The following is a 51245-nucleotide window of genomic DNA, read 5'->3' as shown; positions in this document are numbered from 1 at the left end:
GATCGCCCATACGATCGCCCATACGATCGCCCATACGATCGCCCATACGATCGCCCATACGATCGCCCATACGATCGCCCATACGATCGGGAATTGGATCGACAGTCGATCGCCTGTACGGTTTAGCATTTTGATAATAGCTGCTGTCATCGCTGCGCCGCTTAGTACCGTCGCCCGTAAAAGTCCGCTTCACAGACTCAAAGAAATCATCATCATCGTCATCATCAGCAAAAGCTGAAACTTCCCTGCTCAAATCGTAAAGAGCATCTTGCAAATCCGAACCAACTTGGTCAACTCCCCGCTCATCATTGCGTTCCAAACTGTCTCGCAATTCCCGAATTAAAGTTTCAATTCGCTGGCGGCTTCTTTGAGCAAACTGCATTCCGCGATCGAGCGCCACCTCTCGCAACTGCCGCTCGGCTTGATAAGCTAAAGCTTCAGCGCGATTGCGTTTTTCTACCCTTTCCCGCTGCAACTTATCAGCTTGAGCAAACTGTTCCGCCTCGCGAATCATTTGATTCACTTCCTGCTGAGTCAGCGTCGAAGCACCTTGCACAGTAATGCTTTGTTCCCTACCAGTAGTTTTGTCCAAAGCAGTCACCAACAGCATCCCGTTAGCATCAATATCAAAAGCTACTTGTACCTGCGGAATCCCTCGCGGCGCCGGCGGAATTCCAGTTAATTTAAACCGTCCCAAAGACTTATTATCTCTGCCTAATTCCCGTTCCCCTTGAATTACGTGAATCTCTACCACAGTTTGGTTGTTTTCAGCAGTGGAAAAAATGTCCGATCGCCTGACGGGAATAGTAGTATTCCGAGGAATCAGTTTTTTCATCACCCCGCCGATAGTTTCCAAACCCAGCGACAGCGGCGTCACATCCAACAGCAGCACATCGCGGACATCCCCCGCCAAAATGCCCGCTTGAATTGCCGCACCCACCGCCACAACTTCATCGGGATTCACATTTTGATTCGGCTCTCTATCAATCAAACTGCGAACAATTTCCTGAACCAAAGGAATGCGAGTCGAACCGCCGACTAGCACAACTTCATCAATGCGAGAAGGACTCAAATTTGCATCAGCCAAAGCTTGTTTCACCGGCCGCCGCAGCCGCTGCACCAAATCAGTGCACAGCCCCTCAAATTGACCGCGAGTCAGCCGCGTTTCCAGATGCAGAGGCCCATCTTCATTCGCATCGATAAACGGCAAATTAATCTCAGTGACACCGACTCCCGACAGCTCAATCTTGGCTTTTTCTGCCGCTTCGATCAAGCGCTGCAAAGCTTGGCGGTTGCGGCGCAAATCAATTCCTTCTTTTTCTAAGAATTGTTCTGCCAACCAATCCACAATTTTGGAGTCAAAATCATTGCCGCCCAATTGAGTGTCGCCGCTAGTTGCTTTGACTTCAAATACTCCGTCTCCCACGTCTAAGATAGACACATCAAAAGTACCGCCGCCCAAATCAAACACTAAAATAGTTTGACTTTCTCGCTTCTCCAAACCGTAAGCCAAAGAAGCCGCCGTCGGCTCATTTAAAATCCGCTTGACATCAAGTCCGGCAATTCGTCCCGCATCCCGCGTCGCCTGTCGCTGCGAGTCGTTGAAATAAGCGGGAACCGTAATCACAGCCCCCGTTACCTCTTGTCCCAGATAGCGACTGGCTTCATCGGCCAACTTCCGCAACACCATCGCCGAAATTTCCTCTGGGGCGAAATCTTTTTTCAGGCGGGGACACTTGACTTTGATGTTGCCGTTTTCTTCGCGCTTAGTTGTGTAAGGGACGCGCTTTGCTTCTGGAGTCAGTTCGGTATATTTGCGTCCGATGTACCGCTTGACTGCGTAAAAGGTGTTTTGCGGGTTGAGAACAGTCTGGCGTCTGGCCATCTGTCCCACAAGGCGTTCTCCTTCCTTGGTGAAAGCAACCACCGAGGGAGTTGTCCGCATCCCTTCTGCATTGGCAATCACAACCGGTTTGCCGCCTTCCATGACAGCTACTACTGAGTTTGTTGTTCCGAGGTCAATGCCAACTACTTTACCCATACGTCTGTTGTCTCCTGTGGCGTTGTGTCTAGCCTTTTCAATATAAGCGTTAAGTATGATTGCATTTATTGTACCGCGTCGAGAAGCGGGGGCTGCGGGGGGATTGCCTCACTTGGGCCTAGCGGCTGGGGTTGGTTGGGTGCGATCGCTGGTGGATCTGCGAGATCCTGCTTTTGAGTAGGAGTGTCAACTTGGGAAAGCCGTGTATTTCCATCTTTTGATTGCGAAAAAATTTGAGAATTGATTAACTACTGCGTTTTGCTAAACTAAAAGCAGCTAGCAGGATTGTTGAGCAAACAGGAACATAAAAATATGACTGTCAACTCAGTTCAAAATTCAGAATCCTCTCAAGAACACTCGATGGTTGACGTGCAGCATACAAGCTGCTGCATTGTGGGAGGTGGGCCGGCTGGTGCTGTTTTAGCATTACTTTTAGCGCGGCAAAACATTCCAGTCATGCTGCTAGAAGTACACAAAGATTTCGATCGAGAATTTCGCGGCGATACGCTGCATCCGTCTGTAATGGAAATTATGGAGCAATTGGGTTTAGCAGCACAATTGCTGGAATTGCCCCATACAAAAATGCGCAAACTCACTATCCAAGCTGCAGGAAATACCGCCACACTCGTAGATTTGGCCTGTCTCAAAACCAAGTATCCTTACATCACTATCCTTCCCCAAGTCAAGTTTCTCGAATTCATCACTGCCCAAGCGCAGCGCTACCCCTGTTTTCAGCTAGTAATGGGAGCTAATGCACAAGAAACGATCGTAGAAAATGGGGTAGTGTGCGGAATTCGATACCGGGGACGCGGAGGATGGCATGAAGTACGATCGACCCTGACTGTCGGTGCAGACGGTCGCTTTTCCCGCCTTCGCCAATTAGCAGGTTTTGAACCGATTAAAACTTCCCCGCCGATGGATGTCCTTTGGTTTCGTTTGCCGCGCAGTCCCCATGATGCCCAAGATTTCGGCGTTGGAGGTCGAGCTGTTGGAGGTCATTTATTAGTCATGATTGACCGCTTGGATTATTGGCAAATCGGTTACATTATTCTGAAAGGCAGCTATCAGAAATTGCGCGAATCAGGAATAGAAGCTTTGCAAAAATCTGTTGCTGAATTAGCACCAGAATTTGCTGATAGGGTCGAGCAACTAAAAGATTGGTCGCAAATTTCTTTTCTGTCCGTTGAATCGAGTCGCCTTCCCCGCTGGTATCGTCCCGGTTTGCTCTTAATTGGGGATGCCGCTCACGTCATGTCGCCTGTAGGCGGTGTGGGAATTAACTATGCTATTCAAGATGCTGTCGTCGCGGCTAATGTACTCAGCGCCTCCCTGAAAAACGATCGCGTGCATCTGTGGGATTTGGCAGAAGTGCAGCGACAGCGGGAGTTGCCCACACGCGTCATTCAAGCATTTCAGTCGTTTGTACAGGAGCGAATTATTAAGGGGGCATTAGATACCAATCGACCGTTTACACCGCCAGCTTTGTTGCAGTTACCAATTTTGCGAAGTATTCCAGCGCGATTAATTGGTTTTGGATTAACTCGGGTTCGGGTGCGAAATTAATCAGATACACTGTTCCCAGTCAATCAGAGACTATAATAGAAAACAAATTCTAGCTAAAACTGGTCAGAAAAAATGACGAGTCTCAAAGACATATTAAAATCAGTTGAATTTGTGGTGGATGCTAACGGCAAAAAGAAAGCCGCACAGTTGAGCATATCAGCTTGGGAAGCTTTGCTGGACTGGATCGAAAATCGGGAAGACGAACAGATTTTCAAAACGGCGATGGCCCAATTGCAAAAATGCGGCAGTCCAGAAAAGGCGGGTTGGCTTGATTGGGAAGCCGTTAAAGATGAATGGGATGAAGATTGAGGTTATTAAATGTATCGAATTCGGCTATTAGCATCTGCTCACGCTGAGAGGCGAAACTTACCAGGAGTCCAACGCCCGCGAATTAAGAAAATAATTGAGGCGCTGGGTGAAAATGCACGTCCTGACAACAGCATTATGCTTCGATTTTATGCAAATCCGAATTGGGAACCCAGGCGAATTAGAGTTGATTTGTGGAGAATCATTTACGCTGTTGATGATGAATTTCAACAAATTGCTGTCTTAGCTATCAGGAAGCGTCCGCCTTATGATTATGAAGATGTGCTTGATTTGTTGGCGGATTTGGAGTGATTATTACAAAGCTGACGCCTGAACAAGATTAATGTTCGCTACAAACTTAAGGAGGCCAGAGTTATGCAAAGTATTAAAGTACGATCGCGGGTCGGTTCGGACGGGATGTTGCATTTGCAAGTCCCGGTTGGGATTACAGATACAGATTTGGAAGTTATTGTAGTTTTCCAGCGCATATCACCCGCAACAGAAGCTAAAACACCGGAAAATTTAGGCTGGTCGCCCAGTTTTTTCGAGAGAACTTTTGGGTGCTTTCAGGATGAACCTTTAGTGCGGGAAGAACAAGGGGAATTTGAGGAACGGGAGGAATTGCTGTGATTTATTTGCTGGATAGCAATACCTGTATCGGTTACTTGAACGGTAGAGCAATGGGAGTTTTGCAAAGGTTACAGGCTCTACCTTCTGAGGAGGTGGCAGTGTGTTCTATTGTTAAAGCTGAACTGTTCTATGGAGCTAGAAGAAGCAACAATCCCGATCGCTCGATCGCCCAACAGCAAGATTTTTTTAATGGCTTTATATCTCTTCCCTTTGATGACCAGTCTGCCGTAATTTACGGTCAAATTCGCGCTCAACTAGCTGCATCTGGGACACCTATCGGCCCTAATGACCTCTTGATTGCCTCTATTGCTCTTGCCAACAACCTAATTCTTGTAACTCACAATACCCGCGAGTTCAGCCGCGTTGAGGGTTTGCGTTTGGAGGATTGGGAGATATAGGTCTGAGTTAGATGTATCGAGTTTGCATCTACTCAAAATCAAAACTTTTTTCAAAACAAAACAATGCTTGCGACCCAAATAACATTATGAAATTTACCCTAGATGTAGAAAACAACCCTACAGGCTGGCCAGACCACACTCAGCTACCCGAATCAGACGGCACTTTTGTGAAAAACTTCCAAGAACATCCCCAAAGCATCCTGTTAACCGATTCAATTACTCCCGTCTTCCAAAGCATTCATCCAGATGGTAACTATTGTATCGGTCAAGACAGCGGTATTTATTGGCGATTAACTGAGCCGCTAGAACGGGGTGCAGAAGCACCCGACTGGTTTTATGTGCCTAATGTCCCGCCAACTATTGACGGTCAATTGCGCCGTTCTTATGTGATGTGGCAAGAGTTTGTATCGCCATTAATTGTTTTAGAGTTTGTATCGGGGAATGGCGCAGAAGAACGGGATAGAACGCCTTTGTTGCGATCGGGTCAACAGGAAACTAAGCCGGGTAAATTCTGGATTTATGAAAATGTCATCCATCCGGCATTTTACGGAATTTATGAAGTAACCAAGGCTAGTGTTGAAGTCTATCACCTGATCGAAGATAGGTATCAATTAGTTCCTGCAAACGATCGCGGTCATTATCCGATCGCACCGTTAGGAGTGGAATTGGGAATTTGGCAAGGAAGGTATCAAAATGTTGAGTTACCTTGGCTGCGCTGGTGGGATAGTGCAGGAAATTTGCTGTTGACGGGATTTGAAAGGGCTCAACAAGAACAGCAAATAGCTGAACAAGAGCGGCAAAGAGCCGATCGCGAACAAGAAAGAGCTCAACAAGCACAAGACCAATTAGAGCAATTGCGCGCTCAGTTGCGATCGGCTGGAATTGAACCGGAATTGTAAGCAGGTTTGTAGTGAGGACTTTAGTCCTTCCCTGTGATTTTTTAAGGACTAAAATCCTTACTACAAACTTTTTTATGTACAACTAATATAACAGAGCAAACCCAGTGCCGCGCATTTTTGACAACATTGAACTGGCGCTGCTACCAGCATTTCGAGACACCATTAAACTCTCCTATCGGGCAGATTTTTGTGTGGGCTATTTCAATCTTCGGGGATGGCGGAGAATTGGCGATTTAATAGAAGCATATATAGGAAACCAAGGAGCCTGCTGCCGCCTTTTGGTGGGAATGCAAAGTTTGCCTGCCGATCGCACGCGCTCCTATTTTCCCGATCGCATTCCCAAAACCATTAAGTTTTCCTCGGAAACTTCCGCAACTAACTCCCCGCTTGACTTTGAGGAAATTGTCGAAGTCATCAATGCACGAATCTGCCGCGTTACGGACTCGGAAATTACATCGCCAAAAAACCCAAACAAAAGCCGACTGAAGCAGAACAGCGGCAGTTAAATGCCTTATTCCGTGGGGGTCGCAGGTTAATGGGGTTTTAACGCGGACAAACCTGTTTAAACGGCTAGAAAGCAGCGGCAGTGCCTTTATTCAGTCGATCGAGCGCCACATCCTGCGGAATTTTATCTATTTATATGCGATCGACCAAAACTTCGATATTCCGGGCACCCAGGATGCAGACTTGTTGGATACCCGCAACAGCGATGAAGATGCATCCCAGTTGATGAGAATGGAGAAATTGCTAATCGATTTCTGATTTATCGACTGCGCCCAAGAAACCGGGTTTTTTCCGAGATTAAAGGCTATCAACCAGTATTCTCGCAAAAACCCGGTTTCTGACCACCCGCTTCTTCCTTCATATATAACTATGTCGCCAACACTTAAAGAATCCCGCGAACTTCTCCAAGACTTTGAATTCAACAAATTGTTCGTCCAAAAACTCGGTTGGGATAATCCATCATCCCACAAAACCGTACCTGTAGAAATAGAAGGCGAGACTTATTCCCGAAAGCCAATCGCCCAACTTAATGGAGTAGTTGTATATGAAATTATCGCCGATAGCGGAAATATCCCTAACAGCGCCGAAAGACTGACAATTTATCGCGAAATTTTCCAAATTTCCGCCGAAAATCTGTTAATTTTTATTGATGAAAATCGCACCAAATGTCTCTGGTATTGGGTGAAGCGCGAAGGTACAAAACTTTATCCCCGCGATCGTGTATACGTGAAACGGGAACCTTGCGATTTGCTGCTGAGTAAAGTGACAGCTTTAAAGGTTGATTTAGAAGAATTAGAAACGCTTTCGTCGGTGATTGATGTCGCCCAAAGATTGCAGGCTGGCTTGGATGTCGAACGAGTAACTAAAAAGTTTTTTGAAGAGTTTAAACAGCAACACGTTGAATTTTTAAGTGTGATTCGCGGCATTGACAAAGAAACAAACAGACGCTGGTATACCTCGGTTTTACTCAACCGCTTGATGTTTGTTTATTTTTTGCAGCGCAAAGGATTTATCGACAGCGGCAAAATGCTGTATTTGCAGGAAAAGTTAGCCGAAAGCAAGCAGCGGGGAACGGATTTATTTTACTCGCAATTCTTGAAAACACTGTTTTTTGATGGATTTGCTAAACCTCTGGATTTGCGGGAGGAAGGCGTTAAAGAATTAATCGGCGATGTTAAATATTTGAATGGGGGACTGTTTCTAGAACATCCCATCGAACAAAATTATCCGAATATCGCCATACCCGATGCTGCTTTTGAGAAAATATTTAAGTTATTTGCCGCCTATTCTTGGAATCTTGACGATACGGTGGGCGGCAAGGAAAACGAAATTAATCCGGCGGTTTTGGGATACATCTTTGAGAAATACATTAACCAAAAAGCCTTTGGGGCTTATTATACCAGGCCGCAGATTACTGAATATTTGTGCGATCGCACAATCAACAAACTAATTCTCGATAGAGTCAACCAATCCCTTAACTCCTCCAACTCTTCCTCCCCCCTTACTAAGGGGGGCCGGGGGGGTATTCCCCGTCACTTTGAAACCATCACCGAACTCCTCACCAATCTCGACGCAAATCTCTGCTGCTGCTTGCTAGAAGACATCCTGCCAAACTTAACATTATTAGACCCAGCCTGCGGTTCCGGCGCGTTTTTAGTCGCAGCGATGAAAACGCTGATTTACATCTATTCAACAGTCATCGGTACAAGCAAGTTTTTAACCGACCACTACCTCAATAATTTACTCAAAACAATCGAAAAAGAGCATTCATCACTGAACTACTACATCAAAAAACGGATTATCAGCGACAACCTCTACGGCGTGGATATCATGCCGGAAGCATTGGAAATTGCTAAATTGCGACTATTTTTAGCCTTAGTTTCGGCGGCGCACGATGTCAGCGAATTGGAACCGCTGCCGAATATAGACTTTAACATCATGGCCGGCAATTCCTTAATTGGATTGATTCGAGTGGATGAGACGGGCTTTGATTCCGTAGGAGATTCGCTGCAAGGAAATCTGCTGCAAACTTTGGCGGCTAACAGCTACAAATCAATCTTAGCAGACAAAAATAAATCGGTAGATTTGTACAAAAAACACCCTTTTGAGTCGGGGGAACAAGCCGTAGGTTCTCAAGAATCTCAGTTGTTGAAGTTGCGGAGTCACATCGAACAGTTAAATCGAGAGTCGCAGGATAAATTAAATTTGTTATTGTTGGATGAGTTTAGTAAGCGCCTGGGAATTAAGTACGAACAAGTGCAGTTAGCGGGGAAACCGAAGAAACGAGTTTTAACTATTGAGGATATTGCCGAGTTGCAACCGTTTCACTGGGGATACCACTTTGACAGAATTTTAGAAGGCGGTGGATTTGATGCGATTATTACCAATCCACCTTGGGAAATTTTTAAGCCAGATGCTAAGGAGTTTTTTGCTGAACATAGCAATTTGGTGACGAAAAAGAAGATGGATATTAAGAGTTTTGAGAAAGAGCAAAATAAACTCTTGCAAGATATTGAGGTTTCTAATGCTTGGTTGGAATATCAGAGCAATTTTCCTCATATTAGTGCTTATTATCGTTCAGCGGAACAGTACAAAAATCAGATTTCGATTGTCAACGGTAAAAAAGCAGGTACGGATATTAACCTCTATAAACTATTTGTAGAACAATGTTTTAATCTGTTACGCAGTGGTGGCGAGTGTGGGATTGTGATCCCTAGTGGCATTTACACTGACTTGGGTACGAAGCAACTACGGGAGATGTTATTTAGTCGAACCAAAATCACAGGGTTATTTTGTCTGGAAAATCGTAAAAAGATTTTTGAAGGGGTTGATAGTCGTTTCAAAATAGTTGTCCTTACTTTTGAGAAGGGTGGTATAACCACTGAGTTTCCCTCAGCTTTTATGCGTCTTGATGTGGATGAACTGCAAAGGTTTCCTAGTGCTAATAGCTTGCAAATTAGTATTGAATTAGTGCGGAAGTTGTCTCCTGACTCTCTCTCGGTGATGGAGTTTAAAAATGAAGGAGATGTTCGCATTGCTGAAAAAATGCTGCAATTCCCTTTACTGGGCGAACAGATTGACGGGAAATGGAATCTGCGGTTAACTGCCGAATTCCACATGACTAATGACAGTCACTTATTCAAGCAAGAACCAGAGAAAGGGAGACTGCAACTTTATGAAGGTAAAATGATTCATCAGTTTACTCATCTATACGCTGAACCGAGGTATTGGGTGGATGGACAGGAAGGGAGAAAGGCTTTGTTGGGAAGGAATGGTATAGATAATGGTCAACAATTGGATTATCAGTGTTACCGTTTGGCATTAAGAGATGTAGCATCCAGCACTAATGAACGGACAATGATTTCTACGATACTTCTCCCTAATTGTTTTGCAGGAAATACGCTACTTGTGTCTCAACCACTTACAAAACTGGATAATTTACTGTTTATTTGTTCTGTACTTAATAGTTTTGCCTGTGATTCTTTGATTCGCCAAAAAGTGACAGCACATTGTAGTCTGTTTTATGTTTACCAACTTCCTGTCCCGCGATTAAAATCAGGTGACAAATACTTCTGGGATATCGTACAGCGCGCCGCCAAACTCATCTGCACCGCCCCAGAATTTGACGAATTAGCTCAAGAAGTCGGCTTAAACTCCCACCGAGAAGGCGTTACCGATGAAACAGAACGCGCTAAATTGCGAGCCGAATTAGACGGCATCATCGCCCACCTTTACGGATTAACGGAAGCAGAATTTGCCTATATCCTGACTACTTTTCCGAGTGTGCCAGAAACCGTCAAACAAGCAGCGTTAGCAGCATATCGCACCTTTGCACCCAAATCCGGCGAACCTGAAATCATCAATTTAATCGACACAGGCGAAAACAACATCATAGAATTCAAATCAACCGCCCGCTGGAATCTCCGAGAAAACGCAAAAGACAAGGCCATCGAACACGAAATTGTCAAAACTGTGGCGGCATTTTTAAACACCCGTGGAGGGACTCTGTTAATCGGAGTAGATGATGCAGGAACACCGCTAGGTTTGGATCCGGATTACCAAACCTTGAAAAAGAAAAATCCTGATGGTTATATGTTATTTCTGAATCACGACCTTTTGCTGACCGAAATTGGCAAAGATAGCGGCGCACTGTGGCACATCACGTTTCATCAAGTCAGCGGTTTAGATTTGTGTCGGGTTGTGGTTCAACCATCGCCGAAACCGATTTATGTAAAGGTCAAAGATAAGGGCGGGAAAGAAGAGGACTGTTTCTACATTCGCAGCAATAATTCTAGTGTTAAACTCGGCCTTAAGGAAACTGTCGAATACAGCAAAAATCGCTGGCGATGAATTCCCGAGTCCATGGGACTTGATATTACCCACAGTCAGGGCACGGCGGTCCCGTTCCCCTACAAATAATCGGGGGATGGTTACATCTTTCATCGAGGAAGATTGATTATTTTGGGGTAGGAAAACGGCCCTGCCGTGTCCTCCGGCAAGATGCTCACCCCACAAGAAAGTTGATCTGTTGTGGAACGGGCTCTTTGACCGGTTCTCGAGCATGGCCACTGTACTCATAGCGCTCCTCACATCCACCTTCCCCATTTCCCAAAAAAATGTAACGAGTTGTAAAGTATAATTAAACCGAAGCGAACACAGAGGCCAAGTAGTATCAAATGCGAGTTGCGATCGCCGGAGCAGGCTTAGCAGGACTATCCTGCGCAAAATATCTTACCGACGCGGGCTACACCCCCATCCTCCTAGAAAGTCGGGACGTACTCGGCGGCAAAGTCGCCGCCTGGAAAGATGCAGACGGCGACTGGTATGAAACCGGCCTCCACATCTTCTTCGGCGCATACCCGAATATGCTCCAACTCTTCAAAGAACTTGACATCGAAGACCGGCTGCAATGGAAAGAGCACTCGATGATTTTCAATCAGCCGGAAACCCCCGGAACCTATTCCCGCTTTGACTTTCCCGACCTTCCCGCCCCCTTCAACGGCGTCGCAGCCATCTTGAGCAACAACGATATGCTCACCTGGCCCGAAAAAATCCGCTTCGGTATAGGTTTGATTCCGGCGATGCTTCAGGGTCAAAACTATGTCGAAGCAATGGACAAATACTCGTTTTCCGACTGGCTCAAAAAGCAAAACATCCCCCCCAGAGTCGAAAAAGAAGTATTCATCGCTATGTCCAAGGCGCTCAACTTCATCGACCCCCACGAAATATCTGCAACCATACTGCTGACAGCCCTCAACCGCTTCTTGCAAGAGAAAAACGGCTCGAAAATGGCTTTTTTAGACGGTTCCCCCACAGAAAGGTTGTGTCAGCCGATGGTAGACTACATAACTGAGCGCGGCGGTGAAGTACGGCTGAATGCACCCATCAAAGAGTTTTTGCTCAACGATGACAACACGGTGCGCGGCTTCCACATTCGGGGAGTAAAAGGGGCAGAGTCAGAAATTCTGACGGCCGATATTTACGTTTCCGCGATGCCGGTTGACCCGCTGAAGTTGATGATGCCGAAACCTTGGGGCGAAATGGATTATTTCAAACAGCTCGAAGGCTTGGAGGGAGTACCCGTCATTAATGTACACTTGTGGTTCGATCGCAAGCTAACTGAAATCGACCATTTGCTGTTCTCGCGATCGCCCTTGCTGAGCGTCTACGCCGACATGAGCAACACCTGCCGCGAATATGCCAACCCAGACAAATCCATGCTGGAGCTGGTTTTAGCACCGGCCAAAGACTGGATAGGCAAATCTGACGAAGATATCGTCGCAGCCACAATGGTCGAGTTAGAAAAACTCTTTCCCGATCAAATCCCAGAACCAGCCAAACTGCTCAAATATCACGTAGTCAAAACCCCACGTTCCGTCTACAAAGCCACTCCCGGACGCCAGCAGTGTCGTCCCACACAAACAACTCCCATTAGCAATTTCTATCTAACGGGGGATTATACAATGCAGCGTTATCTTGCGAGTATGGAAGGTGCCGTGCTTTCTGGTAAGCTGACAGCGCAGGCTATTTCAACGGCCAATAACCAATGAAAAATTAAGAATTTTTCATAAAGACGTAAAAAATCTCCCGTTTTCTAAACGGGGGAATGTCAGTTCTAATCTTTAAATTTCTTATTCTCGGATGCTGCAACTGTCAAAACTCCAGTGCATGAGAACTCTGGCTTCTGTGGATGACTCCTACGAACTGTGCCGCCAAGTCACCGCGAGTTATGCCAAAAATTTTTATTTAGGCACTCAACTCATGCCCGAATCCAAGCGTCGGGCGATTTGGGCGATTTACGTCTGGTGCCGCCGCACCGACGAACTCGTAGACGGGCCGGGTTCTGATGCAACGACCCCTGAAACCCTCAATCTGTGGGAAAAACGCCTAGAATCTGTGTTTGCCGGCCATCCTCACGACGACTACGACGTAGCTTTGGTGGATACGCTGTCTCATTTCCCGATCGACATTCAGCCGTTTCGAGAGATGATTGCGGGCCAGCAAATGGACTTGTACCGCAGCCGCTACGAAACTTTTGAAGAGCTCAATCTTTACTGTTATCGAGTAGCGGGTACTGTAGGGCTGATGTCGATGTCTGTCATGGGTGTAGGCGAATCGAGCTCCGCTGCTAACTGGAATTGGCACTGGGGGAATAGAATTCCCAAAGAAGAAGCCATCTCCCTCGGTATTGCCAAGCAGTTGACTAATATTCTGCGCGATGTCGGAGAAGACGCCCGCCGCGGCCGCATTTACATTCCCTTAGAAGACTTAGCCTTGTTTAACTACACTGAAGAAGATTTATTCAACGGTGTAATTGACAACCGCTGGCGGGAATTGATGCGGTTTCAAATTCAGCGAGCTCGCAAATTATACGCCAGCGCCGAGCCCGGAATTAAAGTGCTCAGTCCCGATATCCGCTGGACTGTTTGGGCGGCTACTATGCTGTACAGCAGAATCTTAAATGCGATCGAACGCAATCAGTACGATGTTTTCCAGAAGCGGGCTTACGTTAGCAATTCTCAGAAACTGCTGTGTCTCCCCGCCGCTTGGCTGAAGTCAAAAGTTCTTTAGTCGCAGCCCGTATTGCTGGCGATTCGGCAAGGGGTAAGGGGTATTTGTCAAGTTACAAATTATATGATGTCCAGCAAAGTGCATATTAGGTTTGTAGGGACACGGCATTACCGTGTCCCTAGCTGTGTTGTGTTAATTTAAGTCAAATTTGTGGAGTAGCGGGCCCAATTTTCGATTGGGCGATCGAACTTTCAAGCAATTGCTTTTCCTGCTGGAGTTTTGCTTCTAAGTTTTGAATTTGTTCCCGGCGGGCTTCAACTTCAATCAAGCGGCGAGACAATTCTTGACTCTGCAAAGTGAGAGATTGCCTCCACCCTTCTGCTTTTTGGGCTTCTTGCTGCAAAAAATCGGGAGTAAAACCTGTTGTTAAATATTTCTCAACTAATTCTAGCACCCAGTTTGTAGCTGCTTGAATATGCAAAACCTTGCTATTTTCCCCAATATCTGCTAATACTAGCATCCCTTCATTTAAAACATTAGTTGCAGAGTTAATTGGATTTTGAGCAAAATCTTTCGGTAATGTCAAGAAACTTTCTTCAGTAAGAATAGCCCAAGTATCATCAGAAGTCTGGCAAGCCAGCAATTGCAGACTTATCTCGCCTAAAATTTCCTGATTTTGTACTTCTGCTAAATATAACATGAGGGTAATTAGTAATTGGTGATGGGTTATTTGTTGTAGGATTTGCGATCTCGTAGGGGCGGGTTTTACAAACAATCTATGCCTGAAACTAACTATCTCGTAAACCCGCCCCGGCCACTTTAGCCGCGCCAGCGGTGGGTGAGAGTCAATATTTTCATTGAGATTCCAAGATTTTTCGCCCTCACGCACCCTACAACTTGACTAAAAACCGTCAACTGTCAACAGTCACCAGTCAACTCTTAAAACACCTTTAGCCGATCGCGCAAAATCTCCGCCTGTTTTTGGGCTTCCGCCAAAGCATCCCTCGCCCCCTGAACCACATCAGGAGTAGCCTTATCCACAAACTTCTGATTAGTCAAACGCGCCGCAGTATGCTTAATTTCAGCTTCCACCTTGCTCAACTTTTTTTCTAATTTAGCACGCAAAGCCGCCAAATCGACCACCCCAGCCAGAGGAATCAATACTTGCACAGTACCGACAACCCCAGCAATTGTCTGTCCCAAATCTGCATCCAAACTAGCAGTAACTGTCAGATTTTCGACTTTTGCCAAATCCTGAATGTAAACACCTCCATCTGAGATTATTTGGCGTTCTTTCTCGCTTTCGCTTTGCAAAATCGCCGTCACCTTCACACTGGGTTTGATATCAGAATCAGCCCGCAAATTGCGAATAGTGCGAATTGTACCGAACAACAACTCAAACTGCTGTTCCAAATCAGCATCAATTAGCGAGATATCCGCTTCAGGATAAGCTTGCAAAGCCAAACATTCACCATCACCTGTTTGAGTCAGAGTGTGCCAAATCTCCTCAGTAATGTGCGGCATAAAAGGATGCAGCAGTTTCAGAATCCCTTCCAACACAAAAGCAAAAGTTTGCTGTGCCACTTTCTTAGAATTTGGTTCAGCATCCTGTTGCAAGCGAGACTTGACTAACTCAATATACCAGTCACAGAAATCCCCCCAAATAAACTCATAAAGTCCCTTCGCCGCTTCCCCCAAACCGTAACTTTCCAAACAATTGCGGCTTTGTTGCACAACTTGATAATAGCGAGAAAGAATCCAGCGATCGCACAATTCCAACCCTTCTTCTCTCCCTCCCTCGGTAAGGGCGGGTTGGGGGGGGTGAGGAATTCCCAACTGCTGCGGCGTCTGTCCCTCCAAATTCATCATCACAAACCTAGCCGCATTCCACAACTTATTCGTGAAATTCCGCGAAGCTTCCACCGATTTCGATTCATCAGTTTTGCGATCGTACTCCATGCGAATATTTTGACCGGCCCCAACCACTTCCTTAACCAAAGTGTAGCGCAAAGCATCAGTACCGTACTTGCCAATCAACAGCAGCGGGTCGATACCGTTATTTTTACTCTTAGACATTTTTTGACCGTTTTCATCCAACACCAAACCGTGAATGTAAACAGTATCAAAAGGCATCTTTTCAGTAAAATGTCCGGCCATCATCGTCATTCTAGCAACCCAGAAAAAGATGATATCAAAACCTGTAACCAAAGTAGTTGTCGGATAGTAAAACTCCAAATCTTTAGTTTCGTCAGGCCATCCCAAAGTTGAGAAAGGCCACAACCCAGACGAAAACCAAGTATCCAGTACATCTGGGTCTCTTGCTAACTGCACGTCATTACCAAATTTAGCCGTTGCTTTTTCCCTAGCTTCAGCTTCTGTTTTCGCCACCACAAAAGGCGTCGTGTCAGTAATTTCTCCTAGGGTTTCGCTAACAGCATACCAAGCAGGAATTTGGTGTCCCCACCACAATTGTCGGGAGATACACCAATCCTTCAGCTTCACCAACCAATCCCGATAAACCTTTGTCCATCTGTCAGGAACAAAGACTGGTGAGTTACTTTTATCTAATGCTTCTAAAGCGCGTTGAGAAAGAGGATCTATCTTCACAAACCATTGCGTAGATATCAAAGGTTCGACCGGAACCTTGCCTCGTTCGCTGTAGGGAACTGTATGCTTATAATCTTCTATTTTAACCAAAACCCCGTCAATTTCTAAGCGCTGCACCACATTTTTTCGGGCAACAAATCGGTCTTGTCCCTGGAACTCTCCGGCATTTTCATTTAAAGTGCCGTCCTTATTCATAATGTTAATAAACGGCAAGTTGTGACGCTTGCCCATCTCGAAGTCATTCGGATCGTGGGCGGGAGTCACCTTGACACAACCAGTTCCGAAAGTCGGATCGACAAACTCATCAGCAATGATGGGGATTTCGCGATTGACGATCGGCAAAGTCACAGTTTTACCGATAAGATGTTTGTAGCGATCGTCCTGTGGATTTACCGCCACCCCAGTATCACCCAGCATCGTTTCCGGCCGAGTCGTCGCCACCTCCAAATAACCAGAACCGTCCGTCAAAGGATAGCGGAAATGCCATAAATGGCCGTCAACTTCCTGCTGGTCAACCTCCAAATCCGACACAGCAGACTGACTCGCCGGACACCAATTCACCAGGTAATTGCCGCGATAAATCAGCCCCTCATCGTACAGCCGGACAAACGCTTCTAAAACCGCAGCGGATAAGCCTTCATCCATCGTAAAGCGTTCGCGCGACCAATCGACAGACACGCCCAAACTGCGCAATTGATTAGTAATAGTATTGCCCGATTCAGCTTTCCACTCCCAGGCCCGTTCCAAGAATTTTTCTCGGCCTAAATCGTGGCGAGTTTTGCCTTCTGCTTTGAGTTGCTTTTCGAGAATAGTTTGAACTGCGATGCTAGCATGATCCGTTCCGGGCAACCACAGGGTATTGCGTCCAGTCATGCGGTGATAGCGGACGAGGACATCAATCAGCGTCTCTTCAAAAGCGTGTCCCATGTGGAGGCTGCCGGTGACGTTGGGTGGCGGGATAACTACGCAGTAAGGTTCGCCGCCTTTTTCGGGGTCAGCTTTGAAGGTTTGGTTGTCTTCCCAGTATTTTTGCCACTTGGCTTCGGTGGCTTGGGGGTCGTATTGGGGTGGTAGGTTTGCGGTCATTGGCGAGAGGGTGCAGGTTTTATATTAAGATTGTGCCACAGGAGAGGGAAGAGAAGAGGTTTGAACCGCAGAGGGCGCAGAGGCAGAGGGAAGAGCGATATTCAAGGCGGGGCGGGTTTACGTTAAAATCAAGGTAAAATTAAAAGGTTTGATGGGATTATGAATGTAGCAGCACTTCGACATCAAATCGATCGATGGCTCGATCGACTTTCTCCAGAACATCTGGCATTAGTTGCGAGTTTTATAGAGTTTCTAAGCAAAAAGCAACGTCAGGGGGTAATCATTTCGCAAAATAATCTGCCAGAGGTTTTCTCAGCAGAAATCCAAGAGATGCCTCCTGCTAATTCTTTTAGTATTCCAGAACCCTCAGAAATTGACGGAGAGGGCCAATCTAAAGCAGCGCTTATACAAGATTTTCGGCAAGCTTGGCACGAAGCCATGACTGGGCAAACCATTTCGGTTGCTCAAATGTGGGAAGGAATTGAAAATGACTGACTTGCCCTTAATTCAAGTTATAGTTTCACCAACCTTCAATCGCAATTTACGCACTCTTGCAAAAAAATACCGCAGCATTCGCAATGATATTCAACCCATTATCGAACAACTCACACGGGGAGAACTGCCAGGAGATCGAATTGCTGGAGTGGGTTATGCAGTCTTCAAGTTGAGAGTCCGAAATAGCGACACTCAAAAAGGTAAAAGTGGTGGATACCGTTTAATTTACTACGTCCAAACAGCAACGGGAATCATTTTGCTGACCCTTTACACCAAATCCGAACAAGTCGATATTGCAGCAGAGGATATTCAGAACATTATTACAGAATACGAGCAGCAGCAGAGCGAAGATCGAGAGGATATCTAAGAGTTGGGGAATCTTGCGCCGTCGAATATGAGGTTTCGACATCTTCAGTGGTTAAATCCTTTTAATATCTTATTTGACAGAAATTCCTAATCCAAAACCTGCCTTCTCTGGGAGAAAGCCACGATTTTGCAGAGAAACCGATTTTCTTTTTGCCTTAGTCCTACTGGTAAAACAAATTGCAATAATTAAGAATCGCAATGAATAACAGTTATCAAACTCCAGGAATTGCGTTTTTTGTTCTCAAACTTAAACAAAAATTTCTAGTTTGTATGCCGGGTTTAACATAGTTTAGCAACACGGGCGACTGCTATATGTCGATTACTTCACCTCCTTATAATCCACCCCATAACTCGTATCTCTCCCCGACAAATACGTTGTTTTCCCCGTTAAAGTCTCCAGAGTTTGTTTCGTTTCACTCGAAGTAATCGAATTCAGCGGCACGCCGAACTTGCTAGCCAAACCAGCGGCCACGCCCACACCTTGTCCTTGATAAATATTCACCGTCGCAATTCGCCCGACGGATACAGCCATACCGACATAACCGGACGATCGCCCGACAATGGCTAAATTATTCACTTTGCTAGCCAAAGCGCTTTCTATCCCGAAATTATACACTGGCAGCGGCGGAATTCTCGCCGATAAATGCTTGACTCCGCCCCGCAAGTCGAAATCGTAGGAAAAACTGCCGATCGACTTGGACGCTGCTGTTCCCCCTTTAATAATCTCCTGCCCCGTCAGCGGAGCTACCACATCGCGAACGTTCAAAGTGTGCCTGATATAAATCTCGTCCGGAATAAATACTCTCACATCTTTACCGGATTTCTTTTGTAGCCAGTGTTGGAGATATGACATTTCTTTAATCATCTCAGGAGTTGGTTTTCTGCCGTTAGCTTCCATCTCCATTATTTTGTCAACTTGGTATTTAAACAGAAACCCGTTCCACGACAGCACATTTTTGTTATAAACGCAGACATTGCCTTTATCAAAAAAGAATCCTTTATTTTGACTGAAGGGCAGATTTCTGTCTATGTGATACGCTGCTCCTATAGCTGCGCTTCTGATGTCGTAGCCGTCTGTATATGACTGATAAATCGTACTCCAGAAATTCCTCATCCAGAATTTTGTACTGGCAGGATCTTTAGATTTTGTAATGGTTTCTTGAATCTTTTTTACCAATGGGGTGCTGTAGAGAATTTCATCTTCTATTCTGCGCAATTCCGGCATCGTTATACCCGTAATTATCGGAACTACAGATACAGCTAAAGTTTCATTTTTTGATTTTATATTTTGAGATTCATATCCTGTATAATAAGATAACCCTGCTTTTCTTGCCAATTCTGCGTCTTGAGTTACGTCAATAAAGGAGTTGGCTTTAATTATTATATTGCTGCCGGTTACTTCAGCATATTCGATTTTTTTATCTACGACGTAGGGAGTAAGAGTTGAGTTGGAAATAACTTTGACTTGGGCTGCTGAAAGCATCTGTTTGAGAGCTCGATCTGCCTGTTTTGGGTCTAAGCAAGATTCCGGCGCATTCGCTTTATCTAAGAATTCCTTAAAACATTGGGCGTAGGGTTGGCGGTACCAATCGGGGATTTTATCTAAATCTATGTAAGCTAAACCGCCGCGGGTGAGTAAGCCACCCAAAGGAGCACTTGCGTAGTTCGATCGCACGATCGCAACTTTGCCCTTTGGGCCTAAAGTTTTCTTAGCCCATATCGCCGCACATATCCCCGGTACTTCATCGCCATACACTACTACATCGAAATTTTGCGCCGGTGATTTTTTGCGAGATACCGCAGACCGGCTGCTGGATTTTTGGTGCAGAGTTCCATTGTCTAAGGTGGCACTTGCTGGGTTTCTATTTGCGATATAATTTTCTATTTCTCTGAAAGTCGGATAATTAAGTAAAAGTTCTAGGGCGGCAAAGATGATTGCAATTGAAGCTAATTTTTTGAAAGTAGAGAGCATTCAGTTGACTCGTGGATAAATTTGCAATACCTGAAAAGGCAGTTCAGGGTTTACGGAGTTGAATATAGCACGTTTAGATAATTTCGACACAAGTTTAACTTTTCCGGGAACTGTGGTAAACGAATCTTCTCAATCCAAACCTGGTGATGCTGTCCTTGGCAGCCAAAATGCTACAATTACATCTATAGCAATCCTAAATGAGTCATAAATTTTTTACCCCACCCCAGCCCTCCCCTTGCTAAGGGGAGGGAGTAAGAAATTCACAAATGATTTAGGATTGCTATATCACCAATTTAAACATAAAAAACATGACTTTTGAGGCGGTTTTAAATCTTGTCAAGCACTTGTCTCTAGCCGAAAAGTTACGATTGATTAAGTGGATTGTTCCTGAAATAGAACGAGAATTAGTTGTTCGGCCCGTTCCCCGCAAATCATTGTGGGGTTTATGTGCTGACTTGGGAATTGCACCTTCTACGGCTGATATAGATGAAGTTCGCAGCGAAGAATGGGCGAATTTCCCAAGGGAGGATTTCTAATGCTGCGTACTGTAGTTGATACTCATGCTGTTATCTGGTATATCTTTGCCGGTTCACGACTTTAGGTGACTGCTAGAACGACAATAGAACAGATAGCTGCCGAGGGAAATCAGGTGGCTTTTTCATCAATTACATTAGCAGAAATTGTCTATCTGAGCGAGTGAGGGCGGATTAATTCAACTACTCTCGATCTATTATTGAGAGAAGTTGAGAGCGATGATGCCTTATTGGTTGAAATTCCTTTCGATCGCAATATAGCTCTGACTATAAGGCAAGTTGACCGAAAGCATCCAGGATTCAAGCCCCCGGATTCATCCGTCCAGAAATAAAAAACCTGTATCCGATGAAACTTGCCCCCCGAATTTATCCGTGGGGTCAATGCTTCAATTCTTTAATCTAAAATCTAAAATCTAAAATCGATTGACCGATCGCAAATTCCCGATTTGCCCGATCGCATTATTGCTGCTACTGCTTTGTATCTTAATGTACCCGTTATTAGTCGCGATCGCCGGATTCAATTATCTAGTATAGACACTATTTGGTAAATATGAGTCACTCGGCGCAAGTTTAAATTTTCCGGGAACAGTTGTTAGCGGTTTTGCCTGTGTTACTGGTTTGGGAGGGCTATTGATGAGGGTAAGGATGGTGGGTGCGATCGTATCTCAGATGTCTGGTGTCGGAAAGGGCGATCGGCTACAATAATTTAAGAACAACAATTGAGTCACCTTAAACATACAGAAAAAATGGAAAAATTTTTTGTACATCCTGAATGTCCTTTTTCAGTAAAAACATTTGACCTATTGGCACTATTTTATGCAGGCAAAAGCCCAGATTTTTACCTGGCACACAAAAAAAATTACTTAAAATATGTAGAAGAGCCATTAAAGTATATTTTCAGCCAGGTAGAAGAGCAGTTGCCTGATTTTATGAAAGAATATCTAAATATAAAGTATGATATCTGGGCTTTTGACATTGAAACAAAATATGAGCAATCACCAGCTTACGGTGTAAGCTTGTGTTTTCACGATAGCGATAACAGTTCTAAGTTAATATTACTCCTTAAAGAATCCCGATTAATTTTTGGTTTTTGTGCAGCACATGAATTTTTTGAGCAGATGGTAACAAACTACAAAAGTTTTGATAAAAATAATCTTGTTTTAATCAATTATTTTAAACATTATAACCTGCCTAAGAAGCATCAGTGTCGTTTAAAATATGCAGGGGAAAGTGATTATTATAATGGTTGGGAGGAGTTTGAGCGCACAATCAAAGCTAACAACTCTATCTATGAACTATTAGAAAGTATTTTGAAAGAGATTGATATCGATTCAATAGAATCGGGAATGGTTTCTTATGATAATATTTTCGTCGGCGTATCACTTGAGAAATCAGAAGAGTTACTAGGCTATTCTGCCAAGCAGTTAATTCACAAAATAGCACAAGCCTTTAAAAAATTATTTCCATTATTGTTAATCTCTTCTTGCGACAATCCTGATAGATTAACTCTTTTCGCTGTGTATGAGGTGTTAGTATTCCAAAATGAATTTAATCCAGTGTATCAACTAGAAGAAATTTCCGAAATGACTGGTTTTCAAACAACCCAACTAACCCAATGGATACACACCATTAACCGCAAAGGTCAAACTATCATCCAAGGCCCACCCGGAACCGGAAAAACCTTCATAGCCGAAAAACTAGCCAAACACTTAATCGGCGGCGGTGACGGTTTCTCAGACATAATCCAATTTCACCCCGCCTACACCTACGAAGACTTTATCGAAGGCCTCCGTCCAATAACTCAAAACGGACAATTCACCTACTCAATAGTTCCCGGTAGATTCCTAGAATTCTGCGAAAAAGCCGAAGCCCGTGAAGACACTTGCGTTCTCATTATTGATGAAATTAATCGTGCAAATCTCTCTCAAGTCTTTGGCGAATTAATGTATCTCCTAGATGACCGACAAGACACAGCACGCTTTATTACACTAGCCAGCGGTAAACTATTTAGAATCCCTACAAATGTCCGCATTATTGGCACAATGAACACAGCAGACCGTTCTATTGCCTTAGTCGATAACGCACTCCGCCGCCGCTTCGCATTCATTCCCGTTTATCCTAATTATGAAGTCCTGCGACAGTATCACCAGAGAGAGGAAACAGGTTTTCCAGTTGAAAAATTAATTAGTCTTCTAAAAAAACTCAATAATGAGGAAATTAAAAACAAACACTATGAACTAGGCATCTCTTTCTTTTTGACCAACCCATTAAATGAAGATATTATAAAAGACATTTGGCAAATGGAAATTGAGCCATACCTCGAAGAAGACTTCTTTAATGACCCGGCAAAAATGAATCACTTTCTCTGGGATAATATCAAGACAAAATTGAGCTATTGACAATCTAACGCCGTCATTAACGCCGATACCGTGGCGTTACCGCATCCACCACAATTATGAAACCAGAATCCAGCCGACTTATCGAACTTACAGAATATCAATTAGCAACTTTTGAACAAGACTCAATCCCCGAATCAGTAGGACAAAAAATATACCAGAATTATGCCAAGGAAATAGATATAGAATTTCCCAACTTTAAAACAAAATATCAATGGCGCTTAAAATCTAAAGGCAGAGTTGGCAACATTCCCATCACTCCAGAATTTCACATCGCCATCCGCCCAAAGGTTCCCATAAACAACCTCTTCGGAATGCTTGACTATGCCTACAACCTGAAGATACAATTTCCCCAAGGCTCCATTCAGTGCCAATCTTTACAAGAAACTTACGAGAGATTAGCTAACATTCTTGCCCAAAAAATTCTAGAACGCTGTCGCAAAGGATTATATCGCGATTACTTATCCAAAACCGAAAGACTTGCCTACATTCGCGGCCGCGTCGATTTGCGGTCAGCCCTGCAAAAACCTTGGGATGTTAAACTAAAATGCCACTATAACGAACAAACAGGCGATATCGAAGACAATCAAATACTCGCTTGGACACTCTTCATCATTGGCCGCAGCGGTTTCTGCCGTGAATCTGTTTCATCCACTGTGCGAAAAGCCTTTCACGCACTCCAAGGATTTGTTACATTAAAACATTTTAAATCAGAAGCTTGTATTGATAGAAATTATCACCGTTTGAATCAAGATTATCAACTTTTACACGCCTTATGTCGATTTTTTTTAGATAACACAGGGCCCGGTCACGAAAGTGGCGATCGCGAAATGCTCCCTTTTCTGATAGACATGGCTAAGTTATATGAACAATTTGTTGCTGAATGGCTCAAAGCAAATACACCAAAACGCTTTAATGTCGAGCCAAAATACCTAGTTAAACATGACAAAAATTATTTCGATGAGATTGACTTAATTATACGCGATATTGAAACAAATGAAATCCTGTACGTCCTCGATACAAAATACAAAGCTCCCGATAAAGTAGACAATACGGATCGTAATCAAGTAGTTACCTACGCAACGCTACTAAACTGTAAAAATGCAATTCTCATCTACCCTCAAACTCTCAAAGCGTCCAAAGACCAACAAATTGGCGATATCCGAGTTCGCAGTCTAACTTTTTCCCTAGATAGCGACCTCCATGAAGCCGGAAAAACCTTCTTAACCTCTCTACTTCCAAACACCCCCCCCTAACTCTTCTCTGCGCCCTCTGCGCCCTCTGCGGTTCATTTTCCCACAAAAAAAGAGGCGCGATCGCGCCTCTCAAATCTTTCATGTCAGGATTCTAAACACTAACAGCCACTTTCGCTTCCTTCGCAGTCAACTTCTCGTAAGTCGCCCGCATCTTCAATCCGACTAACACTTGGAACAAACCAGTTCCATTGTTGGAACCAGGATATTCGCGGTGCTGGAGCAACAGGTGAGTTAACTCGCCTTCATACTTAGTAGAAATCTTGCTCAAATGGCTTTCGATGTAAATAACTTCTTCGAGATTCTCGAATTGACCATCTACTTCCAAAATCGAGACTTCGTGACCGTAGAAAGCGTCAGGCCCGTAGTACATCTTAATTCCGGGATAGGAACAAGTCAGCTTGCGGCCGCAAGGAACCCAGTTAATTGTTGAACCTTCGTCAAACAAATACGCAGGCTCAAAATTGGCGACGCCTTCGCGCTGGATCATCTGCACGCGCAGAACCTTCCGCTCTTTGTCATCTTTGATCAAGTTGGTCGGCAACACTTGAATTACCACATCAGCATATTGCTTTTGCGGGTCAATGTAGGCGGTAAAATCGGGTTTGCGAGCATTGATCGCAAACAGCACGTCTTCGTAACGGTGACCCCGTTCCGCCATGTCGCGCTGGATTTTCCAAGCAATTTTTACCTCGTCGCTGATGTCGAGGTAGACGCTGAAGTCGATGAGCGATCGAACTCGCTCGTCGTAAAGGGGATGCAGCCCTTCAATCACAATCACGTGATTCGGCTCTACCCGCTCAGGAGGATCGAGCAGACCGGTTTCGTGGTTGTAAATCGGCTTGTCGATCGCGTGACCTTCTTTGAGCGCCTTCATTTGCTCGGCCATCAGGTCAAAATTGTTCGCTCTGGGGTCAAGGGCTGTAATCCCTGTTTCCTTGCGCTGCTTGCGATCGAGACAATGATAGTCGTCAAGGCAGATGACTGTAACGAAATCTTCCCCGAACAAATCTGTCAATCGGCGCAAAAAAGTAGATTTTCCGCATCCGGAGTCTCCGGCAACGCCAATTAAAACCACGCGATCCGGCTTACTGGTCATAGTTTCCCTCTAACAAAATCACTGTTTACTAACTAACTCAAGTCTAGATTCCACAAAATTTCAGCCCCCAGATAGCGACAAGCAGGCTTTGTGCGGCTTTGCTACCCCGAGAGGATCGAGTTCTCACCAGCATACAGCAGTCTGTTGACTGCCTGCCCGGGAAGACCCAAGCAATCTTCAACGCAAGTAATTAATGCTAACTTTAGTGGTTAATCTTACCAGAATGCATCCGCCCCCTACAAGCTCAACCTGATTAACTGCTCGAATCTTCCTTTCTCTGGTGGGGCGCTCCCCAAATCAGAACGACTTATCGGGGCAGATCCCCCGATCGGGTAAAATATTGGCAGTACGCAGACAACAATAGCTATAGGTCAACAGCCGAACGCCTGACGGGCTCGGTGAGCGCGGCGTTCGGCTAGTAGGGATTGGATACGCGAGCGATCGCAACTTCAACACTACCGACGGCGTGGCGAGGCCCAGAAATTGGCGCGGCCAATTACTCCCGATGGCCTTAAGAAAAAAGTAAATTGAGTCTAACGTCACATTCTCTTTCTTTATAACTCTGTATCGTGAAGGAAAATCAACAAATGTACAGCCCAAGCTCATCTGGTGGAGCGGTCTACTCAGAATCAGGCAGCCGCATCTTTGTTTACGAAGTGGAGGGTATGCGTCAGAGCGAAGCAACTGACCAAACAAGTAACCCGATTCGCCGTAGCGGCAGCGTATTTATCTCCGTGCCCTACGATCGCATGAATCAGGAAATGCGCAGAATTGCTCGCATGGGTGGCAAAATAGTCAGCATCCGCCCCTCAAACAGCGCTCCCGAAACAAATGGCAAAGTCGCACCAGAAGCAGGGCTACAGAGTCAGAAATCTGGAGAAAAAACTAAGCCCATGACTCAAGCCAAGGAAAAAGTTCAGGTTCCTGTTAACCTCTACAAGCCGGCCAATCCCTATATTGGTAAGTGCATTTCTACAGAAGAATTGGTCAGAGAAGGCGGCGAGGGTACAGTCCGTCACGTCAAATTTGACATCTCTGGAGGCAATTTGCACTATCTCGAAGGTCAAAGTATCGGGATTATTCCCGATGGGACCGATAAAAACGGCAAACCTCACAAAATTCGGCTGTATTCGATCGCCTCCACCCGTCACGGAGACGATCTAGACGACAAAACAGTCTCTCTGTGCGTCCGCCGCCTAGAGTACAAAAGCCCACAAACCGGTGAAAAAGTCTTTGGTGTTTGTTCGACTTTTCTCACCGGTTTGCAACCTGGAGATGATGTCAAAATCACCGGCCCCGTAGGCAAGGAAATGCTGTTGCCCGATGACGAGGAAGCCACGGTGATTATGATGGGTACCGGTACGGGTATTGCTCCTTTCCGGGCTTATTTGTGGCGGATGTTCAAGGAAAACAATCCGGATTACAAGTTCAAAGGTTTAGCTTGGTTGTTCTTTGGAGTTGCTTACACTCCCAACATTCTTTATAAGGAAGAGTTGGAACAATTGCAGCGCGAGTTCCCCGATAATTTCCGCTTGACTTATGCCATCAGCCGCGAGCAAAAGAATGCTGAGGGCGGCAAGATGTACATTCAAAACCGGATTCAAGAGAACGCAGACCAATTGTGGGAATTGGTTCAAAAGCCGAATACTCACACTTATATCTGCGGTTTGAAGGGTATGGAAGGCGGAATTGATGAGGGAATGTCGGCTGCGGCTGGCAAGTACGGCGTTGACTGGGCTGCCTATCAGAAACAGTTGAAGAAAGACCACCGTTGGCACGTTGAAACTTATTAATGTGTTACCTGATTTAATCTGATTTGTAGGGGGGGCTTTGCTCGCCCTACAATTGTTTTTATGGCAATAATTTTTAGTAATTCATATCAATTCCGGTTGCACTCCTTATGATGTTGACTGTTGACTGTTGACTGTTGACTGTGAATCGAACAACTGAAAATTGCGCCGAGATAGGTGGCGACTTGTAACAATCATTCATGAATTGCCCTATAATTTATCATTCTGATGCAGCCGGAAACGATATCATAGGGCCAAAATAGATTTTTATTGGTAATGTACCCCCTGCGAACCCTAGAATTACACTTGAAGATGTTTCGTAAGGTGCGCCCACAAGCCCCTACAATTACTGGGCACCCTACAATACTATTTTGATTGCTCCGGTACGCCAATAGCCTACAATGGTTGTGGCTTAATTGAGTTTCTACGGGTCAAAGTCGTGGCTTTCAAAATTGGTTTGTTAGGTTTGGGTACAGTTGGGGCGGGAACAGCAGAGATTTTGCTCTCCCCAGACGGCCGCCATCCGCTGTTGCAAGAATTGGAAATCTATCGGGTGGGAGTGCGCGATATTTCTCGAACTCGGTCTTTACAATTGCCAGAAAATGTGCTGACAACTGACCTAGAAGCGATCGCAACTGACCCGGAAATTGATATTGTAGTAGAACTGATTGGCGGATTGGAACCGGCGCGATCGCTGATTCTGCAAGCTATTGCCAGCGGCAAGCACGTCGTCACTGCCAACAAAGCAGTTATCGCCCGCTACGGTAATGAAATCTTCGAGGCCGCCAACAAAAAAGGCGTTTACGTAATGCTAGAAGCTGCTGTCGGCGGCGGCATTCCAGTCATTCAAAGCCTGAAACAATCCTTAGGTGCAAACCGCATTCAAACTGTGACCGGCATCGTCAACGGCACAACTAATTACATCCTGACGCGGATGCAAACAGAAGGCGCAGACTTTGCCGAAGTGCTCGCCGACGCCCAGCAATTAGGTTATGCTGAAGCTGACCCCACAGCAGATGTAGATGGATTAGATGCGGCCGATAAAATTGCTATTTTAGCCTCGCTAGCTTTTGGCGGACGCATCAAATTAGCAGATGTTCATTGCGAAGGTATCAGAAAAGTTAGTGCGGCTGATATTGACTACGCCGACAAGCTGGGATTTGTGATTAAATTGTTGGCTATTGCTCAAGAAACCTCCCGCTACAATGGCAAGCAAGCGGAGGGAGAAAGCGAACTGCTGTCAATTCGAGTGCATCCTAGTTTTGTGCCGAAAACTCATCCGCTGGCGAGTGTTAACGGGGTTTACAATGCTATTTTAGTCGAAGGAGAGCCGATCGGGCAATTGATGCTGTACGGGCGCGGCGCCGGTGCGGGCCCCACAGCTAGCGCCGTAGTATCCGACATTATGAATGTGGCGGCTATCCTGAAAACCGAAACTGTTCCGGTTCCCCATCCTTTGCTGAGTTGCAGTCACCAACACTACTGCAAAATTGCTCCGATGCAGGAACTTGTTACTCGCTTTTACGCTCGTTTTCTGACGGGCGATACTCCGGGGGTAATTGGCCAACTCGGCACTTGTTTCGGCAACCACAAAGTTAGTTTGGAATCAGTTGTGCAGACGGGAATTCACGGCGATTTAGCAGAAATTGTCGTCGTGACTCACGATGTTAGGGAAGGTAATTTTCAACAAGCACTCGATGAAATTCGCGCGATGGAAGCAGTCGATAGTATTGCTAGCACGTTGCGAGTTTTGTAAAAGTGATTTGGTAGGGGCGGGTTTCACCGACAATATGTGCCAATAATTGACAATCTCTAAAACCCGCCCTCTCACTCTATTCTCGACTTCTGCGTGCATCGGCGTCAATCCATTGTCATCTGCGGTTAATACCTTCTCTTTTTTTCACCGCAGATGAGGGCAGATTAACACAGATAAACGCAGATGAATTAGGCGGTGGCGGGTTTATGTAGATTTTTTATACTTATTAAATATTGTTGGTAAAACCGGCGACTACCAGATAATGAAAGGAACAGAGTTCGATTTTGTCGATCGCCAGACGGGAAGGCACTTGCTAGATTCCCTCTACGAAAAGTTTGCCAAACCCCAACTGCACGATACTTTTAAACCCCATAATCCTTCAATTTACATTCGGCACGAGTCAGGCCAAGTTATTGAGGGAAATTATATCATAACAGAAGTGTTTGAAGACTCTCGCACGGGTTTTTATGCTGAAAGTCGCGTTCCGATTTCTGGCAATAATCCGCCTGTTATCGTGATTCGCGGATACGGTTCTTGGTATCCTTTCGATCGCGTTTTGGAAGATACGCCCGATGTATTTGTGGCAAAACTAGAACGCCAGTTAAAATCGGCGCAAATAGGGGGTGCTATTGATTGGATAAAGCAGCAATTTCACAGCGGGAACCCGCCCGATGTCATCGGAGAAAGTTTGGGCGGCAAAGTTGCTCAGCAAATAGCAGCAAAATACCCGCATTATATTCGATCGACTGTAATTTTTAATTCTTTGGGCGTTTCGGCAAAGTTAGCTCAAACTTCCACCGCTAACAATGTTTTTCACTACTTTACTTTAGGCGAAAGGTATGCTTTCTGGGCAAATGGAGGCGATTACATACCGGGAACGATTTTTGTGATTTCCCAGAAAGGCAACAACTGTTGTTATAAAATCGAAGAGGCGATCGTCCGAATGGCGCGTTTTGAAGGCAAGTTTCTCAAAAGGCGCGCGATTGTGGCAATATTGGCTCAGTGGCTTTTGCTAAACAGACACAATGCGATCGTCCTCAACAAGCGACGGCCAGTAGTCGTTCAGATCGATCGCACTCAATTGCAAATTTTCCGAAAAAAGCGCTTTGTTTAAACTCAGACAGAATTGCTTCAGGCCGCAGATGGCTGGTTTTCCCGCGCTGCGACTGCCAGAAGCAGACAAAGTGCTGCGATCGCTATTAGCAAAATTGTCACATCTCGATCGCCAAAGAAGCATCTAAATCTAGCTGTACATATCTGGGTAGATCTGCGTGCATCTGCGGTTAATAATTCTCTGTTAAATATTCTACACAAATTCTCCCTTAGCAACCATCACCACCTTACCACCCACCAAAACTTCTATTTTCCCTTCATTTTGGGCTGCTTGTAACAACAGCAAAGAAGGTCGATCGATTTCATAACCCTGCTCAACTCTGACATCAATCTTTGCTGACCCATAATAAGCATATTCTACCAAATATCCAGCCAAACAGCCGTTAGCACTGCCCGTCGCCGGATCTTCTGGAATTCCTAATGAATGGGCAAAAACTCGCACGCTTAAATCATTAAGGTCGCTGTAGGTTTCTGGGCAAAATATCAAAATTTCTTTCGCTTCCATTGTATCAACTAGCTCAAAATATTTATCTAAGTTGACTTGAGCTTTTTTGAGCGAGGCGAGATTTTTTAATGGGACAATTATAAAGGGTACTCCCGTAGAAACTTCTTGAATTGGGAAGTTTGCATCAATTTCATCTGGTTCTAAATTCAGGACATTTGCCAGACTTTCGGCTGATAAAACTTGACCAAAACTAGGCTGGTTTTGTCGCATCCACAAAATATCTGCCGATTCATTGTGATAATTAAAAGTAACTGGAATTTGACCGACGGCTAGATTGAGAATTACTCGATCGACCTTTTCGCGAATAATCTCTTGCTGCAACACAAACGCAGTGCCCAAAGTCGGATGGCCGGCAAAGGGCAATTCCTTCTTGGGCGTGAATATCCGCACGTCATAGCCGCCATCTCGCGGATCGGGCGATCGAATAAACGTAGTTTCTGAATAATTGATTTCCCTCGCTATCAGCAGCATTTGGGCCTCAGATAGTTCGGCAACTCCCGCACCGCAAAATACAGCTAGTTGATTGCCAGCATATTTTGACTCCGCAAACACGTCAACTATATAAAAATTCACATTTCCCTCGTTCAACAGTAGTTTGTGTAGCAGCGGTTTCAACCGCCTCCTTCTTTCTTGTTACCAGGCTCTGCCTGGTAAGCTGTCGCGCATTTAAATTGTATATTCAGGGCGGGCGGGACGCCCACCCCACAAGACTTGGGTTTTTTTTGACATACAATTTAAATGCCGCAACAGCTTAACAGAGATCCAGAGGCTTCGCCTCGCTACTTCAAACAGCGAATTGCCTCCAACATTCCCCTGGCTTTATTGAGCGTTTCTTCGTACTCCATATCCGGGTTAGAATCAGCCACCAAACCAGCACCTGCTTGCACAGAAACCGAATGTTTATCGCCTTCTTGAGATCGAACAACCATAGTCCGAATTGCGATCGCACTATTCAATTGTCCCTCAAAATCATAATACCCGTAAACCCCAGAATACGGCCCCCGGCGACAACCTTCCAACTCGTGCACAATCTCCATCGCCCGAATCTTCGGAGCACCGCTAACCGTACCCGCAGGAAAACCAGCTTTCAACAAATCCCAAGCTGTCTTATCCTCAGCCAATTCTCCCACCACATTGCTCACAATGTGCATGACGTGAGAATAACGCTCAATGCCCATTAATTCGTCAACTTTTACAGTACCGTTTCGGCAAACTCTGCCTAAATCGTTCCTACCCAAATCTACTAACATGACGTGTTCCGCAATTTCCTTCGGATCTTGCAGCAATTCAGCAGCCAAAGCATCATCTTGTTCGGGAGTTTTACCCCGGCGGCGAGTGCCGGCAATCGGTCGCAAAGTTGCAATTTTTTTGCCATCAGCAGTATTTTCCGCCTTCACCATAATCTCGGGACTCGAACCGATAATCTGCCAATCTCCGAAATGAAAATAAGCCATGTACGGAGAAGGATTAATCAGACGCAAAGAGCGGTAAAGTGCAAAAGGATCGCCACTGTATTCAGCCTCTAGTCGCTGCGAAATAACTACTTGAAAAATATCTCCGGCTTTGATATAATCCTTAGCTTTTAAGACATTGGCACAATACTTTTCACGGGTAATATTGCTAGTGTAAGCCAATTCTGTATTTCCGGTTGTGGAACGGGCATCTTGCCCGTTATTGGGAGGTGTCCATTCTATGAGAGTAGATTGCCGGGAAAGCGGCGATTGCAGCTTCTGAACTAACTTACCAACCCGATCGCACGCTTGCTGATAAGCCTCGGCCAAATCAACGCCAACCTCGCGCAAATCCGCATAGGCGACGGCCCAAATTTTCCGCTTTACCTGGTCGAAAATCAGCAAATTATCCACCTGCATCCACAACCCATCCGGCAAATCATTCTCGCTGGCTGGATACACGGGAACTCGCGGTTCTATCCACTTAATTAACTCGTAACCCCAAAAACCGAATAGCCCGCCAATTCCCGGCGGTAACTGCGGTAATTTCACCGGTTTGTAAGGCTGCAAACACTCAGTTAAAGCCGCAAACGGATCGCCCGCAAACACTTTTTGCGAACCGTCGCGGTAAACTTGAGTTGTGCGATCGCCCCTTGCCTCCAAAATCCACAGCGGATCGCACCCTAACAAACTATAACGCCCAAGTTTTTCCCCACCTTCGACCGACTCCAGCAGAAAACTGTAAGGTTGACCCGCACAAACCCGATACCACGCAGACACTGGCGTATCCAAATCAGCAACCCATTCTTGATACACGGGCACAAAATTGCCTTGTTTCGCCAGTTCCGAGAATTGTGAGAAATCGGGAAATATCATATATATCAGAAGGAAGAAGGAAGTTCGGCAACGGATTGTGTAACGGATGTAACGGATGTAACGGATGTAACGGATGTAACGGATGTCAGGAAGAAGGAAGAAGGAAGAAGGAAGAAGGAAGAAGGAAGAAGGATAAAGAAAGAAGGATAAAGAAAGAAGGAAGGAAGAAGGAAAATGCAATCCTGGCAATGATTTCAGCGATTAAAAGCGTCCTAACCGTCTTGGTGCTCAATAAACAAAAGACGGAAACCAACATCCCTCCGGCGACAGATACTCGCCAACTGCCATCACCGCCATCGGCTTGATGGCGCGCAGCCCCTCTTGCAAGCACCAGCGAAACAAACTTGCATACCTCAGCGGCAAGTGAAAAGAAAGCAATTCTTCTGAACTGTACGCAGCAGCGCCCAAGAGCAAAGCCTGCATATCCGCTTCTGTTTGGGCGACACTGTGGCCAAAAGAAGACACCGCACAAGTATAAGCCACAATCCGACCTTGCTGGCAGGCAACGAAGGGAGAATAGTTTTTCAGGGCGTCTTCAATCTCCGAAGTTCGATCGCACCTGCAGAGTTTTGCGCACAAAGCCGCACATTCACCAACATCCTCACTAGCCATCGGGCGCACCTCAAACCCAGACGGAGGCTGGCTGCGAAACTTCCCCTCCATTAACACGAAAGGTTCCTTCACCTCAAAACCCAGAGAAGCGTACAGCGACAGCGAAGCCATATTATAAGATTCCTGAACCAAACGGATGCCCCGAGCCTCCTGTCCCCGTTCCAGCAAAGCTTTCATGATTTCCCGTCCCGTGCCGCGGGCTTGAAAAGTTCGATCGACAGTGACAGGCCCGATACCGCGAATCGGGTTGCGTTCGTCCATAAACCCGCAGCCGACAACCGCACCCTCCCTCTCGGCTACTATGCCAAAAAACAACGGATTTTCGATCAGAAGGTCAATAATTTCTGTTGAAAACTCCAGCGTCGGAAAATCTGTACGGAATTGATGGCGATCGGAAATATCTTTAAAAGCTTCATAATTAATGCGAGCGCAAACATCGATATCAGAAGGCTGCGCTCGCCTGATTGCGACATTCATTTTTAATTTAACGATTAACTTTTAATTAGATTTGAAGTTTGCAGTAGGATTCTGGCGCTGCAGCCGACGGCCTCCCGCGCCCGAATACTACTGCAAAAACAAGTTTACAAGCTGAGCCTTCCAGGGAATATTACTTATGTTTTGCTCAGCCGTGCAGTCCTAGTCTAAGGATCGAAAGTCTTCTTACCGCTGAACTTCAGCTTAGCCGGATTTGGATTGCTGCCAATATTGCGGTCAATCTTACCGTTGTAGGGACGACCTTCGTTCACCTTTTCAGGGAACACGCCATCCTTGGGATGCAGGTACTCAGTTGCACCGTCGGGAAACACGCGGTAAATTTTGTAGTTCGAGATTTTGAATTTAGCCCGCAGTTGCTGACCGCCCAAAGCGATGCACTGCTCCTTCCGGGGCAGATACAGCAAGTTGTCGCCTTGACGCATAATCGCAGCGCCACCAGTAGGCATTTCAAACACCTGTTCCTTGGGGCTAGTCCAAGTGATAGCGTACTTCTCTTCAACTAGCGCCTTGGTCAGCAAGCCGCCGGTGCTGCCGCCGAAAAGAGGGGGTTGTCCAGTGAGTTCTTCTGCCATAAACATATCCAAAGGATTTTTACGGCATCGTATCATCATGACGCGACACGGCTGTCGAAATTGTAAGGAAAGTTAACAGTTTTTGGGCGATCGATCTTTTCTGATAATTGATAATTGGTAATTAATAATTGGTAATTGGTAATTTGCACCGAAGCTGAAAAACATAATTAGGAAGTAGCAAAAAATAAAAAATCAGCAATTAACAGTGCTTGCCAAGTGAGCAGCCCGACAAGGCCATCCAGCGACCAAAAAACCCGAAACTGAAACAGTTTCACAGAAAATTCAACTGTGTTACAAAAATTTACGTCGTGTCGTCGGAATGCACGTATCTCGGCTATACCCCAATAGCTATCGCTTTGAGGCGATCGCGATCGCAATCGTTCCCATTGCTTTTTCAGTTTTGCGTTTTATTTCTATTAAGTTTTGCGTTTTTATATTAAGTTCTGCGTTGTTTATACTTAAAATTTTTAAACTCGAGTATAATTAATTAATTTCTAAATAACGTAATAAAGGACCTAATACAACTATATCACGTCTTTGTGACTGAAAACTGTGCCTAAAGGAATAAAATCTCCAAAAATCCACTTTATCTCCGGGCTGCCTCGTTCGGGTTCTACCTTACTCGGAGCCTTACTGCGACAAAACCCCCGGTTTCACGCCAGTATGTCTAGCCCTGTCGGGAGTCTGGTGAGCCGAATGCTGGAAGCGATGAGCGAAGACAATGAGTTTTCCGTTTTTATCACCCCTGAGCAAAAACGGGCATTGACCTTAGCGATATTCTCAACATTCTACGAGTCGCAAGCAGATAAAGAAGTCATCTTTGACACTAATCGTTTGTGGTGTAGCAAGTTGTCTTTAATTCAAGAGCTATTTCCCACCTCAAAAGTAATTTGCTGCGTGCGAAATGTGGCTTGGATTATGGACAGTATCGAACGGTTAGTCAGAAAAAATTCCTTTGATGTTTCCCGCTTATTTAATAACCCCACCGAACGCGCCACTGTTTACACCCGGACTGAAACCTTAAGTCAGGGGAGTAGGTTAGTAGGGTTTGCTTACAACGCCCTCAAGGAGGCTTTTTATAGCGAATATAGTTCGCGGTTATTGTTAGTTGACTACGACTTGCTCGCACAAAAACCGGATAAGGTTTTGCATTTGATTTATCAATTTCTGGAGGAAGAACCGTTCAATCATGATTTTGAAAATGTCCAATATGATGCACCAGAATTTGACAACCGACTCAACCTGAAAGGGCTGCACACAGTCCGTTCCAAAGTCGAGTTGCAACCGCGCCCAACGATTTTACCGCCAGATTTATTTACGCAGTTTAATCAGTTGTCTTTTTGGACAAATACTAGCAATAGTTTGGCGAATTTGATTGTTCCCCAGCCCATAGAGGCAACGGTTAAATCTTAGTTTCCCTTGTTAAGGGACAAAAGTTTCACTCACTCAAACAACACAACAGGAAAAAAATCAAATGACAAACTTCACCGTTAACCAAACTACTGATGACGGCACTGGCTTAACCTCAGGCACTCTCAGTTATGCAATTCTGCAAGCCAACCAACTAGCAGGAAATGACACCATTACCATCAATAGCGATGTCCGTGTCACTGGGGTAATGAAAACCTTGGTGGACAGCAACATCACTATTGTGGGCAACAACCACAGCATCAGCGGCGATGCCAATAATAACGGCATCAACGACAACGGCGACGTGCGCCCCTTGTTCATCCTGTCGGGAACAGTTGGCATTTCTGACCTGACAATCACCAACGGACGGGCTAAAGGCGGAGATAGTGGACAAGGCGGCGGTGGTGCTGGACTGGGCGGCGGCTTATTCATCTATGATGGCAATGTATCTCTAACTGATGTCGCCTTCAGTAATAACGCAGCACAAGGCGGTAGTAGCGGTGTCAGTGGACTGAGTAGCGGTGGCGGCGGACTGTTTGGCAATGGTGGCGGCGGTGGCGGCGGCGGACTGTTTGCAGATAGCACTGACAACAATGGTGCTTATGGCGGCAATGGCAACTACGGCGGCAGCAGCAACGGCGGCTTCGGCGGTGGCGGCGGCGGCGGGTACATCGGCGGCTACGGCGGCTTCGGCGGTGGCGGCGGCGGCGACGGCTACAGCGGCAACAGCGGCGGCAGTGGCGGCTTCGGCGGTGGTGGCGCCTACGCCTTCTTTGGTGGAGGGCAGGGGGGTTATGGCGGCGGCGGCAGCTTCGCACAGGGCGGCTTCGGTGGTGGCGGAGGCGGCTACAACAGCGGTGGCGGTGGTGCTGGATTGGGGGGTGGTATCTTCGTTCGTAGTGGCTCTTTAACCCTCAACAACACCAGCTTTACCAACAACACGGCTACAGGTGGGACGGGGAATAGCCCAGGTCTAGGCTTGGGTGGGGCAATCTTCATCATGCAGTCCACCACCAACACCAACGGCAATAACCAGGGAATGCCCACCGTTCTAGCCACCGTTACTGCTGTAGATAATCCGACCTTCAGTGGCAACAGTGCGGCTAACGATGCGGGGACACCCACCAATAACGATAATGTCTACGGCACGATTAACGTTACTGCAAGCAACCAACCCCCTGTTGCTGTTAATGACAGTGCTTCCACATTCTTTGGTACTCCCGTCAACATCCCAGTTAGTACCCTACTGGCAAATGATACCGATCCAGACAGCGACCCCCTCAGCATCACTGCTGTTAGCGGTGCTACCAACGGTTCCGCCGTCCTGAACAATAACGGCACACCCAGCAATACCGCAGATGATTTCGTTTCCTTTACCCCAAATCTTCTGTTTTTTGGTAATGCCAGCTTTAACTACACCCTCAGCGATGGTAGCCTGACTGATACTGCTACAGTGACTGTGGCTGTCGGTCTGAACCTGTTTGGCACTATTTTTCCGGATTACCTGGTTGGCACCATCGGTAACGACATTATCAACGGCGGTAATGGCAACGATACCATCTACGGCGGCGCAGGTAACGATAGCCTCTCTGGCGAGAATGGCAACGACATCTTATATGGCGATGGACTGATGGATGGCGGCGCGGATAACGATACCCTGACGGGTGGTAATGGCGACGATACTCTCAAAGGCGGTGGCGGTAATGATTACCTCTCTGGTGGTAATGGCAAAGACCTGCTTTATGGTGGTCTTGGCAGTGATTTCCTCACAGGTGGCAACGGTAACGATATATTTGCCTTTGCTGCCGGGGAAGGGACTGATACCATTACTGATTTCTCTGACGGTAATGATTTGATTGGACTGTCCGGCGGTTTAACCTTTGGTCAACTGTCCTTCTCTGGCAGCAACATCATTGTTACCAGCACCACTGAAATCCTGGCAACGCTGACGGGTATTAATACCCCTACCCTCACCTCTGCTGATTTCTTAACGGTGGTCTAAGATTACAGCCTTTTTGGGTGATTGGTGATGCGATCGCATTTGAGCTCAAAAAAAATGCGATCGCATTTTCGTCCATAAAGCGTATTTAATCAGAGGCGATCGCGATCGCCATCATTCCCATTGCTTTTTCAGTTTTGCGTTTTTTCTATTAAGTTTTGCGTTTTTTCTATTAAGTTTTGCGTTTTTTCTATTAAGTTCTGCGTTTTTTCTATTAAGTTCTGCGTTTTTCTATTAAGTTTTTCGTTTTTTATACTTAAATTTTTAAACTCAAGTATGCTTAATTTGTAAATAACGTAACAAAGAACCTAAGAAAACCATATCACGTCTTTGTGACTGAAAACTAGGCCTAAAGTAACAAAATCTCCAAAAATCCACTTCCTCTCTGGGCTGCCTCGTTCGGGTTCTTACCGATATCCGCGTTTGTTGAAGTTTGTCGAACGACACCTGACACCCTATTTAACAGGGGTGGGGGAACTGCGGCAAACGAGTAAGTTGATTAACCGTAAATTAGAATCAAGAGAAAACTAACAGGGCTGACCCGAATTTTATCGCCCCAATTACCAACCCCTTCGGACTGACGAATGTGGGATTGTATAGCCTTTCTCAGTAACATGAGGTGCTCAATTGGCATAGGGGATAGGGCATAGGGGATAGGCCTGGTGTGGGCATAGGCCTGGTGTGGGCATGGGCATAGGAGTTGCCCCCATACCTCACCACGCGATCGAACCGCTATATGCTGCTTTAATCATCTCGGTTCATGCAACGCCGACTTTAGTTGCAGGTTCATGCAACGTTGATGATGGGTTGTCTTTTTGAAAGAACCCCAGCAATAGTCTAGCGAATGTGATTGTCGCCCAGCCGATAGAAGCGGTGAGCAAATCAACCTTTCAATCTGACCCCTTCCCTACCAAGCTGCACCTGTGATGAATCCACCTGCACCTTTGATGCCTTGACTTACACCCTTGTTGTATTGGCTTGCACCTTTGTTGCATTGACTTGCACTTTTGTTGCATCCACCTGCACCTTTGTTGCATCGAAGAGCAACTTTGATGTATCAACTCGCACCTTAGATGCATCCACCTGCAAAAGTTAACCCAAGGAACCAACAGCACCAATGACTCAAACTCCTGTTTCTGCTCCTACTGGACTAGAAATCAACGCTTCTAGGCAATTCATCTCTTGGCTATACGAGCAAAATCTCAGTTTGGCATTCACTACCTACCAAGCAGGCAAAGTCTTTTTCATCGGCTTGCAACCAGACAAACGGCTGTCGGTGTTCGAGCGGACTTTTGATCGCTGCATGGGTTTGTATAGCCAGGGAAGCAGCTTATATATGAGTACCCTGTATCAACTGTGGCGATTGGAAAATACTCTCGAACCTGGACAAGTTCACAACGGCTACGATGCCCTCTACCTGCCGCAACTGGGTTACATCACTGGAGATTTAGACATCCATGACATCGCCCTTGCCAATTCCCCAGAATCAAATAACCCACAGAAATTGATATTTGTCAATACCCTATTTAGCTGTCTAGCTACAGTCAGCGAAACCCATAGCTTCGTCCCTGTGTGGCAGCCCCCGTTTATCTCCAAGCTGGCGGCAGAGGACAGGTGTCATCTCAACGGGTTGGCAATGCAGTTTGGCAAACCGAAGTATGTCACGGCTGTGAGTCAGTCAGATGTAGGGGAGGGATGGCGGGACAAACGAACCAATGGCGGTTGCGTCATTGATGTTGAAAGCAGCGAAATCGTGTTAGCGGGACTGTCAATGCCCCACTCTCCCCGGTGGTATCGAGACAAACTGTGGTTACTCAACTCTGGTACAGGGGAATTTGGTTACGTGGACAAGGAGCGGGGGGTATTTGAGCCGGTAGCTTTCTGTCCGGGTTACCAGCGCGGATTAGCCTTTCACGGCGACTTCGCGGTGGTGGGGATTTCTCAACCCAGGCACAACAAAACTTTTAGCGGGCTGCCGCTAGATGAGAAGTTGCTAGCCAAACAAGCAGAACCTCATTGCGGACTGCTGGTAATTGACCTCAGAAGTGGGGATGTTGTCCATTCCCTGCGCTTAGAAGGGGTGGTGCAGGAACTGTACGATGTAGTGGCATTACCAGGGGTGCGGCGACCGATGGCTATTGGTTTCAAGAGCGATGAAATCCGGCGGCTAATCACTGTTGGCACAGATTCTTGATCTGCTGCCTCTTGTTGAACGGAATATCTAAAGTCTCAAATCTCAAAACAAAGGAAAAACTCATGGCAAATTCAGTTTTCAACTTATCTAACCTCAACGGTACTAACGGCTTTATTCTTAACGGCATCGCAGCAGGTGACCACTCAGGCATATCTGTCAGCAGTGCTGGAGATATCAACGGTGACGGCATAGACGACCTGATTATCGGGGCAAACTATGCCGACCCCAACGGCTCTTATTCAGGGCAGAGCTACGTGGTGTTTGGCAAAAGCACAGGATGGGGCGCGACTCTAGAGCTCTCCACCCTCAACGGCACTAACGGCTTTATTCTTAACGGCATCGCAGCATATGACTTATCAGGCACATCTGTCAGCAGTGCCGGGGATGTCAACGGTGACGGCATAGACGACCTGATTATCGGGGCAAACTATGCCGACCCCAACAGCAACAGTAATTCAGGGCAGAGCTACGTAGTGTTTGGCAAAAGCACAGGCTTTAGCGCGACTCTAGACCTCTCCACCCTCAACGGCACTAACGGCTTTGCTATTAACGGCTTCGTAGCACCTGGCTTCTCAGGCATATCTGTCAGCAGTGCCGGGGATGTCAACGGTGACGGCTTTGACGACCTGATTATCGGGTCATCGCGTATCACCTCCAACAGCAACATTAGTTCAGGGCAGAGCTACCTGGTGTTTGGCAAAAGCACAGGCTTTAGCGCGACTCTAGACCTCTCCACCCTCAACGGCACTAACGGCTTTATTCTTAACGGCATCGCAGCATTTGACTTATCAGGCAACCCGGTCAGCAGTGCCGGGGATGTCAACGGTGACGGCATAGACGACCTGATTATCGGGGCATTCGGTGCCGACCCCAACGGCTCCTATTCAGGGCAGAGCAACGTGGTGTTTGGCAACCGCGCCGCTGTCCTCGACCTCAACGGCACTAACGGATCGGGGATTGATTTTAGCACTACCTTTACTAGCACTCCTGTCTCCATTGTCGATAGCGACTTCACCCTAACAGACAACAACGCTACCTTAGCTGGTGCTACGATCGCCATTACTAATCTTTTGGATGGCACAGCCGAAAGTCTGGCTGCCACTGCCACCGGCAACATCACCGCTAGTTACAACGCCACCACAGGCACTCTCACCCTCAGCGGCACGGATACAGTTGCCAATTACCGACAAGTCCTTGCCAGCCTGACCTACAACAATACCGCAACTTCACCCAACACTACTAACCGGACAATTGAGTTTGTTGTCGATGACGGGCAAGCTTTCAGTAACACCAGTGCGGTGGCGACTACCACCTTAGCCTTTAACCTGAATCAACCGCCTGTTGGTTTTAACGACAGTGCTACCACTGCCAAAAATACTGCCGTCAGCATTCAAGTTAGTACCCTGTTAGCTAACGATACCGATCCCGACAGCAACCCGCTGAGCATAACTGGTGTCAGCAATGCTACCAACGGTTCCGCAGTCCTGAATGACAACGGCACTCCTGGCAACACGGCAGATGACTTTATTGTCTTTACCCCAACTACTGGATTCAGTGGTAATGGCAGCTTTGACTACACCCTCAGCGATGGCAGCCTCACTGACACTGGTAATGTCACCGTTGCCGTGGGGAATAACTTTTCTGGCGGTAACGGCGACGACTTGCTCAACGGCACAGCAGGCAATGATAACCTCTCTGGCGGCAACGGCAAAGACACCCTCAATGGCAATGGTGGCAATGACACCTTAGCAGGTGGTAACGGCGGTGACATCCTCAACGGTGGCGACGGCAACGATTTGTTGCAGGGTGACGACAGCGAGGAAAGCAGCAACGCCAAAGACATCCTCACTGGCGGTGCCGGCAATGATGCCCTCTATGGCGGTAACGGCAAGGATGATTTGACTGGCGGTACTGGCAACGACATCTTAACTGGTGGCAATGGTTCTGATACTTTCATCTTCGCCGCCAGTGACGGCACTGATACGATTACCGACTTTAACGATGGACTTGATTACATTGGTCTGTCCGGCGGTTTGACCTTTGGTCAACTGTCCTTCTCTGGCAGCAACATCATTGTTACCAGCACCACTGAAATCCTGGCAACGCTGACGGGTATTAATACCACTACCCTCACATCTGCTGATTTCTTAACAGTCTAGGATTACAGCCCTTTTGGGCGATTGGTGATGCGATCGCATTTGAGAACAAAGAAAAATGCGATCGCACTTTCGCCCATAAAGCCTATTTAATCAAAGGCGCTTAAAACAACACAACAGGAAAAAATCAAATGACAAACTTCACCCGGAGCTATGTGGTCTGTCAGTACGCTTCTGCTGGTAATGTGCAAGGGCAGTTTCCTGATAACGTGCTGCAACCGTAGTAGTTTATCAAGTTTAAATTCATGGGTAAGCAAGTTCTAGTTTTTGCTTTGCAGTAACCCCATGTCACCTTTAACTGTACCCAATTTAGAGATTACCTGCTCACCGGACTTTGTACCTTGGCTGCCAACCCAGTTTGTAAGCCTTGCCTTCACTACCTATCAAACAAATCGCCTGTTTTTGATCGGGTGTAATCAGCAAGGTAGAGTTGCAGCACACGAGCGGTTATTTGACAAACCAATGGGGATGTATGGGATAAATAACATTCTGTTTGTTAGCACGCGTTATCAAATTTGGCGTTTTTATAATTGTCTGGCACCAGAGGAGATTTATCAACAAAGCGATCGCCTTTGAGTACCGGAATGATATAGAGGACACGGCAGTGCCGTGTCCCTACGGCGATTAATTGTAGGGACACGGCACTGCCGTTTCCTGGCGGTGGGTAATATTAATTCCGATGCTTGAAGATATCGGAATTAATCTAATATCATGTCCGATCGATTAACCATAATATCCCGGTCGGGGCGGGTTTTTGAGATGGTCAATTATTGGCAGGTATTGTTGGTGAACCCGCCCCTACAAGAATCGCGGTCCCTCGACCGGACATGATATAACAAATTTTCCCCCAATCCTGCTGATATTTATCTCAAATTCAGTGACAGATAAGCTATCAAACTTGTCTAATTTTTTATGTCAATTCCGTTTTGATTTTTGGTAATTATCCTGTCTAATTTTAGGTGCATCTTTAGGCATTTCCCGCATCAACTCTAGTTCCCAATGTACTCAGAACTGGAGCATCTAACGCTTGGAAGCTTTCCTAAAAATTTCTTGACAATCTTGGGTAAGTTTGATATCATCGAGCTAAACAGTGGGAATAGTAAAGTGAAATTCACTCCCTCTATCTTTTCCAGGCGAATCTACCCAAATTTTGCCTCCCCAGCCGGCAACAATCTGCTTGCAAATTGCCAATCCCAAACCGGTACCGCCGGCACTGCGGCGCAGCGCTCCTTCTTCTTGATAAAATCGATCGAACACTACTTTTAAACTGTTGGCCTCGATTCCCCTCCCCGTATCGGCTACGAGCACTTCCACCATCCGAGAACCGTTACATTGAGCTTTAACAGTCACGCTTCCCTGGGGTGTCGTAAATTTGCAAGCGTTGTCTAGCAGTTTGGAGAGCACCTCCACCAACCACTCTCCGTCTGCTTGTACTAAAGGCAATTCTGCCGACACTTCTGCGATAATTTCCGGTAACTGTCGATCGACTCCGCCGCGCGATCGCACGCTGCTGAGGGCCAAATCAACGCATTCTTGCAGCGTCAGCGATTCTACATTCCATTTAACTCGCCCGCTTTCTAAGTCAGAAAGAGTTAAGAAATCCTGCACGAGTTTCCGCATTCTATCGGCATCACCGAGGGCAGTTTCTAACATAATTTGCCGCAATTCTGCGGGCATATCTGGTTCGGAGTTCAAACTTTCTAGACACACTTGAATCGTAGAAAGCGGAGTCCGGAGTTCGTGACCGGTGATGGCAATTAGATTGCTGCGAGTTCGGTCTAATGCTTCTAATTGTTGGTTGAGTTCTTCTAAATGAGCGTAGGTTTCGGCTTGAATTAAGGCGGCTCCGAGTTGGGTTGCGATCGCCTCTACTAAAGCAATTTCGTCTTCTTCCCAAGCCAAAGTCGATCGGCACTGGTGCATTTCCACCATGCCCAAAACCCGCCCCTGATAAAGCACTGGCACCATTAACCAAGAGACAATTTGCCACTTTTTTACAGCTTCCCTCAGGTATTTTGTATTGACAATCAGGGGGTGTTGTGCTGTATCTTGGATGTAAACTCGCTCTTGCCGCGCCACCGCATCCCTCCATATTTGATTTTCCTGCAAAAGCCAAGTCTGATTTACTAGAGAACGAACACCCGGACGCAAAAACTCGCCATCGATTTTGACGGCAATATCTGCCGTCTTGCAGCGATAAATTAAACAGCGGCTTGCTGACAGGGCATTTCCCAGTTCTTGCACTGCGACCTCGACGATTTCTTGCGGGTTGAGAGACTGTCGCATTGCCGTTGTAATTAAGTTTACGAGGCGTTCTTTGCGTTCCTGGGCGGCGATGGCGGCGTATGCTTTGAGGAGTTTGTGCTGGCCGGCTTGCAAGTAGGTGACTAAGCGTTGGGCAAAAGCGTCGCTCAATTTGGGAGTGGGAATTTTTGAGTCTTTTGGCGCAGTTTTGCCGGGTTTGGCGGCTTTGTTCGCGGCGGATTTCCGCGTTTTTTTCGGTGTTTCGATCAGATTGTAGGTAGTTCGGGCTCGATCGATCTTTTCCGCCAATTCCGGGCGATAGTTGACAATTTTATCGAGCAACAATGCCGCAGCCTTGCAGCTTACCTCGCGGTCGAAAGTCCAAATTCCTTCAAATCTGCGAGATTGATCCATCACCAGCGGCCCGCGCTCGTCCTGGTTTTCGATCGGCACAATTTTTTCTTGACAAATCAGGCAAGTTGAGTATTGTTGCCCGAGCACCACTAAGTGCCACTCTTTACTTAATCCGTCCTCCGGTGCAAACGCGACACTTTCGTGACACTCCGAAGCATTTTTAAACTCAGTTTCCGGTGCTGCCAGCACGTATACCTGAGAGGACCGCGAGGCAATTCGTCGGTAGCGGTGAGCTTCCTGGCGGTAGAAGCGCTCTCGCTGAAAGCTGGCAATGACTAGCGGTTCGTCGGAACCCGCCAAAACCAAATCTTCCATCGCGTGAGACAGGGCTGTCATGGAAGATTTGAAATAAATTTGTGCCCGCAGTTGGGGCAAAGCTTGCAGAAGTTCTGCCAGTAGTGAAATAGGGACGATCATCACAAAATTGGGTAGAAACCTCGTCCTTTTAGGACGGCTTTATATTAAAATATAATTGGTCAACGACCCACCCGAGACGATGGATCAAACAGCCTATACGAGCGAAGTTCAGCCTTGTGCTGGCGGCGAAGCAAAATCGGTAGACCGGTTCAAGAGGATAGGGCAATGGTAAACATCCCTAGAATCAAAACTACGAAGAATTCCGTTTGGTATTCGATACGTAAAAACCGCTTTCTCTTGCGGGGTTAGTCTGTGGAGCGAACATAAGACCAAATCTCTTTTAGGGTGGAGGCAGTTGCCCCGAAGCAGAAATTCAAATCGTGAGGTTTGGGAATCCCCGTACCTTCAGGTCGGGGTGGATGTCAACTAGCCTTAAACGTGCATTTTTGCCGATGACAAAACAGGATCGATAGGAGGTTTAGAGCGATCCCTTCTCAGTATCTGATACATTTAGGCCTCATAACACGACTGTTTAAGTCATATCATGCTAGCCATATCATTTAGACGAATCTAAGCAGAGGTATGCCTCCAAGACCTTGAGTTCATCCCAAAGTCACCTGTTTTTACCTCTAGGTTTTGACGCCAACTCATCTATTCAGGCTTCGATTCGGGCGTTAGCACTCCCACCATTGAGACTTGTTAGGCACCGCTTGCGGATCTCTTGCATTATACTACTCTTGAGCTATTTGATATCAGTGCCATCAGTGTCGGTTTTTGGCGAACCGGTTTTTGGCGATCGCTCTGGCTAATCGGCAAATAAACTTTCAAAAATCACAAATAATTGGCCGTTAGTTAAAAACTAACGGCCAATTATTTTGAGGACTTATACCAATTTAATGTGAAGTTGCACATATCTCGATCCCCCTAAATCCCCCTTAAGAAGGGGGACGAAAGAGCGGAATCTTGTCCCCCCCTTATTAAGGGGGGCGCCAGGGTGATCGGATTCTACGGGGCCTCATAAAAAATTGGTATTATATCCCATCTGGTTAGATCGCAAGGATACCGAGCGCGCAAGCATCATCGCCATATCTTAAGCTCGCACTGCACTCGGAAAATTATTCCGATGCCAGCGGAAACGATTTTCACCAAAAGCTATGAAGAAAAAGGGTTTCGGACACCTAGCGTGTAAGTCCTATATTTTTTTGAGGCATCGCGCCTGAGTATAAATGCTGCGGCTGTGGTTGTATCAGGCTAGTTCGCCCCCTTCGTCGTTGCCGCCCGGAGATGATTTGTAGAGAGCATCTAATTGTTCGCGGGCGTCTTGGACAGTCAGCGAACGCATCACTAACAGCGGCTCATTGACAATGTTTCCGTGTTCGTCTAAAAGTTCTGGATGCGGTACAGATTGAGAGCGAGGAGAGGATGCGTAGCGATTATTTTGTCTGAATTGTTGAGGGCGCTGGGACTCGATACCTACGGTGACTAGACTGCGGATCAAGTTACCGACTGCCACAAAGGCAAGAACGGTAAAAGCTAAAATATAAAGCAGGTGCAACATTCTTTTCTCCTCCGGGCTAAACAGCCACACAGCAATTTACAAAAGTGTTTCAGCAAGTAATAACTTATTAACTGGAAATATGTTTGAGGTTGTCAAGTCAGCCGCCACATTTCCTCATGTTTGGGATTTGATTGCAACTTTAACTTTAACTCGCTTCTTTATTTTCCAGGGGGAGCTGACTGCAATGAGCGAAAGCGCGCCGATACTTGCCAGCATTCGGCGAGCAGTCTGTGCCACGGCATCAGAGCTGTGGTTTCAATCCCAACTTGACCGACCGTTGCTTGAAATAGAGCTTTAGCCGCACCTACTTCTTGCTGAGCCTGTTTGACTCGCGCCAGCAAGTCTGATTGATCTTCGTCGCTCAGAAAGGGAATTTCCTCAGTTTCTAAGAGCTTTGTCGATCGCTCAAACCAGTAATTGAAATCCTCTAACAGCGGTTCCAGTAGCGCTTTGAGCAATTCTGATTCGGGCAAGTTGGAATTAAGCATGGATTAAAATTGGGTTATTTATCATTATAGGCTTAAACGGTCTTTACAATCTGTAACATATTTTTAAGAAAAATTCAAGAATTTAACAACAATTAGCAGGTGGGTGTGAATAAATTTAACTGTGTCATACCAATTTAATGTGAAGTTGCACATATCTCGATCCCCCTAAATCCCCCTTAAGAAGGGGGACGAAAGAGCGGAATCTTGTCCCCCCCTTATTAAGGGGGGCGCCAGGGTGATCGGATTCTACGGGGCCTTATAAAAAATTGGTATCAGCAGCGATTTTTGAGTCGAAATCCCAAAATTCTGCCAAAAAATTAGTTCGCGCTCTCACGGGTGATGAGAAACCGGGCTTTTTCAGGCAATACTTTAAAAAACCCGGTTTATGAGAGTCGGAGTGCGTCCCGCACTAAAAGTCGCAACCCTGACCGAAAGCATCCAGGATACAAGCCCCCGGATTCATCCGTCCAGAAATAAAAAACCTGTATCCGATGAAACTTGCCCCCCGAATTTATCCGTGGGAACCGTTGCTGCAATCAACCGGAGTGTCCGCCAGCCTGAAGTCGGCGGTTGCTGTCCCAATCTGAGTGAACTACCTACACCAACTGCACGCAGCAGAATGGTGTAGGCTTCTTTCTTCACGGGGGATTGCCTAGACGATGGTAGATTTTTTACGTCCAGATCGTTTTGGGCTTACACCCCCTCCGAAAGCAGAAGCGCTAGTTCCTAACGCCAAAATCCGCAAGCCTTCATTTCTGATATTGATCGCGGCGTTGATATCACGATCGTGTTGTTTTCCGCAGTTTGGGCAGTCTACATAACGTACCTTCAGACTATCCCAACCTTTCTGAAGTTGAGGAATCGGTAGCAGCGTTTCTGAACAAAGCTGTGATGATGGAAAAAATCGATTGATTTCGACATAATTTCGATCCAACTGTTCAGCTTTGTATTTGAGCATCGTGCAAAACGTTCCCCATCCTCGATCAGAAATAGCTCTGGCTAAGTTGGGATTCTTGACCGTGTTCTTGACTGAGAGATTTTCTGTCACAATTACTTGGTTTTCGTTGACTATCTTGCGGGATAGCTTGTGAAGAAAGTCTTCGCGAATTCTGGCAATCTTGCTACAGACTTTTGCAACCAGCAATTTCGCTTTCCTACGGTTCGTATAGCCCTTTTTCCGGGCTAATTTACGTTGTTTGCGTTTTTTGTTTCGTTCTAGTTTTTGTAGCTTTTTCTGAGCTTTTTTAGGCTGATTATGCTTCACTCCGTTAGAGGCGATCGCAAAATCTTTCAATCCCAGATCTACACCGATTGCATCGTTGACTGGTTCTAATGTTTGTTTGGACTCTTCAAACAGTATTGATGCAAAGTACCTGCCATCTGTGTTTTGTGAGATGGTGACGCAACCTTGCTTACCATCAGGTAAGCTCCGATGAAACTTAGTTTTGACATATCCCAATGTACCAGGAAATTTTATCGATTTCTCTGAAACCATCAGCTTGACATTCTGAGGATATGAAACCGATTGTTTCGCTCCTTTTTTTTTGAAGGTCGGATATTTAGTACGACCTTCAAAGAAATTCACGAATGCTGCACTGAGATTGAATGTCACCCGTTGCAATGATTGAGAATAAGCAATTCCCAACCAGTCAAATTCCGTTTTCAATCCCGGTAGCAATTTATCCATTGCAGCTTTACTCATACCTTTCCCAGTTTCCTTGTAAGTCGTTGTGGTTAAGTTCAACATTCGGTTGTATAACCAACGACAATTACCAAAACATTGAGCTAGGTATTGCTCTTGTTCGGGAGTGGGATAGATTCTGACTTTGACTGCGTGATACACTGGTGGCGACTCCTACCGTGTTTATAGATTCATAGTAACACAGGTTTGGATGGTGTGTATAAAATTGTCGTGAAGTTATGTAAGAGATTGTTTATTTTGTCAGTATCTCTTCCCTGGCTTTCAGCATTGGTCAGATATCTGACAAAATAAACCTGGCTTTCATCCCGCCGCTAAATCAAAGATTATAGGGGGGGCATTCCCGCCGATCGAGGTAAGATAGAAGCAACTGCAACTAAATTAATTGCTAATTCAGCCGATGTCTAGCTCAGAATCCATGTCCGCTCCAGAAGAGTCCGTTAAAATTGAGTTGCCCCGCACGAGTGAGTCGGAATCACTAAAAAAAATTCGCCACACCACCTCCCACGTTATGGCGATGGCGGTGCAGAAGTTATTTCCCAAGGCGCAAGTAACGATCGGCCCTTGGATTGAAAACGGTTTCTATTATGACTTTGACACTCCCGAACCTTTTACGGAACAGGATTTAAAAGCCATTAAAAAAGAGATGATCAAAATCATCAACCGTAAATTGCCTGTAATTCGCGAAGAAGTCAGCCGCGAGGAAGCGGAACGCAGAATTAAGGAGATTAACGAACCTTACAAATTAGAAATTTTAGAAGGTTTGATCGAACCGATTACTGTTTACCATCTGGGCGAGGAATGGTGGGATTTGTGCGCCGGGCCTCACGTAGAAAATACCAGTGAGTTGAATCCAAAGGCGATCGAGCTAGAAAGCCTAGCAGGAGCATATTGGCGCGGCGACGAAACCAAAGCTCAGTTACAGCGCATTTACGGCACAGCTTGGGAAACCCCCGAACAATTAGCAGCATACAAACACCGCAAAGAAGAAGCCCTCAGGCGCGATCACCGCAAACTGGGCAAAGAATTAGGCTTATTTATTTTTGCGGATGCGGTGGGCCCCGGTTTGCCGATGTGGACGCCAAAAGGCACTGTTTTGAGAAGTATTTTAGAAGATTACTTGAAACAAGAACAAATCAAGCGCGGCTATTTGCAAGTTGTGACTCCCCACATTGCCAGAGTCGATTTGTTCAAAATCTCCGGTCACTGGCAGAAATACAAAGAAGATATGTTTCCGCTGATGGCAGAGGATGAGGAAGCGGCAGCAAACGAACAGGGTTTTGTGATGAAACCCATGAATTGCCCTTTTCACATTCAAATTTACAAAAGCGAATTGCGTTCCTATCGAGAATTGCCGATGCGCTTAGCGGAATTCGGCACGGTTTACCGCTACGAACAATCGGGAGAATTGGGCGGTTTAACGCGGGTGCGCGGCTTTACGGTGGATGATTCCCACTTATTTGTCACGCCGGAACAGTTGGATCAAGAATTCTTGAATGTGGTGGATTTGATTCTGTCAGTCTTCAAGAGTCTGCAACTGAAAAACTTTAAGGCGCGTTTGAGTTTCCGCGATCCGAACAATTTAGAGAAATACATCGGTTCCGATGAAGCTTGGGAAAAGGCTCAAGGTGCAATCCGCCGCGCGGTGGAAACTTTGGGAATGAATTATTTTGAGGGAATTGGGGAGGCGGCTTTTTACGGGCCGAAACTCGATTTCATTTTCCAAGATGTCTTGGATAGAGAATGGCAATTAGGAACTGTTCAGGTAGATTACAACTTGCCAGAACGTTTTGATTTGGAATACGTCGCTGAAGACGGCACTCGCAAGCGCCCGGTGATGATTCACCGCGCTCCTTTCGGTTCTTTGGAACGCTTGATCGGGATTTTGATCGAGCAGTATGCGGGGGATTTTCCGCTGTGGTTGGCGCCGGTTCAGGTGCGGCTGTTGCCTGTTAGCGCTGACTTTTTGCCGTTTGCGAAGGAAGTGGCGGCGAAGATGAAGGCGCTAAATATTCGCGCTGAAGCTGATGAGAATAGCGAGCGTTTGGGCAAGTTGATTCGCAATGCTGAGAAGGATAAAATTCCGGTGATGGGTGTTGTGGGTGCGAAGGAGGTTGAGGCGAATAGTTTGAATATTCGGACTCGGGCTTCTGGGGAGTTGGGGGCGATTTCGGTTGATGAAGTGATTGGGAGGTTGCAGGGGGCTATTACTGGTTACGGCGATTTTTAGGGGATTTTAACCGCAGATTTTAGAACGGGCGAGACGCCCGTTCCACAATTAACTTAATGGGCGTCTCTCCCGTTCCACAATTAACTTAACGGGCGAGACGCCCGTGCCACAATTAACTTAACGGGCGAGACGCCCGTTCCACAATTAACTTAACGGGCGTCTCTGCC

General features: G+C 46.2%; 41 protein-coding genes. 28 read left to right on the top strand and 13 right to left on the bottom strand.

Annotated features, from left to right (window positions below; all coding sequences use genetic code 11):
* A partial coding sequence (gene dnaK / locus QUB61_RS00635; protein WP_333189760.1) for a molecular chaperone DnaK occupies nt 1-2041 on the bottom strand: 2041 nt, incomplete at its 3' end.
* A gap of 55 nt (nt 2042-2096) precedes the next feature.
* Here dnaK and QUB61_RS00630 point away from each other — a divergent pair.
* The 11 genes from QUB61_RS00630 to crtB all read left to right on the top strand — a co-directional run bounded on the left by QUB61_RS00630 (nt 2097) and on the right by crtB (nt 13412).
* Nucleotides 2097-2222, top strand: coding sequence for a hypothetical protein (locus QUB61_RS00630; RefSeq protein WP_333125901.1), 126 nt, complete (start codon nt 2097-2099; stop codon nt 2220-2222).
* Between the two features lie 131 nt (nt 2223-2353).
* Nucleotides 2354-3604, top strand: a complete 1251-nt coding sequence (locus tag QUB61_RS00625) for an FAD-dependent oxidoreductase (protein WP_333125899.1) — start codon at nt 2354-2356, stop codon at nt 3602-3604.
* A gap of 72 nt (nt 3605-3676) precedes the next feature.
* A complete protein-coding gene (locus QUB61_RS00620) occupies nt 3677-3913 on the top strand; it encodes a hypothetical protein (protein ID WP_333125897.1) in 237 nt (78 codons plus the stop codon).
* A gap of 9 nt (nt 3914-3922) precedes the next feature.
* On the top strand, nt 3923-4222 hold the full coding sequence (locus tag QUB61_RS00615; RefSeq protein ID WP_333125895.1) for a plasmid stabilization system: 300 nt from the start codon (nt 3923-3925) through the stop codon (nt 4220-4222).
* Nucleotides 4223-4285: 63 nt separating this feature from the next.
* Nucleotides 4286-4540, top strand: coding sequence for a hypothetical protein (locus QUB61_RS00610; protein ID WP_333125893.1), 255 nt, complete (start codon nt 4286-4288; stop codon nt 4538-4540).
* On the top strand, nt 4537-4938 hold the full coding sequence (gene vapC, locus QUB61_RS00605) for a type II toxin-antitoxin system tRNA(fMet)-specific endonuclease VapC (protein ID WP_333125891.1): 402 nt from the start codon (nt 4537-4539) through the stop codon (nt 4936-4938). Before QUB61_RS00610 ends, vapC begins: the two co-directional genes overlap by 4 nt.
* A gap of 86 nt (nt 4939-5024) precedes the next feature.
* The gene (locus QUB61_RS00600) at nt 5025-5837 is read left to right on the top strand and encodes a Uma2 family endonuclease (RefSeq protein WP_333125888.1); all 813 of its coding nucleotides are present in this window, start codon (nt 5025-5027) and stop codon (nt 5835-5837) included.
* Between the two features lie 104 nt (nt 5838-5941).
* On the top strand, nt 5942-6343 hold the full coding sequence (locus QUB61_RS00595) for a hypothetical protein (protein WP_333125885.1): 402 nt from the start codon (nt 5942-5944) through the stop codon (nt 6341-6343).
* Between the two features lie 367 nt (nt 6344-6710).
* On the top strand, nt 6711-10691 hold the full coding sequence (locus tag QUB61_RS00590; protein WP_333125883.1) for an Eco57I restriction-modification methylase domain-containing protein: 3981 nt from the start codon (nt 6711-6713) through the stop codon (nt 10689-10691).
* Between the two features lie 326 nt (nt 10692-11017).
* Complete coding sequence (pds, locus tag QUB61_RS00585) at nt 11018-12391, top strand: 15-cis-phytoene desaturase (RefSeq protein WP_333125880.1); 1374 nt, start codon at nt 11018-11020, stop codon at nt 12389-12391.
* Nucleotides 12392-12482: 91 nt separating this feature from the next.
* A complete protein-coding gene (gene crtB / locus QUB61_RS00580; RefSeq protein WP_333125877.1) occupies nt 12483-13412 on the top strand; it encodes a 15-cis-phytoene synthase CrtB in 930 nt (309 codons plus the stop codon).
* 142 nt (nt 13413-13554) lie between these two features.
* Here the strand turns inward: crtB and QUB61_RS00575 are convergent, their stop codons facing one another.
* The gene (locus tag QUB61_RS00575) at nt 13555-14052 is read right to left on the bottom strand and encodes a hypothetical protein (RefSeq protein WP_333125875.1); all 498 of its coding nucleotides are present in this window, start codon (nt 14050-14052) and stop codon (nt 13555-13557) included.
* Between the two features lie 239 nt (nt 14053-14291).
* Entirely contained in the window at nt 14292-17045 is a 2754-nt protein-coding gene (locus QUB61_RS00570; protein WP_333125873.1) for a valine--tRNA ligase, read from the bottom strand.
* A gap of 159 nt (nt 17046-17204) precedes the next feature.
* On the opposite strand from QUB61_RS00570, the gene QUB61_RS00565 reads away from it, so the two are divergent.
* Both QUB61_RS00565 and QUB61_RS00560 read left to right on the top strand, forming a co-directional pair.
* Entirely contained in the window at nt 17205-17540 is a 336-nt protein-coding gene (locus QUB61_RS00565) for a hypothetical protein (protein ID WP_333125870.1), read from the top strand.
* Entirely contained in the window at nt 17533-17907 is a 375-nt protein-coding gene (locus QUB61_RS00560) for a type II toxin-antitoxin system RelE family toxin (RefSeq protein ID WP_015179269.1), read from the top strand. The genes QUB61_RS00565 and QUB61_RS00560 overlap by 8 nt, the downstream gene beginning before the upstream one ends.
* Before the next feature lie 318 nt (nt 17908-18225).
* Here the strand turns inward: QUB61_RS00560 and QUB61_RS00555 are convergent, their stop codons facing one another.
* On the bottom strand, nt 18226-19878 hold the full coding sequence (locus QUB61_RS00555) for an FAD-dependent oxidoreductase (RefSeq protein ID WP_333125862.1): 1653 nt from the start codon (nt 19876-19878) through the stop codon (nt 18226-18228).
* 308 nt (nt 19879-20186) lie between these two features.
* On the opposite strand from QUB61_RS00555, the gene QUB61_RS00550 reads away from it, so the two are divergent.
* The 3 genes from QUB61_RS00550 to QUB61_RS00540 all read left to right on the top strand — a co-directional run bounded on the left by QUB61_RS00550 (nt 20187) and on the right by QUB61_RS00540 (nt 24063).
* Nucleotides 20187-20414, top strand: coding sequence for a hypothetical protein (locus QUB61_RS00550; protein ID WP_333125860.1), 228 nt, complete (start codon nt 20187-20189; stop codon nt 20412-20414).
* Between the two features lie 743 nt (nt 20415-21157).
* Nucleotides 21158-22810 carry an AAA family ATPase gene (locus QUB61_RS00545; RefSeq protein WP_333125858.1) on the top strand — a complete coding sequence of 551 codons (1653 nt, stop codon included), beginning with the start codon at nt 21158-21160 and terminating at the stop codon, nt 22808-22810.
* Between the two features lie 56 nt (nt 22811-22866).
* Entirely contained in the window at nt 22867-24063 is a 1197-nt protein-coding gene (locus QUB61_RS00540; protein ID WP_333125855.1) for a 5-methylcytosine restriction system specificity protein McrC, read from the top strand.
* A gap of 91 nt (nt 24064-24154) precedes the next feature.
* On the opposite strand, the gene QUB61_RS00535 is transcribed toward QUB61_RS00540, so the two are convergent.
* On the bottom strand, nt 24155-25159 hold the full coding sequence (locus QUB61_RS00535) for a phosphoribulokinase (RefSeq protein ID WP_333125852.1): 1005 nt from the start codon (nt 25157-25159) through the stop codon (nt 24155-24157).
* Nucleotides 25160-25746: 587 nt separating this feature from the next.
* Between QUB61_RS00535 and petH the strand changes: the two genes are divergently transcribed.
* The 3 genes from petH to QUB61_RS00520 all read left to right on the top strand — a co-directional run bounded on the left by petH (nt 25747) and on the right by QUB61_RS00520 (nt 29819).
* Nucleotides 25747-26952, top strand: a complete 1206-nt coding sequence (gene petH / locus QUB61_RS00530; protein ID WP_333125849.1) for a ferredoxin--NADP reductase — start codon at nt 25747-25749, stop codon at nt 26950-26952.
* A gap of 436 nt (nt 26953-27388) precedes the next feature.
* Complete coding sequence (locus QUB61_RS00525; protein ID WP_333125845.1) at nt 27389-28705, top strand: homoserine dehydrogenase; 1317 nt, start codon at nt 27389-27391, stop codon at nt 28703-28705.
* A 262-nt stretch (nt 28706-28967) separates the two neighbouring features.
* A complete protein-coding gene (locus QUB61_RS00520; RefSeq protein ID WP_333125842.1) occupies nt 28968-29819 on the top strand; it encodes a hypothetical protein in 852 nt (283 codons plus the stop codon).
* A 192-nt stretch (nt 29820-30011) separates the two neighbouring features.
* Here QUB61_RS00520 and QUB61_RS00515 read toward each other — a convergent pair whose 3' ends face one another.
* Entirely contained in the window at nt 30012-30896 is an 885-nt protein-coding gene (locus QUB61_RS00515; RefSeq protein WP_333126019.1) for a PhzF family phenazine biosynthesis protein, read from the bottom strand.
* Nucleotides 30897-31102: 206 nt separating this feature from the next.
* A complete protein-coding gene (gene trpE, locus QUB61_RS00510) occupies nt 31103-32650 on the bottom strand; it encodes an anthranilate synthase component I (RefSeq protein WP_333125839.1) in 1548 nt (515 codons plus the stop codon).
* Here trpE and QUB61_RS00505 point away from each other — a divergent pair.
* A complete protein-coding gene (locus QUB61_RS00505) occupies nt 32629-32955 on the top strand; it encodes a hypothetical protein (protein ID WP_333125836.1) in 327 nt (108 codons plus the stop codon). The genes trpE and QUB61_RS00505 overlap by 22 nt on opposite strands.
* On the opposite strand, the gene QUB61_RS00500 is transcribed toward QUB61_RS00505, so the two are convergent.
* Nucleotides 32879-33739 (bottom strand): GNAT family N-acetyltransferase, encoded by an 861-nt coding sequence (locus QUB61_RS00500; RefSeq protein ID WP_333125833.1) that lies wholly within the window; start codon nt 33737-33739, stop codon nt 32879-32881. The genes QUB61_RS00505 and QUB61_RS00500 overlap by 77 nt on opposite strands.
* A gap of 164 nt (nt 33740-33903) precedes the next feature.
* Nucleotides 33904-34329, bottom strand: a complete 426-nt coding sequence (locus tag QUB61_RS00495) for a photosystem I reaction center subunit II PsaD (protein WP_333125830.1) — start codon at nt 34327-34329, stop codon at nt 33904-33906.
* Between the two features lie 552 nt (nt 34330-34881).
* Between QUB61_RS00495 and QUB61_RS00490 the strand changes: the two genes are divergently transcribed.
* The 6 genes from QUB61_RS00490 to QUB61_RS00465 all read left to right on the top strand — a co-directional run bounded on the left by QUB61_RS00490 (nt 34882) and on the right by QUB61_RS00465 (nt 42664).
* Nucleotides 34882-35742 (top strand): sulfotransferase, encoded by an 861-nt coding sequence (locus QUB61_RS00490; RefSeq protein ID WP_333189758.1) that lies wholly within the window; start codon nt 34882-34884, stop codon nt 35740-35742.
* A 61-nt stretch (nt 35743-35803) separates the two neighbouring features.
* Nucleotides 35804-37741, top strand: a complete 1938-nt coding sequence (locus tag QUB61_RS00485; protein WP_333189756.1) for an Ig-like domain-containing protein — start codon at nt 35804-35806, stop codon at nt 37739-37741.
* 684 nt (nt 37742-38425) lie between these two features.
* On the top strand, nt 38426-38557 hold the full coding sequence (locus tag QUB61_RS00480) for a hypothetical protein (RefSeq protein ID WP_333133384.1): 132 nt from the start codon (nt 38426-38428) through the stop codon (nt 38555-38557).
* A 298-nt stretch (nt 38558-38855) separates the two neighbouring features.
* Nucleotides 38856-39932 (top strand): TIGR03032 family protein, encoded by a 1077-nt coding sequence (locus tag QUB61_RS00475; RefSeq protein WP_333133383.1) that lies wholly within the window; start codon nt 38856-38858, stop codon nt 39930-39932.
* Nucleotides 39933-39994: 62 nt separating this feature from the next.
* The gene (locus tag QUB61_RS00470; RefSeq protein ID WP_333189754.1) at nt 39995-42091 is read left to right on the top strand and encodes an Ig-like domain-containing protein; all 2097 of its coding nucleotides are present in this window, start codon (nt 39995-39997) and stop codon (nt 42089-42091) included.
* 282 nt (nt 42092-42373) lie between these two features.
* The gene (locus QUB61_RS00465) at nt 42374-42664 is read left to right on the top strand and encodes a DUF4915 domain-containing protein (protein ID WP_333133380.1); all 291 of its coding nucleotides are present in this window, start codon (nt 42374-42376) and stop codon (nt 42662-42664) included.
* Between the two features lie 507 nt (nt 42665-43171).
* On the opposite strand, the gene QUB61_RS00460 is transcribed toward QUB61_RS00465, so the two are convergent.
* The 3 genes from QUB61_RS00460 to QUB61_RS00450 form a co-directional block, all read right to left on the bottom strand.
* Nucleotides 43172-45163: a DICT sensory domain-containing protein gene (locus QUB61_RS00460; protein WP_333133379.1), complete on the bottom strand. Its 1992-nt coding sequence runs from the start codon at nt 45161-45163 to the stop codon at nt 43172-43174.
* A gap of 1186 nt (nt 45164-46349) precedes the next feature.
* Nucleotides 46350-46661: a DUF2973 domain-containing protein gene (locus tag QUB61_RS00455; RefSeq protein WP_333133378.1), complete on the bottom strand. Its 312-nt coding sequence runs from the start codon at nt 46659-46661 to the stop codon at nt 46350-46352.
* Between the two features lie 158 nt (nt 46662-46819).
* Nucleotides 46820-47149, bottom strand: coding sequence for a DUF2605 domain-containing protein (locus tag QUB61_RS00450; protein ID WP_333133377.1), 330 nt, complete (start codon nt 47147-47149; stop codon nt 46820-46822).
* Nucleotides 47150-47534: 385 nt separating this feature from the next.
* On the opposite strand from QUB61_RS00450, the gene QUB61_RS00445 reads away from it, so the two are divergent.
* Nucleotides 47535-47777 carry a hypothetical protein gene (locus QUB61_RS00445; protein WP_333133376.1) on the top strand — a complete coding sequence of 81 codons (243 nt, stop codon included), beginning with the start codon at nt 47535-47537 and terminating at the stop codon, nt 47775-47777.
* Nucleotides 47778-47801: 24 nt separating this feature from the next.
* Here QUB61_RS00445 and QUB61_RS00440 read toward each other — a convergent pair whose 3' ends face one another.
* Complete coding sequence (locus tag QUB61_RS00440) at nt 47802-48992, bottom strand: transposase (protein ID WP_333133375.1); 1191 nt, start codon at nt 48990-48992, stop codon at nt 47802-47804.
* Between the two features lie 256 nt (nt 48993-49248).
* On the opposite strand from QUB61_RS00440, the gene thrS reads away from it, so the two are divergent.
* A complete protein-coding gene (thrS, locus tag QUB61_RS00435; protein ID WP_333133374.1) occupies nt 49249-51078 on the top strand; it encodes a threonine--tRNA ligase in 1830 nt (609 codons plus the stop codon).
* The last annotated feature ends 167 nt before the right edge of the window (nt 51079-51245 follow it).

This window comes from Microcoleus sp. C2D2 (genome assembly GCF_036702495.1).
GTDB lineage: Bacteria > Cyanobacteriota > Cyanobacteriia > Cyanobacteriales > Microcoleaceae > Microcoleus.
The sequence above is the reverse complement of the archived record's forward strand: the minus strand, read 5'-3'. Positions and strand labels throughout refer to the sequence as shown.

Excerpts from the sequence above, each read along its gene's own strand:
- QUB61_RS00450 (WP_333133377.1), bottom strand. The coding sequence starts at position 47,149 with ATGCTTAATTCCAACTTGCCCGAATCAGAATTGCTCAAAGCGCTACTG.
- thrS (WP_333133374.1), top strand. The coding sequence starts at position 49,249 with ATGTCTAGCTCAGAATCCATGTCCGCTCCAGAAGAGTCCGTTAAAATT.
- QUB61_RS00615 (WP_333125895.1), top strand. The coding sequence starts at position 3,923 with ATGTATCGAATTCGGCTATTAGCATCTGCTCACGCTGAGAGGCGAAAC.
- QUB61_RS00545 (WP_333125858.1), top strand. The coding sequence starts at position 21,158 with ATGGAAAAATTTTTTGTACATCCTGAATGTCCTTTTTCAGTAAAAACA.
- QUB61_RS00465 (WP_333133380.1), top strand. The coding sequence starts at position 42,374 with ATGTCACCTTTAACTGTACCCAATTTAGAGATTACCTGCTCACCGGAC.
- QUB61_RS00445 (WP_333133376.1), top strand. The coding sequence starts at position 47,535 with ATGAGAGTCGGAGTGCGTCCCGCACTAAAAGTCGCAACCCTGACCGAA.
- QUB61_RS00565 (WP_333125870.1), top strand. The coding sequence starts at position 17,205 with ATGAATGTAGCAGCACTTCGACATCAAATCGATCGATGGCTCGATCGA.
- QUB61_RS00495 (WP_333125830.1), bottom strand. The coding sequence starts at position 34,329 with ATGGCAGAAGAACTCACTGGACAACCCCCTCTTTTCGGCGGCAGCACC.
- QUB61_RS00470 (WP_333189754.1), top strand. The coding sequence starts at position 39,995 with ATGGCAAATTCAGTTTTCAACTTATCTAACCTCAACGGTACTAACGGC.
- QUB61_RS00560 (WP_015179269.1), top strand. The coding sequence starts at position 17,533 with ATGACTGACTTGCCCTTAATTCAAGTTATAGTTTCACCAACCTTCAAT.
- QUB61_RS00610 (WP_333125893.1), top strand. The coding sequence starts at position 4,286 with ATGCAAAGTATTAAAGTACGATCGCGGGTCGGTTCGGACGGGATGTTG.
- QUB61_RS00475 (WP_333133383.1), top strand. The coding sequence starts at position 38,856 with ATGACTCAAACTCCTGTTTCTGCTCCTACTGGACTAGAAATCAACGCT.
- QUB61_RS00535 (WP_333125852.1), bottom strand. The coding sequence starts at position 25,159 with ATGACCAGTAAGCCGGATCGCGTGGTTTTAATTGGCGTTGCCGGAGAC.
- QUB61_RS00600 (WP_333125888.1), top strand. The coding sequence starts at position 5,025 with ATGAAATTTACCCTAGATGTAGAAAACAACCCTACAGGCTGGCCAGAC.
- QUB61_RS00625 (WP_333125899.1), top strand. The coding sequence starts at position 2,354 with ATGACTGTCAACTCAGTTCAAAATTCAGAATCCTCTCAAGAACACTCG.
- trpE (WP_333125839.1), bottom strand. The coding sequence starts at position 32,650 with ATGATATTTCCCGATTTCTCACAATTCTCGGAACTGGCGAAACAAGGC.
- pds (WP_333125880.1), top strand. The coding sequence starts at position 11,018 with ATGCGAGTTGCGATCGCCGGAGCAGGCTTAGCAGGACTATCCTGCGCA.
- QUB61_RS00520 (WP_333125842.1), top strand. The coding sequence starts at position 28,968 with ATGAAAGGAACAGAGTTCGATTTTGTCGATCGCCAGACGGGAAGGCAC.
- QUB61_RS00620 (WP_333125897.1), top strand. The coding sequence starts at position 3,677 with ATGACGAGTCTCAAAGACATATTAAAATCAGTTGAATTTGTGGTGGAT.
- QUB61_RS00575 (WP_333125875.1), bottom strand. The coding sequence starts at position 14,052 with ATGTTATATTTAGCAGAAGTACAAAATCAGGAAATTTTAGGCGAGATA.
- QUB61_RS00485 (WP_333189756.1), top strand. The coding sequence starts at position 35,804 with ATGACAAACTTCACCGTTAACCAAACTACTGATGACGGCACTGGCTTA.
- QUB61_RS00550 (WP_333125860.1), top strand. The coding sequence starts at position 20,187 with ATGACTTTTGAGGCGGTTTTAAATCTTGTCAAGCACTTGTCTCTAGCC.
- QUB61_RS00480 (WP_333133384.1), top strand. The coding sequence starts at position 38,426 with ATGGGCATAGGAGTTGCCCCCATACCTCACCACGCGATCGAACCGCTA.
- QUB61_RS00570 (WP_333125873.1), bottom strand. The coding sequence starts at position 17,045 with ATGACCGCAAACCTACCACCCCAATACGACCCCCAAGCCACCGAAGCC.
- QUB61_RS00590 (WP_333125883.1), top strand. The coding sequence starts at position 6,711 with ATGTCGCCAACACTTAAAGAATCCCGCGAACTTCTCCAAGACTTTGAA.
- QUB61_RS00460 (WP_333133379.1), bottom strand. The coding sequence starts at position 45,163 with ATGATCGTCCCTATTTCACTACTGGCAGAACTTCTGCAAGCTTTGCCC.
- crtB (WP_333125877.1), top strand. The coding sequence starts at position 12,483 with ATGCTGCAACTGTCAAAACTCCAGTGCATGAGAACTCTGGCTTCTGTG.
- petH (WP_333125849.1), top strand. The coding sequence starts at position 25,747 with ATGTACAGCCCAAGCTCATCTGGTGGAGCGGTCTACTCAGAATCAGGC.
- QUB61_RS00630 (WP_333125901.1), top strand. The coding sequence starts at position 2,097 with ATGATTGCATTTATTGTACCGCGTCGAGAAGCGGGGGCTGCGGGGGGA.
- QUB61_RS00455 (WP_333133378.1), bottom strand. The coding sequence starts at position 46,661 with ATGTTGCACCTGCTTTATATTTTAGCTTTTACCGTTCTTGCCTTTGTG.
- QUB61_RS00540 (WP_333125855.1), top strand. The coding sequence starts at position 22,867 with ATGAAACCAGAATCCAGCCGACTTATCGAACTTACAGAATATCAATTA.
- QUB61_RS00555 (WP_333125862.1), bottom strand. The coding sequence starts at position 19,878 with ATGCTCTCTACTTTCAAAAAATTAGCTTCAATTGCAATCATCTTTGCC.
- QUB61_RS00500 (WP_333125833.1), bottom strand. The coding sequence starts at position 33,739 with ATGAATGTCGCAATCAGGCGAGCGCAGCCTTCTGATATCGATGTTTGC.